The following is a 57671-nucleotide window of genomic DNA, read 5'->3' on the forward strand; positions in this document are numbered from 1 at the left end:
CAACAGGCAGATACAGTTCACGGGTAGGCACTTTTGGAACCGAAAGTGCCGTAAGAAAACGTAGTGGAAGCAGGAATTTGCCGTATTTAAATGCGAAGCCACGGCAAATTCCGTTACTGGGCACGCGTGCGTGAACAGTAACAACGGGCAAAAAAGGGTTGACAGATATTGCATAAAGTGATAATATACCCACTAAGCTGATAGGAAAAAAGAAAAGGAGTGAAGATCATGAAAGCAGTCAATGGTTTTTGGATGAATACGATGTGTTGCAGCAATGTTTGTACCTGTATGGATCGATGTTGTTGTCGCATTTGTGTACGCGAAAACCAGAAAGCTGGACTTCGGTAAGCGGGGTTTCCGGGGAAAACGGGTTTCGTGAATCTTTTTATTCATAAGGGTTAAGGATATAGAAAGAGCGCATCCGCGTACACAGAAAAACAAGCAGGACAGGCGGCAGAAAAGCTGGATTGGACGGGCGGGAAATGTGTATAGAGGATGGGCTCTTTTCGCATTTTAAACTTCTTTTGGAGCGAGTTTTTCAAATTGGAAATGAGTTCTGGAAAAAAGAAGAATCTATAGAAATCTATAAAAATTAAAAAATATAAAAATCATCACAGATATAGGAGGAAATCATCATGGCAAACATTTATAAGGGAACACTGGGACTGGTAGGAAACACACCGTTAGTTGAGGTTGTGAATGTTGAGAAAGCGCTGGGACTGGAAGCAACGGTTCTGGTAAAACTGGAGTATTTAAACCCGGCTGGAAGCGTGAAGGATCGTATTGCAAAAGGCATGATTGAGGATGCAGAGAAGAGAGGTGTCCTGAAAGAGGGTTCTGTCATCATCGAGCCGACTTCCGGCAATACCGGTATCGGTCTGGCGTCCATCGCAGCAGCGAAGGGATATCGCATCATCCTGACGATGCCGGAGACGATGAGCGTGGAGCGCCGCAACATTCTGAAAGCGTACGGTGCAGAGATTGTCCTGACTGAGGGCGCAAAGGGCATGAAGGGCGCGATCGAGAAGGCAGAAGAGCTGGCAAAAGAGACACCGGGCAGCTTCTTAGCCGGTCAGTTTGTCAATCCGGTCAATCCGGCGGTTCACAGAGCAACCACTGGTCCGGAGATCTGGAATGATACCGACGGAAAGGTTGATATCCTGATCGCAGGTGTTGGTACCGGCGGAACTCTGACGGGTACCGGCGAATACTTAAAATCCCAGAACCCGAATGTGAAAGTCGTAGCGCTGGAGCCAGCTTCATCCCCGGTATTAAAGACGGGCAAGGGCGGCGCACACAAGATTCAGGGTATCGGCGCCGGATTTGTACCGGATGTACTGAACACTAAGATTTATGATGAGATTTTCGAGGCGGAGAATGAGGATGCATTTGCGGCAGCAAAACTTCTGGCACACAAAGAGGGCATTTTAGTCGGTATTTCCTCCGGCGCAGCCTTGCATGGTGCGATTGAGCTGGCAAAACGCCCGGAAAATAAGGGGAAAACCATCGTAGCGATTCTTCCGGACAGTGGTGACCGCTATTATTCCACACCACTCTTTACAGAGGACTAAGAGACTAATTATAAGAGACTAATTATAGAAATAGGACTTCCCAGAATGCAGGGAGAGTGTTATAATTAACAGAAAATGAGTTACTGGTTACGTGCGCGTGAACGGTAACAAAACAGCAGAAAAACACAGGACCCGTTTGTTTGGCAGAACACTGTCAGCACGGATCCTGTGCTTTTGTTTCATTTCATGAGAATTGTGGTTACTGCACACGGGTAGGCACATTTTTTACATTCTTTTTCTTAAAGAGGATTTTGCAGATAACGGATACAGGAGAATATACAATGAAAACGATTACGATTGAGGAGCTGGAAGCGTTAAAGGATGCGGAGAAGACGATCGTGGACATCCGCCCGCAGGACCAGTATATGCGCGGAACTTTTCCGGGGGCGGTAAGCCTCCCGGCGTCCCGGCTGGAAGAGCAATATGAGGAAGAAACAGCCAGGTTAGACAAAATGCATCCAGTGTACGTGATGTGCCATACCGGTGAGAAGAGCCAGGAGTGGGTGCGTCGTCTGACCGGAGACGGATTTGACGCGGTCAATGTGGAGGGTGGTTACCGTGCGTGGCTGCGCCTCTCCCTGTCCCGCTTCGTAGGCGGAGAATCCGAGGCGGATCGAGAGGAAAAACGGGCGAGAATTGAGCAGAGTATTATAAAAAAATTCCGCAAGCCGATCTGGCGGGCGTTTACGCGGGCGCTCAACACCTACGACCTGATTCAGGAGGGCGACAAGATCGCAGTCTGTATCTCCGGCGGCAAGGATTCCATGCTGATGGCGAAACTTTTCCAGGAATTGAAAAAACATGGAAAATTCCAGTTTGAAACCGTTTTTCTAGTGATGAATCCGGGCTACAATGCGGATAACTGGAAGATCATCCAGGACAATGCGAAACTTCTCGGCATTCCGCTGACGGTATTTGAGAGCGATATTTTCGACACGGTGGCGACGATCGAACAGAATCCGTGCTACCTTTGTGCCAGAATGCGACGCGGTCACCTCTATGCACAGGCGAAAGCGCTGGGCTGCAATAAAATTGCGCTTGGGCATCATTTTGATGATGTGATCGAGACGATCCTCATGGGAATGCTGTACAGCGGCAAGATTGAGACGATGATGCCGAAGCTGCACAGCCAGAATTTCGAGGGCATGGAGCTGATCCGCCCGATGTACCTTATCAAGGAAGATGCGGTCAAGGCGTGGCGTGATTACAACGGACTGCAGTTTATACAGTGCGCGTGCCGTTTTACTGAAAATTGCGTTAGCTGCGGAGGCGGACGTGGTTCCAAGCGCGATGAGATGAAGGAATTGATCGCCCATTTCCGCAAGGAGAGCGATGTGATCGAGAAAAATATCTTTAAGAGTGTCCACAATATCAACTTAAAGACTGTGATCGGTTACCACAAGGACGATTGGACGTACAATTTCCTGGATGATTATAATGATAAAAAATAACTTGCCGAATGGGGTAAAGTAGAGTAAAATAAAAAAAAGTAGTTTACCTGCACGCATGGATCCGCAGAGTGACAGAGCGCGGCGGGTATTTAAAAGGACGTGAAGACAAAATGGGTGATATCAGCAATACACAGTTTTTTAGAGCAGTACAGGAAGAGAAGAAGCTGGAGGCAAGCCAGGTTCTGGAACAGGTATATACAGCGCTGACGGAGAAGGGTTACAACCCGATCAATCAGATTGTAGGATATATTATGTCTGGAGATCCGACCTATATTACCAGCCACAAGAGTGCCAGAAGCCTGATTATGAAGGTAGAGCGTGACGAAATTCTGGAAGAGCTTGTGAAGGTATATATTGAGACGAAGCTTCAGTAAAGAGTGGATGCAGCACGGCAATTAAAAAGCGGAAGAGTAAACAGCTGGCGACAACAGTCCAATATCTGACGGGCTGCCAGCTTGTTTTGTTATGGAGAAAATAGAATATGAGAATTATGGGGCTTGATTTTGGATCGAAGACCACGGGAGTGGCAGTCAGCGATCCGTTAGGCATTACAGCACAGGGGATTGAGACGATCACACGGAAGGATGAGAACAAACTTCGCCAGACCTGCGCCCGGATTGAAGAGCTGATCCGGGAATACGAGGTTGGGACGATTGTTTTGGGGTATCCTAAAAATATGAATAATACGCTGGGAGAGCGCGTTGAAAAGACGCTGGCATTTAAAGAGATGCTGGAACGGCGGACGAACCTTCCGGTCGTTATGTGGGACGAGCGTCTGACGACGAATGCGGCGGAGCAGATCCTGATCGAGAGTGGAGTGCGCCGGGAAAACCGGAAGAGCGTGATTGATAAGATTGCGGCAGTATTGATTTTGCAGGGATATTTGGATTTACAGGCACAAGGAAAAGCGGAAGAATAAATTATCAGTGATAAAAATCAATGATTGAAAATAAAGAATAGAAGGAGAATCATAGAATGGGAAACCTGGATTCAATGTTAGATGAACTGAATAATATGGAAAACAGCATCACGCTGAGGGATGAGAACGGCGAGGAAGTGAAGCTGTATGTCCTGGAAGAGACAAAGTTAAATGGCGAGTCCTATCTGCTGGCAAGTGATACGAAGGACGGCGATGGAGAGTGCTATCTGTTGAGAGATACATCAAAGCCGGAGGATGCAGAAGCAGCTTACGAATTTGTGGACGATGACGGAGAACTGGAGTATATGTCCAAGGTGTTTGCGGAGCTGATGAGCGATCTGGGCGTTGATATCGAATAAAAATCTAAAAATCAAATTTTTGGAGGTGCATTGATTGAAAAAGGAAACAAATCATAATAAGGTAAAGATCATACCGCTCGGTGGTCTGGAACAGATCGGTATGAATATGACTGCCTTCGAATATGAAGACAGCATTATTGTAGTAGACTGCGGTATGGCATTCCCGAGCGACGATATGCTGGGAATCGATCTGGTTATCCCGGATGTATCCTATTTAAAGAACAACATTGACAAAGTCAAGGGCTTTGTGATCACGCACGGACATGAGGACCATATCGGCGCGCTGCCGTATGTACTCCGCGATGTTCCGGCACCGGTATACGGCACCAAACTGACGATCGGACTGATTGAGAATAAATTAAAAGAGCATAATATGATGAAGACCGTCCGCCGCAAGGTCGTAAAGCACGGACAGTCCATCAATCTCGGATGTTTTCGGATTGAGTTTATCAAGACGAACCACAGTATCGCAGATGCATCGGCGCTTGCGATCTTCTCCCCGGCTGGCATTATCGTCCACACCGGCGACTTCAAGATCGATTACACACCGGTATTCGGTGAACCGGCGGATCTGCAGCGTTTTGCCGAGCTTGGAAAGAAAGGCGTGCTGGCGCTGATGTGTGACAGTACCAACGCGATCCGTCCGGGATTTACGATGTCGGAGCGCACCGTCGGCAAGACCTTTGATTCGATTTTTGCAGAGCACAAGAACAACCGGATCATCGTTGCGACGTTTGCTTCCAACGTAGACCGTGTCCAGCAGATCATCAATACGGCATACCACTATGGACGTAAGGTAGTGGTCGAGGGCCGAAGCATGGTCAATGTCATCGGCACGGCGAGCGAACTTGGATACATTAATATTCCGGAAAATACACTGATCGACATTGAACATCTGAAAAATTATAAGAAAGAGGATACCGTCCTTATCACGACCGGCAGCCAGGGCGAGTCTCTGGCGGCCCTGTCCCGTATGGCGGCAGACCTGCACAAGAAGGTTTCGATCATGCCGGGTGACGTGGTTATTTTAAGTTCCACCCCGATTCCGGGCAATGAGAAAGCCGTTGCAAGAGTTATCAACGAGCTGTCGATGAAGGGCGCAGAGGTTATCAACCAGGATACCCACGTATCCGGACATGCCTGCCAGGAGGAGATCAAGCTGATGTACTCCTTAGTTCGTCCGAAATTCTCGATTCCGGTACACGGTGAGTACCGCCACCTGATGGCGCAGCGCAACCTGGCAATTTCAATGGGCATTCCGAAGGAAAACGTCATCCTGATGCGCTCAGGTGATGTGATCGAGATCGGGGACGAAGGCTACCGTGTTGCCGACCATGTACAGGCGGGCGGCATCCTGGTCGATGGTCTGGGCATCGGTGATGTCGGAAATATCGTTCTGCGCGACCGCCAGAACCTGGCACAGAATGGTATCATTATTGTGGTACTGACGTTGGAGAAATACAGCAACCAGCTCTTAGCGGGACCGGATATCGTGTCCCGAGGTTTCGTCTATGTGCGTGAGTCCGAGGATCTGATGGAAGAGGCACAGAGAATCGTGGATGAAGCCGTACAAGGCTGTCTTGAGAAGCACGTGAGCGACTGGGGCAAGATCAAGAACATTATCCGCGACAGCCTGAGTGATTTCCTATGGAAGAAGATGAAGAGAAATCCGATGATTCTTCCGATCATCATGGAAGTGTAGAAGACTGCAAAAGCAGCACGGAGGTGGAATATGAGCCGGACATCTGGGGAACCCCATATCGCAGTATCAATTCTGGACAGTGTGTTCCGGATCGTTTTTCTGGTACTGACACTGTTTCTGCTCTATGAGGGCGCAACGAAGGGTTACTGGCTGGGGCATGAGATATTTAACCCGACCGCAGTTGAGGCAGAGCCGGGAAGAATGAGAACGGTTACCATCGAGGAAAGCGAAAGCACCTCCGAGGCAGGCGAAGCGCTGGAACGCGTCGGTTTGATTCAAAGCCGCGTGGTCTTTGTGCTGCAGGCAAAGATTTATGAATACAAGATATATCCGGGGACCTATCAGTTCAGCACCGCCCAGACTTCTCTGGAGATGCTGAAGGAGATGGATGAGGCGGCAGCTTCTGCCGCCAGCCCGGAGGAGGATAAAAGTGATAGTAAATGACAGAATTACCGCCTATATCCAGTCGTTGGACGCGGGCAACGGACCGCTGCTCGACTCGATAGAGGAAGAAGCGCTGGCTGACTGCGTGCCGATCATCCGCAGGGAGACCTCCGCATTTCTGAAAACACTGATTGCTCTCAAGCGCCCGCAGTCGATTCTGGAGGTAGGAACGGCTGTGGGCTATTCGGCTTTACTGATGAGCCGTGTGATGCCGGAAAACTGCCGGATCACGACGATTGAGAAGTACGAAAAAAGAATACCGATTGCCAAGCGCAATTTTGAAAGGGCAGGAAAAGAGCCGTGCATTACTTTACTGGAAGGCGATGCGGAAGAGATACTGGGGACGCTTTCCGGCCCTTATGATTTTATATTTATGGATGCGGCTAAGGGGCAGTATATGCACTGGCTGCCTCAGATTTTGCGTCTGCTGCCGTCCGGCGGCGTTCTTCTGTCGGACAATGTCTTACAGGACGGCGATATCGTGGAATCCCGCTATGCGGTCGAGCGCCGCAACCGGACGATCCACACGCGGATGCGCGATTATTTATATGAACTGACACACATGAAAGAATTTGAGACGTCTGTCATTCCGATCGGGGATGGCGTGGCGTTAAGTGTAAAGCGATAAAAGAAAGGAAAAACATGAGAAAACTGGAACTTTTAATCCCGGCGGGCAGCCTGGACGTCCTCAAGACGGCGGTCCTTTACGGAGCCGATGCGGTCTATCTGGGCGGCGAGGCGTTTGGTCTGCGGGCAAAGGCGAAGAATTTTACGAACGAAGAGATCAAAGAGGGCATTGCGTTCGCCCATGAGCGCGGCGTCAAAGTATATATTACAGCAAATATTTTTGCACATAATGATGATTTAGCCGGTGTGGAAGAATATTTCACAGAACTGAAAGAAATCAAGCCGGATGCGCTGATTATTTCCGATCCGGGTGTCTTTGAGATTGCCAGACGCATTCTCCCGGAGATGGAGATCCATATCAGCACACAGGCAAATAATACAAACTACGGGACGTTCCTTTTCTGGTATAAACAGGGCGCGAAGCGCGTGGTAACGGCGCGGGAGCTGTCCTTGAAGGAGATTCGCGAGATCCGCGAACATATTCCGGAGGATATGGAGATCGAGAGCTTCATCCACGGAGCGATGTGCATTTCCTATTCAGGACGATGTCTTCTCAGCAATTTTCTGACGGGGCGCGACGCGAACCAGGGCGCCTGTACTCATCCGTGCCGCTGGAAATATGCGGTGGCGGAGGAGACAAGACCGGGCGAGTGGATGCCGGTCTATGAAAATGAGCGCGGCAGCTATATTTTCAACTCCCGCGACCTGTGCATGATTGAGCACATTCCGGAGATGGTCGAAGCAGGAATCGACAGCTTCAAGATCGAGGGACGCATGAAGACAGCACTCTATGTGGCAACCGTGGCGAGAACCTACCGAATCGCAATCGACGATTATCTGGAAAGCCCGGAAAAATACCAGTCCAAGATGGAGTGGTATAAGAGTGAGATCCGCAAATGTACCCACCGGGAATACATCACCGGATTTTATTTCCATAAACCGGGTACCGAGTCGCAGGTATACGGAAGCAATACTTATGTAAAACCGTACACCTATCTGGGAACGGTCGGCGCTGTGCGCGGGGATGGCCTGGTTCATCTGGAGCAGAAGAATAAATTCAGCGTGGGAGAGACGATCGAGATCATGAAGCCGGACGGACGTAACCTGCGTGTGGAAGTGAAAGGCATCTTTACTGAGGATGGAACCGCGCAGGAGAGCGCACCGCACCCGAAGCAGCAGCTCTGGGTAGACTTAGGCGGCATGGCAAAGCCGCAGGATATCCTGCGGCGTGAGGACGAAGCGCTGGATTTGTAAAGGTGCGGCTGGATGGACATCAGGAGGATGACAGATGGTTTGGTTTTTAGGAGGAACGGCGGTCCTGTGCCTGTTATATTATATCATAATTGTTATTTATTCAGGTGTTTCGACTTCGTTTGCCTTGATCTGGCCCTGCTTGGCGATCTTTTTGGGACTTCTGGCGGCTGGATGGTGGTTTGGCAGCCAGCATGAGGGCAGAATCCCCGTGTGGATCGGCGTTTCCGTCGGGACAGTATGTGCGGCGGGATTTCTGATTCTGGTGATCACGGAGGTTTTGATCGGCTGGAGCGCCATTACGGCGACGGGACAGCCGGCGGACTATGTGATCGTGCTGGGAGCACGTGTGCGCGGCACCAAGATCAGCAATTCCCTAAAGCAGCGTCTGGATCGGGCGATCGAGTATTCGGAGGAATATCCGAACACGGTTCTGGTGCTTTCCGGCGGAAAAGGTCCGGGCGAGGAGATCAGCGAGGCGCGGGCGATGTACGAATATTTACAGTACAACGGGATTCCGGAGGATAAGCTGCTGATTGAAGACCAGTCCTCCGACACGGTGCAGAACATCGAGTTCAGCCGGACGGTGATCGACCGGCAGGAATACAACAAGGCGCAGGCGGCGCGGGCACACCTGATGGAGTTTTACCGTGAGCGCCCGGACGGCGATACCATCCGGATCGGGATTCTGACGAGCAATTACCATGTGTTCCGGGCGGAGGCGATCGCGCGCAGACAGGAGATCGAGCCGGTCGGCGTGGCAGCTGCGTGCGACCCGGTGCTGGCGGTGCACCTGTGGCTGCGGGAGGCATTTGCCGTACTAAAAGACAAATTTATGGGAAGACTGTAAAAAAAAAGAAAAAAAGGTGCGATTCAACGTTACTGTTCACGTATGCGTGAACAGTAACGATTCAACAGATGTCTGTATGCACTGTGGAATCGTTTCAGAGAAAGGAAAGACAGCATGACAGTAAAAGATTTGAAGAGCTATCAGATCCTGAATGAAAAACACGTAAAAGAGCTGAATTCTGATGGGATTCTTCTGGAACATAAGAAGACGGGAGCGAGAGTGTTCCTGCTCTCGAATGACGATGAGAATAAGGTATTCTGCATCGGATTCCGTACCCCGCCATCTGACAGCACGGGTGTGCCGCATATCATGGAGCACAGCGTTTTGTGCGGTTCGGCGAAATTTCCAGTCAAGGATCCGTTTGTAGAGCTGGTAAAGGGCTCATTAAATACCTTCTTAAACGCGATGACCTACCCGGATAAGACGGTATACCCGGTTGCAAGCTGCAACGACAAGGATTTCCAGAACCTGATGGACGTCTATATGGACGCGGTTCTGCATCCGAATATCTATAAAGAAGAGAAGATTTTCCGCCAGGAGGGCTGGCATTACGAGATGGAGTCGGCGGACAGCCCGATCACGGTAAACGGTGTCGTTTACAATGAGATGAAGGGTGCATTTTCCTCCCCGGAGGGCGTGCTTGATCGCTACACGCAGAACACGCTTTACCCGGATACCTGCTATACGCATGAGTCTGGCGGCGCCCCGGAGGTTATCCCGGAGCTGACCTATGAGGATTTCCTGAATTTCCACCGCAAATTCTACCATCCGTCCAACAGCTTTATCTATCTGTACGGAAATATGGATATGGCAGAGAAGCTGGACTGGCTGGATCGTGAGTATTTAAGCCACTATGACCGTCAGCCGGTGGATTCTGAAATTCACTACCAGAAGCCGTTTGACGCGCCGAAAGAACGTGAGATCTTCTATCCGATCACTGAGGATGAGCCGGAGGATCACGCAACCTACCTGTCGGTTAATACGGTGGTGGGCGACGATCTCGACCCGATTCTCTACATGGCATTTCAGATCCTGGAGTATGTGCTTTTGGATGCGCCGGGCGCCGTTTTAAAGAAAGAACTCATCAGCGCCGGGATTGGCCAGGATATCCTGGGAAGCTATGAAAATGGTATTTTACAGCCATATTTTTCTGTCATTGCGAAAAATGCGGATAGCAGCCAGAAAGAGGCATTTTTAAAGACTGTCAAGGCAACGCTTAAGAAGCTGGCAGATGATGGCATCAACCAGAAGAGCCTGCTGGCGGGCATCAACTACTATGAATTCCGCAGCCGCGAGGCAGATTTCGGCAACGCGCCAAAAGGATTGATGTACGGCTTGCAGTGTTTAGATAGCTGGCTGTACGGCGGCGATCCGCTGATGCACCTGGAATATGAGGAGACATTTGCATTCCTCAAAAAAGCAGCAAAGGAAGGATATTTTGAAGAACTGATCCGCAAATATCTCTTAGATAACCCGTTTGAGGCGGTGATCACGGTCAGCCCGAAGCGGGGACTGACGGCGATCGAGGATGAGAAGCTGCGTGAAAAGCTGGAAGCATATAAGAAGAGCCTGGGCGCGGAGGAGATTCAGGCGATCGTGGATGGCACGAAAGAGCTGAAAGAGTATCAGGACACCCCGTCCCCGAAGGAAGATTTAGAGAAGATTCCGCTGTTGAAACGCTCAGATATCCGCAAAGAGGCGGAGAAATTTATCCTGACCGAGCGCGAGATTGGCGGAACCAAGGTGCTGGCACATGAGCTCTTTACCTCAGGCATCGGTTATCTGCGCGTGATGTTTTGTACCGACCATGTACCATCCAGGGATCTGCCGTATGTGGGACTTTTGAAAGCAGTGCTTGGATTTGTCGATACGACGAAACACACATACAGCGATTTGTCGGATGAGATCAACTTAAATACCGGCGGTATCACGCTCAGCGTCAGCTCCTATGCGGACAGCCGGAAACAGGGCGCGTTTACCGGTATTTTTACCGCGAGTGCCCGGGTGCTGTGCGAGAAGCTGGACTTTGGATTTTCAGCGATCGCGGAGATTCTGCTTGATTCAATCCTTGATGATGAGAAACGTCTCGGCGAGATTGTGGCGGAGACGAAGTCGAAGAGCCAGATGCGTTTAAATCAGGCGGCACATTTAGCGGCAGTGATGAGAGCCAGCTCCTATTTTTCAGCAGAATCGGCATTTGACGACTGCACGGGCGGAATCGGCTTCTACCAGTTCCTTGAAGAGACGGCAAAGCACTTTGAGGAGAAAAAGGGCGAGGTGATCGCGAAATTAAAAGAGACGGCGGCACGCCTGTTTACAAAAGAAAATATGCTGATAAGCTACACGGCAGCAGCCGACGATCAGGCAGGGCTTGAAGCAGCGCTTCCGCTTTTAAAAGAACGTCTTCCACAGGGCGACGGAACCGTTTATCCGTTTGAGTGGAAAAAAGAGAACTTAAACGAGGGCTTCATGACCTCCTCCCAGGTCAATTATCTGGCGCGCTGCGGCAATTTCGTGGAGAAAGGGCTGGCATACAAGGGCACGCTGCGGACGCTGAAAGTCATTCTCGGATATGATTATCTGTGGATCAATGTCCGTGTCAAGGGCGGTGCTTACGGCGTCATGAATGGAGCCGGACGGTTTGGCGACAGCTATTTCGTTTCCTACCGCGATCCGAACCTGCGCGAGACGAATGAGGTTTACGAGGGCATCGTGCCGTATCTGGAGCAGTTTGAGGCAGATGAGCGTGATATGACGAAATTCGTGATTGGAACCATCAGCGACCTTGATGCACCGCTTCTGCCGCCGTACAAAGGCATTCGCGCCGACGCGGCCTGGTTTACCGGCGTGACGGATGCGATGATCCAGAAAGAGAGAGACGAGATCCTGGCAGTTACCCCGGAGGATATCCGGGAGCTGGCGCCGATTATCAGGGCAGTGCTCAGTGAGCAGAGCATCTGTGCGATTGGAAATGCAGAAAAAGTCAAGGCAAATCAGGATCTGTTTAAGACGGTGAAAAATCTGTTTAACTAAATAAAATGTAAGTGAAAGGAAACAAGATGGCAAATACAGATACAAAAGAGTTTAAATCTGGCTTTGTGACCCTGATCGGGCGTCCGAATGTCGGCAAATCCACGCTGATGAACCACCTGATCGGACAGAAGATCGCGATCACATCTGAGAAGCCGCAGACGACCCGGAACCGTATCCAGACGGTTTACACAGACGAGCGCGGACAGATCATTTTTCTGGACACACCGGGTATCCACAAGGCGAAAAACAAGCTGGGCGAGTACATGGTCAATGTCGCAGAGAATACGTTAAAAGAGGTTGACGTGATTCTCTGGCTGGTAGAGCCGACCACCTTCATCGGGGCAGGCGAGCGTCACATTGCAGAGCAGCTTTCGAAGATCAAGACGCCGGTCATTCTGGTTATTAATAAAATTGATACGGTCAAATCGAAGGAAGAGATCCTGACCTTTATCGCGGCATATAAGGATATTTTGAATTTTGCGGAGATTATCCCGGTTTCGGCTCTCAAAGAGATGAATATCGAGGATGTCAAGAGCAGTATTTTTAAATATCTCCCGGCAGGTCCGCAGTTTTACGATGAGGATACCGTCACCGACCAGCCGATGCGCCAGATCGCAGCGGAGCTGATCCGCGAGAAAGCGCTTCGGATGCTGGACGACGAGATCCCGCACGGCATTGCAGTTGTTATCGACCAGATGAAAGAGCGCCCAAACGGCATCATCGACGTGGACGCAACGATCGTGTGCGAGCGCGATTCCCACAAGGGCATCATCATCGGAAAAGGCGGATCGATGTTAAAACGTATCGGAACCGCTGCCCGGATGGAAATTGAAAATCTGATGGACACGAAGGTCAACCTGAAACTCTGGGTTAAAGTGCGCCGGGAGTGGAGAGACAGCGATATGTATATGAAGAATTACGGATATAACCCGAAAGAAATTTAAGTGAGGGAAGGAAGGGCTGCATGCGAGATTTGATACAGACAACCGGAATGGTGCTTTATGCAGCCCCGGTCGGTGAATTTGATAAACGTCTGATTCTCCTGACGGGAGACCGCGGAAAAATCACGGCATTTGCCCGCGGGGCGAAGCGCACTGGAAGTTTGCTGCGTGCGGCAAGCCGGCCTTTCGCATTTGGAATCTTCACACTTTCTGAGACGCGGGATGCCTACAATCTCTATGGCGCGGAGATCGAAAACTATTTCGAAGGACTTGAACAGGACGTTGAGTGCGCCTGCTACGCCTCCTATTTTGCTGAATTCGCCGAATACTTTGGAAGAGAAGGTCTGGAGGCAAGAGAAATGCTGCGATTACTCTACCAGTCCTTCCGCGCCCTCCTAAAACCCGCACTCCCCAACAAACTTGTACAGCGTATCTTCGAGTTAAAAATCATGGTCATCAACGGCGAATACACCGAAGATCCACCCCTGCGCGCCGGAGACTCCGCACGCTACGCCTGGCAGTACGTCATCTACGCGCCGATCGAGAAGTTGTATACATTTCTTCTGAAAGAAGATACATTTGCACAATTTGCGGCGAATGTGGAGCGGAATAAGAGGGCGTATGTAGATAAAAGTTTTCACTCATTGGAGATATTGCAGACGATTACATAACAAACAACTATCCAGGGAGGAACCATTTATATGCCAGAACCCAAATTCCACCAGAAAATCGCCTGGTTCAATTTCATCTGCTGTCTCATGGTCATCTGGACGCATTCCGGCAACGCGGATCTGTTTTTCCCGGAACTGGGGCAGGACGCACCGTGGTGGCATTTCCAGTACCCGGTCATGCAGGAAATTCTGCGGGTGGACATCCCATGCTTTATCATGTTGTCTGCCTACCTGTTCTACCGGAACTTCACGATGAAGCGGCTGGGAGAAAAATTAAATAAACGTCTGCATTCGCTTCTGGTTCCGTACCTGCTCTGGAATACTATCTATTACGTGGCGTATGTGGCGGCGAGCCGGATTCCGGGACTGCAGACGATCGCCAACCGGACGGATCTGGTGATCACGACGTCCGGGGCATGGCAGGCGATCACCAAGTATACCTTCAATCCGGTGTTCTGGTTCATGTATCAGATCATTCTGCTGGTGCTGCTGGCACCGGTGCTGTATCTGTTTCTGAAAAATATCTGGACCGGAGCGGCATTTCTGCTGGTGCTGCTTGTGGCACTTTTCAAGGGGGTGGCGCTGCCGGAGCTGAATCTGGACGCCCTGATTTATTATTCCTTTGCCGCCTATGCGGCGCTGCACGGGAGAAAATGGGCGGAGGCGGTATGGTCGTGGAAGCGGGCGGCACTGGGGGTGTGCCTGCTGGCAGTGGGAATCGTGCTCAGCAGGAGCTATTATACCCACTATTTTGTGCCGGGAATCGTTCTCTACCAGCTTCTGGCAGTCATCGGTATCTGGATGATGGTAAACGAGCGCTGGCTGGGAGAAGTCAGACCGTTTATGACCTGCACCTTTTTTATCTATGCGACGCACTTTGTGGTGGTCCGTTTCCTCAATAAGGCGGCGGCGCTGCTATTTCCGGGCAGCCAGCTGGTTTCGATGTTTATGTATGTGTGCATGCCGCTGCTTGCAGTGACACTCTGTTATCAGGCGGCGCGCGTGTTGCGGAGGTACCGTCCGGACATCTGGAAGACCCTGAATGGGGGACGCTGACAAAAAGCAGGATTTACGGTTGAAAGGCAGGTATCTCTGGAAACGGAAGTGCGAGTATGCGTTTTTTCAGGTCCAAGTCTTGAAAATACATAGAAAAGCAGGTATACTATAAAAACTTGGTTGTAGGAGCATTTTTGCGCTTGGGAGGAAGAGCAATGAAAAAAAGAGGATTTCTTCTGGCAGCGTGTACCGTGGGTGTGATGCTGTCCGGCTGTGGCTCACGGGAAACAGCCTTTTCCCCTTCGGAGAGCTGCGTATATGTGGCAAAAGACGGAGCGCTGTCGAGTGCTCTGGTGGAGCAGACCGGCGGTATTTCGGTCGATGAGAATGAATTAAAGCAGTATTTAGAGACGGCAGTGATTCATTTTAATGAAGAAAAAGGCGCCGGGGCGCTGGCACAGAACCAGAAAAATGCCGAGAGACTGCCGGCAGCATTGAAAAGTGTGAAGGCGGGAAAAGACACGGTGACTGCGATCTTTGATTATGCTTCCTTTGAAGATCTGAAAGCATTCGGAGAGACGAATGACAACGAGGACACCAGCAACTCCCTGACGGCGCTGGAGGCAAAGCCGCTTTCGGAGGCGATTGCCGATGGATGGTTTTCCGAGGGTGAGCTGGTAAAGGCAGATGGAAGTGAAGCCGGAACGGATGCGGTTCAGAATGAAAAAAGCGGCATGGCAGTCCGGAGCGAGGGCGGTGCGACGCTGATGGTCGGCGGAAAAGTGCTTTACCGCAGTTCGAATACCGAGTTAAAAGACGATTCAACCGTCAGTCTGCCGGAAACAGGCACGGCTTATGTGATTTTTAAAAGATAAAAAACAGAATGATTGTTAAATTCGTCCATCTGCCAGATATCGAAAGAAAAGGTGGGGACGGGTACAATGATAAATGAATCAGGAGGACAAGACAAATGGAAAAGACGATGGACAAAATCGTGGCGCTCGCAAAATCAAGAGGATTTGTATATCCGGGTTCTGAGATTTACGGCGGCCTTGCCAATACATGGGACTACGGCAATCTGGGCGTAGAATTGAAAAACAATGTAAAACGTGCATGGTGGCAGAAATTTATTCAGGAAAGCCCGTACAACGTAGGTGTAGACTGTGCGATTCTCATGAACTCCCAGACATGGGTGGCATCTGGACATCTGGGCGGCTTCTCTGACCCGCTGATGGACTGCAAGAGCTGTAAAGAGCGTTTCCGTGCAGATAAGCTCATCGAGGACTATATGGCAGAGCACAACATCGAGATCGAGGGTTCCGTAGACGGCTGGTCCCAGGAGCAGATGAAACAGTACATTGATGACAATAACATTTGCTGTCCGAGCTGCGGCAAGCATGATTTCACCGACATTCGTCAGTTTAACCTGATGTTCAAGACTTTCCAGGGAGTTACCGAGGATGCAAAAAACACCGTATATCTGCGTCCGGAGACTGCACAGGGTATCTTTGTAAACTTCAAGAACGTACAGAGAACCTCCCGCAAGAAGATCCCGTTTGGTATCGGTCAGATCGGTAAATCTTTCCGTAACGAGATCACACCGGGTAACTTTACTTTCCGTACCAGAGAGTTCGAGCAGATGGAGCTGGAGTTCTTCTGTGAACCGGGAACCGACCTTGAGTGGTTTGCATACTGGAAACAGCACTGCATCGACTGGCTGCAGACACTTGGCATCAAGCCGGATGAGATGCGCGCGCGCGACCATTCTCCGGAAGAGCTTTGCTTCTACAGCAAGGCGACGACCGATCTGGAATTTCTGTTCCCGTTCGGATGGGGCGAGCTGTGGGGTATCGCAGACCGTACCGATTACGATCTGACCCAGCATCAGAACACCTCCGGTCAGGATATGACCTACTTTGACGATGAGAAGAAGGAGAAATACATCCCGTACGTGATTGAACCGTCCCTGGGTGCTGATCGTGTGACGCTGGCATTCCTGTGTGCAGCTTACGATGAGGAGGAGATCGGCGAGGGCGATGTGAGAACCGTTCTTCACTTCCATCCGGCGATTGCACCGGTTAAGATCGGTGTGCTTCCGCTGTCCAAGAAGCTTAACGAGGGAGCAGAGAAGATCTACGCAGAGCTTTCCAAGTACTACAACTGCGAGTTCGATGACAGAGGCAATATCGGTAAACGTTATCGTCGTCAGGATGAGATCGGTACTCCGTTCTGCATCACCTATGACTTCGAATCCGAGACTGATCAGGCTGTAACTGTACGTGACCGTGATACTATGGAGCAGGTACGTGTGCCGATCGCAGAGCTTAAGAACTACTTCGAGGATAAGTTCCGTTTCTAATTAAGGTCGGATCTTGAAATTAGTTAGAATTTATCAGCGATTCAGATGATAAAATAATCAAGCAGAAATCATACCAGATGCTTTTTTTGAGAAGTTAAAGCTTCTTAAAAGAAAGGCTTAACAGTCGTAAGGAACTATAAGTCTTGCGGCGGGGCAGAGAACGGTGTGACCATGAAGGTCACGCCGTTTTTCTGCGTCCAAGGGTAGATTCTGCAATCATGGATGCCGGTCATTGTGAAACGGGCAGAGGGCCATGCCGTAATGATTGACCTCTACGCCGTACCGCTCTGTTGCCTCCCGGCAGCTTACGCCATATTTGACGTTCTGAAAACAATTCATGCGTTATCCTCCGTAAAATAGATTGGAGAGGCACCTTTCATACCCCTCTGTCTGTTTTATGTTCAGATTAGAAAAACACAGGCGAATGGCATGACAAGTTCATTTCAAAAAACATGACATGGCTTTCCATATTCCCGTCTGCATGGTATAATGAAAATAGAAAAACGTGACAGGAGGATGCAGCATGGCACAGGAGCTTATCAGTCACAAGGTTTTATCTCTGGATTTCTGGCAGGATACCGTAACCTACGCGGGCAGCGTCATGCCGACCGGCACGATTGGCTGCGTGGTATTGAACATCCCCGACGAAACGATCACACGATTGGACGCGCCGTGCATGATCCTGAATCAACTGCTGACCGGCATTGGTGCAAAGAACGTGGATATGCAGCTTCTTCCGAAAGCGGTGTGATCCATACCGTGACGCTGAAACAGACCGAGACACAAAAGAAGAACAAAAAAATAGCCGCCGCTGTCTACCTGTATCAGGCGAACAACGACGGCGAATGGGGCGAGCTTCGGTTTGATTTTGAAAACGGTACGGCGGAGATCGTAAAGCTGGCGGATTGGAATACGGAAAAATCCAACATCTTTGCAAAAACGGCGATACGGTTTGTTCAGAGATTGCCGGAGGCGAGATTGTTGAAATCCGTGGTCGTGTCGTTTGAGTCGGAGACTTTGGGAAAATAAATCGTCGGAGGTGTACATCATGCCAAAACCGAAATGGAATTTGAACACCATCTACATATCCGAGCGGCTGCAGGAGAGCCTGCGGCCCATCTCCCGCTGCGCCATGACCACCGTGGTGGCGCCCATGGGCTACGGGAAGACCACGGCAGTGAACTGGTATCTGGGCGAACGCGCCAAGGCGGAGGCGCTGCATATCATCCGCATCAGCGCGTATTCCAATAACCTCGCGATCTTCTGGAAAAGCGTGCAGGAGGCGTTTGCCCGTGCTGGCTTTGGTTTCCTGCGGGAATATCCCTGCCCCACGGACGCAGCGGGCGGTGGGCTGCTGGTGGATGATCTCTGCCATGCGCTGACGGGAGAGACCCCCTGCTATCTCTTTATCGACGATTTCCACCTGCTGACGGACAAGTGCGCCTCGCTGTTTCTTTGTATGCTGGCAAACCGTCTGCCCATCAATGTGCATTTGATCGTCGCCAGCCGCGACCGTTTTCTGCCCGCTGCGGAGACGGTGCGGCTGGGAGCAAAGGTCTATCAGATCGGCACGGAGCAGCTGCGCCTGAACCATACGGAGCTTGCCATCTATGCCCACCGCTGCGGCACGGAGCTTTCCGAAGCGCAGGTTGAAAGTCTCCTCTATTCCAGCGAAGGTTGGTTCTCCGCCGTGTACCTGAATCTGCGAACGCTCTCCGAGCGCGGCGTGCTGCCCAGCCGCCATTCCGACATCTACGCCACTTTTACCGCCGCCATGATCGACCCGCTGCCGGAACAGCAGCGGGAGTTTCTGGCGGTCATGGGGCTTGCCGACGAATTTACCGTCGAAATGGCGCAGTATATCACAGGCGATGCGGACGCGGGGCAAATTCTCTCCCTGCTGACCGAGCAGAACGCCTTTGTCACGCACCTGCCGGACGGCGTGACCTATCGCTTCCACCACATGATGAAGGAGTGCGCCGAGCGCAGATTTCTTACAATGGAGAAGAAGACGCAGTGGCTCTATTGGGAGCGCTTCGGACTGTGGTATGAGCAGCATCGGCAGTATCTCCATGCCATTGCAGCCTACCACAAGAGCGAAAATTACGATGCGCTGCTGCGTGTCATCCGCAGCGATGCGGGCATTTTGCTCGCCTCGCTCAAGCCCGAGGACGTGCTCGACGCGCTGGACAAATGCCCCGCCGAAACGCTCAAGTCCTATCCCTTCGCCATTTTGGTGCTGATGCGCCGGATGTTCACATGGCGGCAGATCCCGAAAATGCTGGAGCTGAAGGCGCTGCTGCTGACGGCCATTGAGGAGCACCCGGAGCTTTCCGAAGAAGAACGCGGCAACTTGCTGGGTGAATGCGACCTCATTTTGAGTTTTCTCTGCTACAATGACATCAGTGCCATGAGCCGTCTGCACCGCAGCGCCAGCGTGCAGATGTCCCGCCCTGCCATCAGCATCCAGAATAGCGGCGGCTGGACCTTTGGTTCGCCGTCCGTTCTGATGATGTTCTACCGCGCACCGGGAGAACTCGAAAGCGAGCTTACCGAGATGGACGAGTGTATGCCCCATTACTATAAGGTCACCAACCACCACGGGCAGGGTGCAGAGACCATCATGCGCGCGGAGGCCCTATTCTGTCAAGGACGTTTCACTGATGCGCACATCGAACTGGAGCGCGCCTATGCGCAGGTCAAAGACAACGGGCAGATCAACATGGCACTCTGCTGCGACTTTCTGTCACGGCGACTCTCGCGGTATACTGATGTGGAGCAGCAGTACACTTTTAACGAGCGATATGAGGCGCTGCTGCGCTATCATGATGCCGTGTGGATCAACATTTGGTGTGCCACCAGCGCTTACTACCATGCACTATGCGGCGAAACGGATAAAATCCCGGAGATTTTCTCGCAGCACCGGCTCTCTGATATCAATATGCTTGCGCCGGGTAAGCCTATGATGGAAATGATCGAAAATCAGGTGTATCTTGCCCAAGGCGCTTATGCCCGGGTGGTGGGGTACAGCGCAGAACTGCTGCCGGTCTGCGAAGCCATGCACTATGCGCTGGTGGCGCTGCACCTACGCATCCAGACGGCGGCAGCCTATGAGCAGTTGGGCAAGCCCAAGGAAGCCCACGCATGGCTGAGAAAGGCACTTTCCGATGCCGAGCCGGACGGTCTTGTGATGCCGTTTGTAGAAAACTATGATATTCTGAAGCCTCTGTTGGAACGGGAGGTAAAAAATGACCTGATCTCAAAAATCATTGAGCTTGGCGAGGCGGCAACGGCGCAAAACGCAGCCGGCACTCGCCCGGCAGCCTTCGACGTGCTGACACCGCGGGAATTTGAGATCGTGGAGCTGATGGCGCAGCGCCTCAGTAACCGCGAGATTGCGGAACAGCTCTATCTCTCCGAGGGGAGCGTCAAGCAGTATGTCAATCAGATTTATTCCAAGCTCCATATCGAAGGCGACACCCGAATCAAACGAAAGCAGCTTGCCGAGCTGCTCAGATAAAAGACCTAACCTTTGGTTAATGGTTATCCCATAGAATCCACCGTACAATGTTTGTACGGTGGATTTTTATTTTTGCAGAAAGGAGGTCGCACACTTGAACCGAAGGTATCTTACAGCAGTCACGCCGCTGCCCAACCATGTTTTGCAGGTGGATTTTGTATCGGGAAGTAGACTTTTGCTGGACATGAAGCCATATCTGGACAAGATCCGGTTTCGCCCGCTGTCAGATGCGCGGGTGTGGAACAGCGCTGTGACCAACGGTATCTTTGTCCGCTTCGGCGATGTGGAGTTGAGCCACGATGAGATATTGGCCATGGCGGAACAGGAACATTGACACTGTTTATCTAAAAAAGGAGAAGATGATGATGAAACATTTAAAAAAATATCTGTCTCTTGCATTGGCGCTGGTGCTGTGCCTGAGCCTTGCCGCCTGCGGCAAGAGTAGCGAAGACTACGATGAGAGTAACGAAGACTACGGCGATGACGGCAGCGACTACAATTTATACGGTGTTCCGGATTCCTTCGAGGGACTGGTCAAGGACTCCGAGCAGATGGCGAACCTCTACCTCTACGGCGGCGCGTGGACGGGTGAGGACGGCGGCACGCTGGTCGCTGCCAACAACGATGAGGGCGACGAGGTGCGCTTTGCGCTGTACGATGCTGACGAAGACATGACCGCCAGCGGCTTCATCCAGTTCGTACCGGACTATGACTACGACTATTTCTATAACGAGCACGACGGCATGGCCTACCGCAGCTGGTTTGATGAGGATGGCGCCCTGCATGTAGCCGAGCTTGGCACCTTTACGCAGGTGACTGGCGATGCGCCGGGCGAGAACATCGGCGATGGCGATTACGGTTTCCTCGCCGGCGTATGGTATCAGGACGGTGACCCAGGCGCGGCCAGCATAATTGAATTCGACGCATCCGGAAGCTGGGAGCTGCTGGAGCGGCCCGGCGATGACGGGGACCCCACCATGGTAGACTGCGGCACCATAGAGGTGGATCAAGACGGTGCAGGACAGTATTTTGCCATTTCCACCATACATACGGATGTGGTCTACGACTTCATACTTGTCGGCGGCGACGTGATCTACTGGGGCGGCGAATATGACTACTATCAGAAGATAGAGTAAGCTCTGCAAAAAAGGAGAGCAATATAAATGAAGAAGCTTTTTTCTCTTGTATGGACGCTTTTTATGTGTCTGAGCCTTGCCGCTTGCGGCAACACCGAATCTGACGATACGCAAAGCGGCTATGAAACCGTCATGGATATGGAATTTCTCGACGGGATGTGGAGCATCGACGGCACTGCAAAGTTGTACTTTAATAGTAAGGAGGGCTTTTATGCCTACCGCACCCGCTGGGGACTCGGCGGGCGCGGAGAATTCGAATTGTCCGAAGCAAGCAGACGACCGATGATCTACTTCAACGGCTTTCTCTACAATTTTCTACTGCGCGACGATGGCGTGCTGCTGCCGAACCAGAACGGCGAAGGCAGCGGATTCGCCATCCACCGCCACACCTTTCTCCGCGACGATGAGGCGGAGATCGTCGAATGGGATAAAAGCAACTGGGACGGCATGTGGCAGAACGCGCTGGGCGAGACCATCGTCATTGACTCGTCGCTCATGCAGTACATCGCCTGTTCACCGGACTATTCCATGAGCGGCACCATAAACGACGAGGGTGAGGGTATGGGCCTCTACCTCTATGATAACGGGACACGCGCCTATCTCTGCCCCAGCGACGACGGCAACAGCTTCACTCTCTCCGCTGCCCGCTTTGGGCGCTATGGGGACGATCAGCATTTTGACGGTGTCTTTTACCGAAATGCCGACTTTTACGCCTACACCGACATGGAAAATGCGGAGTTCTACGAAGACGAATACTCCGCCTTCTACGTCTGGTACTACGATGGCGTGAACCGCTATCTTTTGGGCAACGATTACATCATCGGCGACGATGGCCTTGCCTACCACGATAATGACGGCCTCATCTATCCCGCAGGCTGGATTCCTGAAGAACCCTATGATCCCGCTGTTGACTGGGGTGCAAACTGGATGGACAGTTGGGACATCTGAGGCCCCGCAGAAGAAAGAGGAAAATGAAATGAGACAACGAAGACACCTTTTGATGTTCGCCCTGGCGCTGCTCTGTCTGAGCTTTTCCGCCTGCAGTGCGAAGCAGTATCCCATGCAGATCACCGTGGTGAACCGCAGCACATACCCCATCGCGGATCTCCGCATCAGCCTTACCTCGGAGGAGAACTGGGGCGAAAACTGCCTGGAGACCACGCTGGAGGAAGGCGAAAGCGTTGGGATCGACCTGGGCGAGTACACGGAAGAACAGCTGAACGCAGGCTTCCACCTTCAGTTCTACGGGGAGGACGGCCAGCCCGTCAACCCGGACTACGATCCCAGTTCCCCTACCTTTTTTGAAAACGGCGATTTCCTCATTTTCTCGCCGCCGGATCTAAGCATCGCCCTCTTCCTGGACACCGCTTACGACCCGGAGACCTACGACCAGAAGATCGTGGAGCTCTACGCTGCGGATGGCGACGGCCGGGGGGATGTGATCTCACAGAACGGCATTCCGGTTTTGATGGGCGGCGCACTACCCTTTACCAATATGCAAAACCTGCTCTCTGAGAATCATGACAACGGCACCTACCGCTATGAGGACATCACCGAAGACGGGCAGCTCCTTGTGGTCAACGCAGCGGAGCAAAGCTGTTTTGTTCCGGATGTGCAGGAACTGGACGATTATCTGACGGCCTGCGCTCTGTCTTTAAGTGATACGGATACCTATGAGCTGTTGTCCGCCGAAGAAAATGAGGAATACAGCAAAAATTTAAGCTATCCGGTTTACATCGTAACCTATACTGCCGGCGAGAACGAGGACACCCGGGAATGGACCGTATTTGCCATGGACACCGACGTTTGCACCTATCTTTACGGCTTCTGCGCGCTCCCCGATACTGCGGCGGATATGGGTGAGATCTATCAAAATCTTTTTTCGCAGCTGTATTTGAGCGATGAAGAATAAGAGGAGGAATATCACATGAAGAGAAAAAAGCCATATCTTCTGGCGGGACTGGTATTGCTGCTTTTCCTGCTGTGTACAGCCTGCGGCAATACGGAAGAACAGATTGCCCCACAGGACGACCCCAACGAGGGGCTGGGCGGCGGAGTCAGCGAGGACACCGTCAACGACTTCAGCGGCTTTGAGGGTATCTGGCTGGGCGAAGCAAACAACGACTACGACTCTATTGAGTTCGATGCCGAGGGCAACTGGACCCTCTACCTCAGCGGCGAAGTGATGGATGAGGGCTACCTCCGCTATGAGCCGGAGTGGGAGGCTATCTATGCCTACAGCAACCTGGATGATTCCGGCAGCCGCATCAACATGGAGGACGGCCAGCTCTACAGCGCCGCTTACGGCTACTTCAACTACGGCGAAGGGATGGAGTACCTCTGGCATGAGGACAGCGGCCAGCTCACCGAGGATGACGAGCCTGATCCCTCGGGGGACGAGGTGCCCGACTGGAACGGCCGTTTAGACGGAAACCCGGACTCCTATTGGAGCTGGGATTCCGACCTCTGCCAGCGGAATGTCTCGGAATTCAAGGGCATTTGGTACTATGACGGTGATCTCTCGGCTGAGACCTATATCGTCATCGACGGTAATGGGAACTGGAGCTATTACCAGCGCGCTCCCGGCGCTGAGGCCGCGGAAATGGACTACGGCACATTCTCCTACTCCACGGATGAGGTGAGCACCTATTACGCCGATTCCACCCTGTATGACGGTGTGTCGTATCGGGTTTTTGAGTTTGACGAGGACGCTCTGGTCTGGGGCGATGAGGGTGTTTACTACCTGATGGAGTGATAAAAAGGAAGGAGACGCATGAAGAATCGATGGAAACATATTTTTATCCCTGTGCTGGCCATGGCGATCTGCCTGAATCTTGCCGCCTGTGGCGATTCCGGCGATGTCGTGGGAGATGACTGGCGCACCACCGGCGTGGTAGTCGGCAGCGGCACCATCACCCATAACGGCGAGAGCGTGGACGTGCTGGTCACGGTGAGCGAGAGCAGCGCGGCCTTCTACCGGGATCAGGAGGAGCAGGTGCTGTTTGACAGCGTGGCTTTTCCCGAGACTATCGAGGACATCAGCAGCAGCGCCTTCCAAATCTCCTTCGACGATCAGAACGGGGACGAGGAGAGCGACGTACTGGTGGAGATCGGCCATGAGGACATGAGCAATACCACCATGCTCTGGCTGTGGGACCCCCAGGAGCGCTATGTCTATCAGCCGGATTACTCCAGCTTCCATGTGCCCGGGGTGGCCGGGCCGGAGGAGCTGATTGCCCCCTATGTGGGACTTTGGGAGTATCAGGGGGAAAACCTATGGCTGCGCATCCGCGAGGATGCCACATGGGAATTTGTGAACGACCAGGACGATGTCATCGAATACGGTACGCTGTGGGTGGACGAAAACGGCGTGACACTCCACTTTGACGGCAGCGGCGACACCCTGCAGCTGGACCGCACCATCAGCGGCGACCTCATCGACAGCGCGAACGACGGCACGCTCCTTCCGGTGGAGGGCATAGAGTCCGGCGAGCCCTACTTTACAAAAAACGGCCTTGAGATCAATGCCGCCGTGGAGATGGGGACATTCCCGCTGGAAGACGGGGTTTGCAGCTATTCGGGCCTCGGAGATGGCTACAACACCGACGACTGCTATTGGGAGATCACGAAGACCGGTGACTACACCCACGACGGCATCCGCGAGCTGCACTTTGACGCCATCTGCTACATCCCGGAGGACGCCATCCCCTACTTTGACCAGCAGTATACGACTGTCATCAGCAGTGAGCTCTATGACTTCTACACCGGTGTGTGGCTCACCACCTCAACGGCCTACGGCAACAGCCAGCGCGGGGACAACTATTATCTCCACACCGTCAGCTGGCAGGGGAACAGCTACCTTATTGAATTCGCTTACTCCACCGACTGGCAGTACAACGTGGGCGACTGGGCGCAGGTTTTGACCAAGAGCTATGCCGTCTATCTCCCGGAGGACTATGACGGTCTGGTCTTTGCCGCCGAGGCGCAGCCGGACAACTATAAAGACAGTGCTAAGCGCATGCAGCTGGACAGCATTTCTCCCGAAGCGTCCATCCTGGACATCGACACCCTTGACCCCTACAGCAGCCTGTATTTCAGCCTTTGCTACTAAGGAGGAGGGATAGCAATGGGAAAGAAACGTAACGACTTTGACATAGTGGGCGCGGAGCGCATGACCGACGCCGAGCTGTCGAAAAAGCTGGGAAGCTATCAGAGAACGGAGGACATCAGCATATCGCTGGGCGTTATTCTGGTGATCGCCGGGTGTATTTCAATGTTTATACGGCGTGACCCCCTTCTGGTCTGCGCGTTGGTGTTCCCCGGTGTGGCGCTGTTCCTGCTGGTGGCAAAGCCCGCCCAAACGAAGAAAAAAGCCCTGATGCAGCAGCAGCTGGGCGGCTTCTTCCGCACGGAGCTGACAAAAGCCTTCGGACCGGAGCCGGAGCCGGCCACGCTGCCCATCGACTGGGGGTACTTGGCGGTGGCAAAGCTGTCGACGGTCTCCTTTACGGAGTGTACCGTGACGGACTTCCACGAGGGTGAGCACAAGGGGCTGCGATTCTCTGCGGCCAATGTAGAGCTGTGCCGCACCGTGGAGGAAAAGTCCGGCCCCGACAACGACAACTGGATGACCCGGACCGAGACGCTGTTCCGCGGCATCGTGGTTCGGTGCAAGGACATCTGTGACCCGGCGCTGGACATCACACTGAACGATATGTTCCAGGAGCGGAAGAAGGACGACATCACCGACCCCGCCGCCTTCCAGAAGCACTTTGCCGCTCACACGGCGAGCGGTCAGGAGGTGGACGATCAGGTCACGCCGCAGCTCCGTGAGCTGGTAAAGAAACTGGAAACTACTTCCCGCACCTCCAAGCTGTGCGGTCTTATCCTCCGTGACGGCGATCTGGCGCTGGCACTGAACACCCAGTATGTGTTTGCGGGCGTTCCGGAGTGGCTGGATCTGCGGGACATCGACGGCATCCGCAAGTGGTTCACCGCCTCGCTGACCGGTATGGACAATCTGCTGGATCTGATAACGGAAAGCCCCGCCCTAACCGGCGCGGCAGAATAAGGAGAAGAATATGGAAGAAAGGGACATGAACATGACGGATGAACATCTGGCGCAGGAACTGCGTAAGAGCAAGGGCGGCAAGCTGGGCGGCAAAATTCTCTCGCTGCTGGGCGGTGTGGTCGCCATCGCAGGTATCATACTGGGCGGTAACATTGTGCTGATCATCATCGGCGGCGTGATCCTCGGCTTGGGGCAGATGGTGCAGGGCAAGTCCAAGGACAAAGCAAGCCAGCAGACCTTCGAGGCCATCGCGCCGGACATCGTAAGCGCTGCCTTTGAAAACGTGCAGATGAACCCCACGCCGCATCTTCTGGACGCAGAGGACACGAACATTCCCCTGCCCAGCCACACCCATTGCAGCAGCAGTGGGTATGTCCGGGGAATGTATCGTAACCTGACTACGGAGCTGTGTATCGTCAAGCTGACGGACGTGGACGAGTTCCAGCGTGAGGAGACCGGCATGTGGGAGAAAAACGAGCGGGAGGTCTATACTGGTCAGTGGCTGCTTTGTGAGCTGAACCGGGAATTTCCCACATGGCTGACCATCTGGCCGAGAGAAGGGCTGGATAAGCTGTTCAGCGCCAAAACCATCAAAACAGGAAATGAGGTCTTTGACAAGCGCTTCAATCTGAGCAGTGACGATGAAGCAGCAGCCCTCCGTATCCTAACCCCCGGCCGCATAGAGCGGATTCTGACGCTGGCGGATTCCTCCTTTGGTAAGTTTTCTGTGAATCTCAATCCAGACGGCAGGCTGTATCTTGCCGTCCACAGCGGACGCGGCTTTTTCGATATCGGAAAGGGGCGGGAGACGCTGGAGCAGCTGCGCCAGCGCTTTGCCCGTGAACTGAGCTGGTTCACGGATATGATCGACGCATTCCGCGGCGTGTAAGGGAGGTGGGCAATATGCCTCTTTGGCTTGCTATGGTGCTGCTGGTGCTGTCGTTGCTGGGGATAGTTCTCTCCCACCGTTACTTGCAGAAACCGGTTCAAATAGTCTGCGTCATCCTCTGCGTCCTGCTGGCATTGGCAAGCGCCGCATATATCGGGCTGACCATTTTGTTTGTAGATGCCGTGCAGAACCAACCGCCGGTATCGTAAGAGGAGATCTCCGCCCATGGCGGCAGGAAGGAGGACGTATGAAGAGTATCAGAGTTATCGTGATCGGTTTCATCCTTGCGGTAGCGCTTGTGGCATGGCCCGTAGAATATACGCGGAATATCACAGCGGGAATCGGCTTTATTCTCGGGGCTGTGCTGGTGGCATGGCTCGGGGTCCGTCAGCGGAAAGGTGCACGGAAGGAATACGAGGATGATGTGCGGCGGTACACAGGCACCACAATGATGAAGGTGGTATGGATTGAGGAATCGGTCGATGAAAGGTGGGAGCATCAGGAGGACGGTAGCGATCAGCTGCGCCGGGAGACGGTTTATCTTCCAACCTATGAGTACGCGGTAAGTGGCAGGACCTATCAGTACGCAAGCCGTCAGGCCCTTTCCAGCAAGCGGGATCTGGGACGGCAGGTGATGGGATACTATGACCCGTCTAAGCCGGAACGCATTACGGAAAACAGACCGCGAAGGCCTGTTTTGGCTGGAATCGGTTTCTTCGTTTTTGCCGCGTTCCTGCTCTGGTTCGGTATCATGACATTTACCGGTCAAGTCGCCATTTCCTGATACCGAATATCCATAATCGCTGCGATTATGGATGCTACCCAGAATCAACCGTCTGCGTTGCACACCTGAAACCGTCAGCTGACAGTGGCAAGTTTGAATTAGTTCCTTATCACTGTTAAGCCAAGGTTTTGGTTGGTTTCTGCTTTTTTTAACCAAATTTTGTCGATTTTAAATACAACTTTGATTTGGCAATCAGGTTTTAAAACGTAAATATTCATGAAAATTACAAAAAAATATATATTGATCGAAAAAAAGTTGGAAAGAATTCAAAAAAACTCTTTACTAGACCGCAGTTTATGTTATAATATTCACGATGGCTTTTATCTTTCACATAAATACAAATATGTGAATGTAAAACATAAACGAGTATAGGAGGAAAATACTTATGGCAAAATGGGTTTATATGTTTAGCGAGGGCGACATGACCATGCGTAACCTGCTGGGAGGAAAGGGAGCGAACCTGGCGGAGATGACAAGCATCGGTCTGCCGGTTCCACAGGGATTTACAATCACAACTGAGGCTTGTACCCAGTATTACGAAGATGGTCGCAAGATTAACGACGAGATCATGGCACAGACCATGGAAGGCGTTAAGAAGATGGAAGAGCTCAATGGAAAGAAATTTGGCGATCTGAAGAACCCACTGTTAGTATCGGTTCGTTCCGGTGCGAGAGCATCCATGCCAGGTATGATGGATACCATCTTAAACCTTGGTTTAAATGACGAGGTAGTTGCAGCGATGATCGCAGGCAACCCGGACCCGAAATTTGAGCGATTTGTATATGACTCCTACAGACGTTTCATCCAGATGTTCTCGGATGTCGTTATGGAAGTTGGTAAGAAATACTTCGAGCAGCTCATCGACAAGATGAAAGAAGAGAAGGGTGTTCAGTACGATATCGAACTGACTGCTGCTGACTTAAAGACTCTGGCTGAGCAGTTCAAGGCTGAGTACAAAAAACAGTTAGGTGAGGACTTCCCGTCTGACCCGGTTGTTCAGTTAAAATTAGCAATCGAAGCTGTATTCCGTTCCTGGGACAACCCACGTGCGAACGTATACAGAAGAGATAATGATATTCCGTATTCCTGGGGTACTGCAGTAAACGTAATGCCGATGGTATTCGGTAACTTAAACGATGAGTCCGGTACAGGTGTTGCATTTACCCGTGACCCGGCAACCGGCGAGAAGAAGCTGATGGGCGAGTTCTTAAAGAACGCACAGGGCGAGGACGTAGTTGCAGGTGTTCGTACTCCGATGCCGATCGCTCAGATGGAGCAGGAGTTCCCGGAAGCATATGCAGATTTCATCAAGGTTTGCGATGTGCTTGAGAACCACTACCATGATATGCAGGATATGGAGTTTACTGTAGAGAACCGTAAACTTTATATGTTACAGTGCCGTAACGGTAAGAGAACTGCTCAGGCAGCTCTGCAGATCGCTTGCGACCTGGTAGATGAAGGACATAAGACAGAGGAAGAAGCAGTCGCTATGATCGACCCGCGTAACCTCGATACACTGCTGCATCCGCAGTTTGACGCTGCTGCATTAAAGGCAGCTACTCCGCTTGGAAAAGGCTTAGGTGCTTCTCCGGGTGCTGCTTGCGGTAAAGTTGTATTCACTGCAGAGGATGCTGAGAAATGGGCTGAAAAGGGCGAGAAGGTTGTCTTAGTTCGTCTTGAGACCTCTCCGGAAGACATTACCGGTATGAAGGTTGCTCAGGGTATCTTAACCGTTCGTGGTGGTATGACCTCTCACGCAGCCGTAGTTGCCCGTGGTATGGGTACCTGCTGTGTATCCGGATGCGGCGACATCGCTATGGATGAAGAAAATAAGAAATTCACATTAGCTGGTAAAGAGTTCAATGAGGGAGACTTCATCTCCATTGATGGTACAACCGGTAATATTTACGAGGGCGAGATCAAGACCGTAGACGCTACCATCGCTGGTACATTCGGCCGCGTTATGGCATGGGCTGACAAGTTCAGAAGACTGAAAGTTCGTACCAACGCTGATACACCGGCAGATGCGAAGAAAGCTAGAGAGCTTGGCGCAGAAGGTATCGGTCTTTGCCGTACTGAGCATATGTTCTTCGAGGAAGACAGAATCGCTGCTTTCCGTGAGATGATCTGTGCTGACACTGTAGAAGAGAGAGAAGCAGCTCTGGATAAGATCCTTCCGTATCAGCAGGGCGACTTCGAAGGTCTGTTTGAGGCTCTGGAGGGCAACCCGGTTACGATCCGTTTCCTGGATCCGCCGCTGCATGAGTTTGTTCCGACTGAGGAAGATGACATCAAGAAACTGGCTGACGCTCAGGGCAAACCGGTTGAGACTATCAAGAACATCATTGCTTCCCTGCATGAGTTCAACCCGATGATGGGTCACCGTGGACTTCGTCTGGCAGTTACCTATCCGGAGATCGCAGTTATGCAGACCAAGGCAGTTATCCGTGCAGCTATCAACGTACAGAAAGCTCACGCTGACTGGTCCGTAAAACCGGAGATCATGATTCCGCTCGCTTGCGATGCGAAAGAGTTAAAATATGTAAAAGATATCGTTGTGAAGACCGCTGACGAGGAGATCGCAGCAGCAGGCGTTGATCTGAAGTACGAAGTAGGTACCATGATCGAGATCCCGCGTGCAGCTCTGACCGCTGACGACATCGCAAAAGAGGCTGAATTCTTCTGCTTCGGTACAAACGACTTAACTCAGATGACCTACGGCTTCTCCCGTGATGATGCAGGCAAGTTCCTGAATGCTTACTATGACAAGAAGATCTTCGAGAGCGATCCATTTGCAAAACTGGATCAGACTGGCGTAGGTAAGCTCATGGAGATGGCGATCAAGTTAGGTAAAGCAGAGCGCCCGACCCTTCATGTAGGTATCTGCGGCGAGCACGGCGGCGACCCGTCTTCCGTAGAGTTCTGCCACAAGATTGGTCTTGACTATGTATCCTGCTCACCGTTCCGTGTGCCGATCGCTCGTCTGGCTGCTGCACAGGCTGCAATCGCTGAGAAATAATTTTAAGGAAATATCCTTGAATAGATGAGTAAATGAGGACTCCCTTACGAAAGTAAGGGGGTTCTTTTATATAAATAACCGGCGGCTGTTTATGAAAAAAAACATGGATGATGGCAATTTTTATGGACATGGTATATTTTGAATGCTATAATCAAAAGTGTAAGAATATAAGGTAAGAGTTAAGTGGGTATTATAGATAAAGTTCCTGTAAATTTTTTACATGGAGCTTTTTTTGATCATATTAGAAAATTAAGTCTTATGTGCGGGGGCACCGAAGCGCAGGCCACTGAATCGTAATAAATAGCCGGAAATCAGATGTGAAAAAAGTAGAAAAGAATAACAGGGATGGAAGGAAAATGAAAGGAAAAAGAGTGATCGCAGGTATTCTGCTTGTTGGAATCTTAGCAGTCACCCTGGCAGGGTGCAAAAATACAGATGAGAATAAAAAAGAAACGGGAAAACCCGTCATCACACTCGGAAGCGACAACTATCCACCATACAATTATCTGAATGAAGATGGTGTGCCGACGGGAATCGATGTAGAACTGGCTACAGAAGCTTTCAGAAGAATGGGCTATCAGGTGAATGTTGTCCAGATTAACTGGGAGAAGAAGAAAGAGCTGGTGGAGAGTGGAGAGATAGATTGCATCATGGGCTGTTTTTCCATGGAAGGGCGCCTGGATGATTACCGCTGGGCCGGACCGTACATAGCAAGCCGTCAGGTGGTTGCTGTAAATGAGAGCAGTGACATCTATAAACTGAGTGACCTGGAGGGAAAGAATCTGGCTGTCCAGTCCACAACCAAACCGGAGGGCATCTTTCTGAACCGGACGGATGAGAGAATCCCAAAACTGGGAAATCTGATCAGCCTGGGACACCGGGAACTGATCTATACATTTCTGGGGAAAGGATATGTAGATGCAGTTGCCGCACATGAGGAATCGATTGTCCAGTATATGAAGGATGATGGCATAAGCTTTCGTATCCTGGAAGAACCGCTGATGATCACCGGAATAGGGGTTGCTTTTGCAAAAGAGGATGAGCGGGGAATCTGTGAACGGATGGATCAGATTCTGGAGGAAATGCGTCAGGATGGCACATCCCTGAAAATCATTGAAAAATATCTGGATGATCCGGAGAAGTATCTGGAGGTGGATAATCTTGGATATTAAGGGAAGAACGAAGGAAAACCAGATTAAAATAATTGGTATTTTGCTTGGAATCTGTGTGGCTGTAGTCTCTCTGTTTTATTTCTTCCACGCGGAAAAAGCGGAAGCAGAAGAAAGAATGGTAGAGATCGTAAACTATGTGAAAGTGCAGTGCTCCACCTACACCCATTATAATGAATCTTCGGAATCCAAAAGTCTCCTCCGTGCCATTGAAAGTGCCAGACAGATGAGTACCAATATTAACATGGAAACAGAAAACGGCGGTCAGTTAAGCCGGGAGTTTCTGAAGGATAATCTGCAGACACTCTGGGTGGATGGTATCCTTGTACTTGATGCAGAAGGAAAGACGGTCTGTGAGTACAGCATGAACGAGTCACTGACGGATGAGATTACGAAGTATCTGCAAAAAGAAATTATCATGGATTTTGCAGGATATGAAGAAAGATCTTATTCAGAACGGTTTGCCAAAGAAGACGGGTCCCGGATCGACATTGCAGCCTGCGCCAGAAAAGACGCGCCGGGTGTTGTGGCAATTTATTATTACACATCTCCTGAATTTACCAGAAACTATACTTTGACGATACAGAGACTTTTAAATGGATATGGCGTCCAAAAAGATGGAACAATTATTGTTGCAGACGAGGGGGTCGTTGTTGCCAGTAACGATGAGAGCCTGCTGGGGCAGAATACGGCCGACAATGAGGTTGTTCAGGCAATGAAAAAGCACACAGACAGTCAGCATATTTTTCATTTAAAGAATGAAGGAACCGGATGCTACGGAATCATGCTGAAGCAGAGGGATTATTATATTTATGCATATCTTCCGGATGCGGAAGTGTTTCATAACCTTCCATTAAGTGTGACTGGTGTCATTTTTCTATATGCTTTGATAGTTGGTATATTTTGGTTCTGTATCTCCAGAACCAATCTGGAACATGAGAAACAAGAACGGGAAAAGGATGAAAAATATAAAGCAGAACTTCTGATAGCTGCAAAAAAGGCGGAAGCCGCTAATCGGGCAAAAACAGAGTTTCTTCAGCGGATGAGCCATGATATCCGGACTCCGATTAATGGAATCTGCGGTTTGGTCAATATGGCAGATCATTGTGCAGATGATATGGAGAAACAGACAGAATACAGAACAAAGGTGAAAGAGGCATCCAATTTGTTGCTGGAACTGGTAAACGATGTCCTGGATATGAGTAAGCTGGAGTCGGGCGAAGTGATTTTGGAAGAAATTCCGTTTGATCTGAGCCGTATTTCCAGGGAAGTACTTGTTGTGATCGAGCAGATGGCGGCAGAACAGAATATCCGGATCGTGTGGGAGAAGAAAGAAATCACACATCGGAAGCTTATTGGAAGTCCAGGATATGTGAAACGTGTGATGATGAATATACTGTCGAATGCGGTGAAATATAACAGAAAAAACGGACATATCTATATTAGCTGCCGGGAGATTCCATCCGGACAGCCAGAGATGACGACAATAGAATTTGTCTGCCGGGATACAGGAATCGGAATGACAGATGAGTTTCAGAAACATATTTTTGAACCGTTTGCCCAGGAACATGCAGGAAGCCGTACAAAATTTGCCGGAACAGGCCTGGGAATGCCGATTGCAAAGAAGTTGATTGAGACAATGGGTGGAACCATTACCTTTGAAAGTGAAAACGGTGCAGGGACTACCTTTGTGATTCGGATTCCATTTAAAATCGATCTGAATTCGGATAAACGGGAAGAAAAGAAAGATGTATCAGATGGAAAATCTATAAAGGGACTGCATATTCTTCTGGCAGAAGATAATGAGCTGAACATGGAAATTGCTGAATTTGTGCTTCAGAATGAAGGTGCTGTCGTGACTAAGGCATGGAATGGGCAGGAAGCCGTTGAACGATTCAAAAAAAGTGAACCCGGTGAATTTGATGCGATTCTTATGGATATCATGATGCCGGTTATGAATGGTTATGAAGCAGCAAAGACGATTCGTTCCATGGATAGAAAGGATGCTAAAGCGATACCGATCATTGCAATGACAGCAAATGCGTTCACAGAGGACAGAATAAGAGCAAAAGAAGCAGGAATGGATCAACATATTGCAAAACCGATTGATATAAAAACCATACTTGCTGTTTTTGACCAGGTGTTTAGAACTTCATAAAAACTGCATATATATAGAAAATTAAAATACGGATAAAAGAAAAAAATACTGATTGTAGATGACGCGGAATTTAACAGAGATAGGTTGAAAGAAATTCTGGGAGAAACATATGATTATCTGGAAGCAGAAAATGGAAGTCAGGTCATTCAGATGCTGGGAGAAAATGTTGGAATTGATCGGATGCTTTTAGACATCAATATGTCACAGATGAATGGCTTTGATGTTTTGAAATGGATGAACCAAAGTCAGTGTATTACGGAAACTCCTGTAATCATGATTTCTTCGGAAGAACCGGTTGATACGATGCGTAAAGCATATGACATGGGAATCACGGATTATATCATCCGACCGTTTGATCCTGTGATTGTAAAGAAAAGAGTTCAGAATACCTTGCATTAAGTAATGTGGCATGTTGCTAATTGACAAATCCACCTTTTCCAAGTATCGTATATACGTGTAATAGTATGTATGATTTGAATGTGGAGTAAATATGACCGAAAAACATAGTTATGAGATTATCGTCCTGGATCTGGACGGAACCTTAACAAACAGAGATAAGGTGATTACGCCAAAGACGAAGCAGCGTCTGATGGAGCTTCAGGAGCGCGGAAAGAAGATTGTACTGGCGTCCGGGCGTCCGACGCCGGGAGTGCTGCCGCTTGCGAGAGAGCTGGAGCTGGCAAAATACGGCAGTTATATTCTGTCGTTTAATGGAGGCAGGATCACGAACTGCAAAACCGGCGAGATCATATTCAGCCGTTCCCTGCCGCAGGAGGCAAATCAGAAGATTATACGCTTGGCCGAGGAGGAACAGGTGGGGCTTTTGAGTTACGATGAGGCGGGGGCAAAGCTTCTGACGAACCAGAGTGACAGTCCCTATGCGAAGTTGGAAGCGCGGATCAACGGCATGGAGTTAGTACAGGTGGACGACATGGAAGCTGCGATCACGTATCCGGTACCGAAATACCTGATGATGGAGGATGGAGACTACCTGGCGATGGTCGAGCCGCGCGTCAAGGCGGCGATGGGGAAGAATTTCAGCGTTTACCGTTCGGAGCCGTTTTTCCTGGAGGTGCTTCCGAGGGGCATCGATAAAGCACAGTCGTTAGAGCGCCTTCTTTCTCACATCGGGCTTTCGCGTGAGCAGATGATTGCCTGTGGGGACGGCTACAACGACCTCACGATGATTCAGTATGCCGGATTAGGTGTAGCGATGGAGAATGCGGTGCTTCCGGTGCGGAAAGCTGCAGACTTTATTACCTATTCCAACAACGACGACGGTGTGGCTCATGTGGTGGAGAAGTTTATGCTGTAGAAGATTTGGCAGATTCGCATAAATGTATATTGCGTGAACAGATGAAAAATAAAATATTCATAAAAATAGGCAAGATACTAGACTTTAAAACTTTAATATGTTAATATAAGAAAAACGGAAAAATGAATATATTTTCGGAGTACATATTAAAAAGGGGTGCCTTGCATTATGAATAAAAAACTGAAAACCGAAGCTGTGGATCATCTGTTCCAGGCGATTCTGACACTGAAAAATACCGACGAATGCTATAGCTTTTTCGAGGATGTATGCACAGTTAATGAACTTTTATCATTTTCCCAGAGATATGAAGTAGCGAAGATGCTGCGCGAGAAGAAGACATATCTGGAGATCGCGGACAAGACCGGCGCATCGACAGCGACGATCAGCCGTGTCAACCGTTCTTTAAATTACGGAAGCGACGGATATGATATGGTATTTGCGCGTGTGAAAGAGCAGGAAGAGGCGGAGAAAACGGAAGCGTAAGACGAAGTAGGAATATACGCACGATAGATAAAGCGCGTACTTTCATAGGTGTAGCAAACCAACCTGCCAAAGATGGACAAATTTGGCTTGGGGTGGAATTGTCCCAGGAGCTGGCAGCTGGTTGAATGAAAGATAAAAAGAAATGAAAGAAAAAAGACATTGAAAGAATTTCCACAAGGGGAAGTGATTCCAGTGTCTTTTTTATCGTGTATGGTGCAATGGGTTGAAATTTTTGTTGTTTAGCCTATTTTTGAGTGTGGCGGTACAGCGGAAGTGCTGCCTATTTCTTCTTCTTCGGATTCACTGGCGTCTCCTGCCGGAGCTGTTCCGCCAGGATTTCAATCATCTGTTTTTTCAGATAGACATCAAACGCCAGCTCACTGATAAAGGCGAACAGCTGTAAATACTCGCGGTCTTCACAGTCATAGTCCTTGAATGTCTGGCTGGCGGCGTCAAATTTTGCCATGACGTCTTCCTGCAAGCGCTTGCGCTGCCCTTTTTCCAGCGAAAAGATTTCGTTGTAAAGCTCTTCTAATTCCGGGCTGGAACCATGGGAAAAGTGGTGCTCGCTGATGGGCGAGAAGAGCTGCTCAATATCCCGAAAGGATATCACATTTTTAAAATAATAAATCAGAATCAGCATCAGCAGATGATTCTTGGAGTAGCGTTTTTTGACGGGCGGCGGCAGCAGGTTATTTTTGGCATAGTTATTGATCATGGTTTTGGTCAGGATCTTATCCTCGCCCAGCCATTTGGAAGTGTTCAGGTGGCTGTCCATGAAGGTCGTGACCTGATCCATATATAAATCAATACCGGGAATCTCCGACGGATGCACCCGGGTCAGACTATCAACATAAGCCAGCAGATCCTGCAGGCGTTCTTCGTTCGATTTCATGTATGTACCTCGCTGCGTTGAAATTCGAAAGCTGCGAAACAGGGAGGCGATTTTGGCGCTTCCGCTGTCATGAACTCTCTATGTGATATTATATAGTTTTGAAAACCAGATAGCAAGGAGAAATTTAAAATCAATGAAAATTCCGTGACATCCAAGAGAAAATAGATTATACTAGAGCGTATTCGAACATACTTTTTGTCATTAAAAATAGATTATATAAGAGTATAGAAGGGAACGAAACATATATGAGCAAATACGACACACTTAACCCGATGCAGCGGGAGGCGGTTTTTCACACGGAGGGACCACTCCTGGTTCTGGCAGGCGCCGGTTCAGGAAAGACGCGCGTCCTGACACACCGGATTGCGTATTTAATCGAGGAAAAACGGGTGGCGCCGTGGAATATCATGGCGATCACATTTACCAATAAAGCGGCGGCGGAGATGCGCGAGCGTGTGGATAAGATTGTGGGGGAAGGCGCGGAGGCGATCTGGGTCAGCACGTTCCATTCAAGCTGCGTTCGGATTCTGCGCCGGTTTATCGACCGTCTGGGATATGACACGAATTTTACTATCTATGACGGCGACGACCAGAAAACGCTGATGAAGCAGGTGCTCAAGAAAATGCAGGCGGATCCGAAGCAGTTTAAGGAGCGGGCGGTGCTGTCACGGATTTCTGCGGCGAAAAATGACCGGATCACGGCGGATGAGTTTGAGCAGCAGGCGGGAGCGGACTTCCGGGAGAAAAAGATTGCTCAGATTTACCGGGAATACCAGAAAGAACTCAAGAAGAATAATGCCCTGGATTTCGACGATCTGCTGGTGAAAACGGTAGAACTTTTCGAGGCAAACGCGGATGTGCTGGAATATTATCAGGATAAATTCCGGTATATCATGGTGGACGAGTACCAGGACACGAACCTTGTACAGTTTAAGCTGGTCGATCTGCTGGCAAAGAAGTACAGAAATATCTGTGTGGTCGGTGATGATGACCAGTCGATCTACAAATTCCGCGGGGCAAATATCGAAAATATTTTAAGTTTTGAGAAAGCATTTCCGGGCGCACGCGTTATCAAGCTGGAGCAGAACTACCGTTCCACCCAGAGCATCCTGAACGCGGCAAATGAGGTGATCCGCCACAACCGCGGCAGAAAGGACAAGACGCTGTGGACGGCGAATGACGAGGGACCGAAGGTGCGCTTCCGTCAGTATGACACGGCATACGAGGAGGCAGACGCCATTATCTGTGATATTGAGCGTGAGAAAGAAGAGAAAAATGCGGAATATTCGGATTTTGCCGTGCTGTACCGTACCAATGCACAGTCGCGTCTTCTGGAGGAAAAATGTATTTATTACAGCATTCCGTACCGGCTGGTCGGTGGCGTCAATTTCTATCAGCGCAAGGAAATCAAGGATATTCTCTGCTATTTAAAGACGATAGCGAATGGGCGCGATGATCTGGCGGTTCAGCGTGTTATCAATGTGCCGAAGCGCGGCATCGGTGCGACCTCGATCGGAAAAGTGACGATCTATGCGTCTGCCAATGGCATGAGCTTTTATGATGCGCTGCTGCGCGTGCGCGGCGTGCCGACGATCGGCAAGGCGGCGGATAAGATCGAGAAGTTTACGGAGCAGATCGAAAACTTCCGGTCGCGGCTTTCGGCCCTTTCGATTCCGGAACTTATCGAGGCGATTCTGGAAGAAACGGGATATAAGAAGGATCTGGAGGCGGAAGGCGAGATCGAGGGAGAAACACGTCTGCAGAACGTGGAGGAGCTGGTTAATAAGGCGACCGGCTATATGAGCACGGCGGAGGAACCGACGCTGGACGGATTTTTGGAGGAGGTTGCGCTGGTAGCGGATGTAGATAGTCTGGACGAATCCGAAAACAGGATTGTCCTGATGACTTTGCACGGCGCAAAAGGTCTGGAATTTCCGTATGTCTATTTAAGCGGCATGGAGGACGGGCTGTTTCCGAGCAGCATGTCCATCTTTTCGGATGATAAGGACGCCATCGAAGAAGAACGGCGTCTCTGCTATGTCGGAATCACCCGTGCGGAGAAAGAACTGACGCTGACGGCGGCGAGACAGCGCATGGTCAATGGAGAAACGCGGTTTGCGAAGGTCAGCCGCTTCATCGAGGAGATTCCGCCGCAGCTTCTGGACGAGGAAGAGCAGCCGACCGTCTTTGAACGGGCTGCTGGTATGAGCCGGGGCGGACGCGGATTTGAAGATTCGGGGACTTCTGGCTGGACAACGGGCAGCTTTGGTGTATCTGGCGCGGGAGACGGCGACCGGGTGCGGATTGGCGGAATGTCTGGAAAACACCCTCTTTCAGAGAACGATGCCGCCTGGGAGCGCGGCGCAGCCCGGATGAGCGGCTGGGGCGGTGTGAATGGTTCCGGAAGTGCTGGTTCTGGCCGCACGCTGGATCCATATAAGAGCGCTTATAGTTCCAGCAGTCGTCCAGCCAGCCCGGCACCGTCATTTGGCAAGGCATTTACGGTCCAGAAGGCCGACCATCTTTCCTACGGCGAGGGCGACCGAGTCCGCCACCTCAAATTTGGCGAGGGAACGGTGCAGAAGATCGCGGACGGCGGCAAGGATTTTGAGGTGACGGTTAATTTTGACCGCGTGGGCGTGAAAAAAATGTTTGCTTCATTTGCAAAACTGGTGAAATGTTAGACCGTGTTTGCCGTATTGTTACGGTACACGTATGCGAAAACAGTAATGCCGTATTAAAACATTTTCGCCAGATCCAATAAAAAATATAGTAAAATCGGCTGAGAGATGGTATAATAAAATCAAGAATTGCGGATCAAAACGCGGGAAAGGATGTGGAGTGTATGAATAAATTTGATATGATGAGCAAAGATGCGCTCTCCAGAGTAGAAGAGATCATGAATGCAACCAAACTGAATGAATTCCTTCACAGAAAAGAAGAAGAGGAGAAACAGAAAAACTGTATTCTCTGGATTTTAGCCATTATCGGTATTGTAGCAGCAGTTGCAGCGATTGCATACGGCGTATATCGTTTCTTTACTCCAGATTATCTGGAAGATTTCGAGGATGACTTCGATGATGATTTCGACGACGATTTCTTCGAGGATGAGAGCGACGAGAAAGAAAAGAAAGACTGATTGTGATAATTTAGTCAATGAATCAGAATAAATACTGCGCGGAACCGGAAAATCGGTTTCACGCAGTATTTTTTATGCCATAGGAAAGTTTGTAGATAAGTTTGTATTTTTTATATCTTGGAAAAAGAAAAAAATTCCTGTATACTATAAAGATATGAATTAGAACCGCAGATGGAAATTAGCTGTGATTTGAAGAATCATTTGCAGTTGGTGATTATAGTGCGGTAAAAGCCACTGAGAGAAGGAGCTATATAGTTATCAATGAAAAAAGGTGAGATTTACGAAGGAACTGTAGAACGGATTGAGTTTCCAAATAAGGGCATAGTTGTGATAGATGGAGAGAAAGCGATCGTCAAAAATGCGCTTCCGGGACAGAAGATCCGGTTCCGTATCAATAAAAAGCGCGGCGGTCGATGCGAGGGTATGCTTTTGGAGGTTGTCGAGCACTCAAAGTTAGAGACGGCAGAGGATGTATGCCCGCATTTCGGTATCTGCGGCGGATGTCTTTATCAGCCGATTCCGTATGAGGAACAGCTTGCGATCAAGGAAAAACAGGTTCGTTCCCTTCTGGATGCGGTATGTCCGGAATATGAGTTTGAGGGCATCTTAGGCAGCCCGCTGGTGCAGGGCTACCGGAATAAGATGGAGTTTTCCTTCGGTGATGAGGTCAAGGATGGTCCTATGTCGCTGGGAATGCACAAGCGCGGCAGTTTTTATGATGTGGTTACAACCGGCGAATGCCATATCGTGCATCCGGATTTTTGCAAGATTCTTGTCTGTACAAAAGAATATTTTGAGGAAAAGAAAGTTGGATTTTATAAAAAAATGCAGCATACCGGCTATTTGCGCCATCTTCTGGTGCGCCGTGCGATCAAGACAGGGGAGATTCTGGTCGATCTGATCACGACGACACAGACGGATACCTTTGAGGGAACCGAGGAAGCACTTTTACGGGGATGGACGGAGCGCCTGCAGGCACTTCCTATGGAGGGAAGCTTTGCGGGCATTCTGCATACCAGAAATGATACATTGGCGGATGCCGTAAAAGATGAGGGGACGGACATTCTGTTCGGACGCGAGCATTTTTACGAAGAGCTTTTAGGGCTGCGGTTCCAGATCTCGCCGTTTTCTTTTTTCCAGACGAACTCATTGGGCGCGGAGGTACTGTACGAGAAAACGCGTGAGTATGTGGGTGAGACGAAGGGAAAAGTCGTATTTGACCTTTACAGCGGCACCGGCACGATCGCGCAGATCCTCGCACCGGTGGCGGAGAAAGTAGTCGGCGTGGAGATTGTCGGGGAAGCAGTCGAGGCAGCCCGTGAGAATGCGGCGCGCAACGGACTTGGCAACTGCGAATTTCTGGCGGGGGATGTCCTCAAGGTGGTGGACGAGCTGGAAGAAAAGCCGGATCTGATCGTTCTGGATCCGCCGCGCGACGGAATCCATCCGAAGGCGATCGGAAAGATTTTGAATTTTGGCGTCAGCCACATGGTTTATGTGTCCTGCAAACCAACCAGCCTTGCGAGGGATCTGGAACCGATCCAGGCGGCAGGATATCAGGTGGATAAGGTGTGCTGCGTGGATATGTTCCCGCATACTGCCAATTGTGAGACGGTGGTTTCATTGACGCGGAAGAAATAAGAGCCCAAAATGGATGTGGGAAAAATGGGTGAAACAAAAGAGAATGAAATAAAACCAGATACAGCAGATTGCCAGGTACAGGAGACAGCTGTGCAGCGCCGGAAGAGGGAGACTTTACTGCGCGAACAGACGCCGGATGCCCTGTGGGAAGCGATTCTTGCATTTGAGGGGGCAATATTTTACACGGCGAAAGGGCTGGAATATTCGTACACGATCCGGGGCAACGAGATGTTTGTCAGCCGGAAAGAAAAGTCGGTCACGCGTGCAAGCATCCTGGTGGCGTATAAAAAAGCGCAGGAGCTTGGCTGCGTGACCGGACCAAAGCAGCTGGGAGTGTTTGGGGCAAGCTATCTGTATCCGGTGTTCCTGAGGCTGGGGATTATCTGCGCCAGTGCTGGTTGATTTCCGCCCCGAAAAACAGGATGCAGATGCAGGCGTACAGCCACAGCATCAGGATCACGACGGCGGTCAAGCTGCCGTACATATAAGAATAATTACCGAAATAGTTGAAGTAGATGGAAAATCCGTAGGAACATCCGATCCATCCGACGGTGGAAATCAGCGCACCGGGAAGCTGGAGACGGATATCCTGCCGTTCATAGGGCAGCCAGGTGTACAGCGCGACGAAAAAGAGCGTCAGCAGCGCCAGCGCAAGAAACGTCCGGAGACTAATCAGGCAGGAAACGAATCTGTCCAGCATCGGAAAGTAACGGAATAGCAGGCGCTGCAGGGAGGAACCGAACACCATCAGAACCAGGGAGAAAATGCACATCAGGAGAAAAACGATGGTATAGCCAGAGTTGATGATACGTCCTAAAAGGTAATTTCTGCGCTTGCGGCAGCCGATGATCCGGTTTAAGCCGCGCTCGATCCCAAGCATGCCGCGGGCAGCCGACCAGATGGTTGCCACGGTGGTAACCGAGAGCAGGGCGGCCGGGGATACGGTCTGGATGTCCTGGATTACCGATTCAATCAGCGGATGGATGCTGGAGGGAAGAAGCTGTGTCATCACGTGCATCAGATCCTCCGGGCTGACGGCGGGGATGAGCTGGATCAGCGTCAGCAGAATCATGATAAAAGGTGCGGCGGAGAGAACGATAAAAAAAGAAGCCTGGGCGGCGTACACCGTGACTTCGTCTTTGATGAAATCGTTGTAAATCCGTTTACAGTTCAGGAGAAAAGAAAGCATGGAAAACCTCGCTTGATTTATGTTATTAAGAAAATATCCGTAACCGGCTCATTTCCCTTTGAAAAATGGCTGACGATAGGTGAATGCCATTTCAGTGTTGTTAAAAGTATATTATCATGAGGTCGAAAAAATAGCAACGGATTTGCCTGTCTTGACGAAAACACCGGTTTCCCGTATGATAACAGGATAGAAATGATTCGGGTCTGCAGGGCATAAGGATGGCAGTGATGCGGACAGCAGCAAAAATCAGCCGGCAGCCAATTGGAAGATGGGACATGGGAGGAAACAAAATGATCGCAATCACAGCATGTGCGGTGGCACTGGCAGCCGTGACAGTGGGGCTTTTGCTCCGCTCGGAATATGAAAAAAAACATTTTGTGACCGACCAGTATGAGATAGAGAGTCCGAAGCTGCCGGATGGCGCTGCGTTCCGCTGCGTATTTTTGTCGGATCTGCATGATAATGTGTATGGAACGGACAATGAGCCGCTGGTGGCAGCGATCCGCGCATTCAAGCCGGATGCGGTGCTGATCGGCGGCGATATGATGGTCTGTAAAGGAAAAGGAGATTTAACCGTCACGGTATCGCTTCTGGAAAAATTGACCTCCTTTGTGCCGGTTTACTATGCGAACGGAAATCATGAGGAGCGGATGAACCGGGAGCGGGATGTGTACGGAGATTTGTATGATCGGTTCCAGATGGAATTAAAACGTCTGGGGGTTCATTATTTGTCGGATCGGAGCGAGGAGATCAATCCGTGGATCCGGGTGACTGGGTGCAATTTGCGGGAGATATATTATAAGCATCATTTCACGGTGCCGGAACTGCCGATGGAAGAGCTTTCGGAGCGGGTTGGAACTGCGGCAGAGAAGACGTGTTTTCAACAGATGAAAGAATCGTTTTTTCCTGACTTGGCGGAAAAGGAGCGAGAAGCCGGACATGAAATGTATGAGATATTATTATTTCATTCTCCCCTCTTTTTTGAGACCTGCCGGAAATGGGGCGCGGATCTGACGCTTTGCGGACATTTCCACGGCGGAACCATCCGGATCCCGGGGCTGGGAGGCGTGATGACGCCGCAGTACCAGTTTTTCCTGCCATGGTGCGCCGGACGGTTTGATGCGGACGGAAAGACGATGATCGTCAGCCGGGGGCTTGGGACGCATTCGATCAATGTGCGGCTGAATGACCGGCCAGAGCTGGTTTGTGTGACGTTGCGGGGAAAACAATAGAGAGATTCTGGTTATTGTACACGGGTAGGCACTTTTGGAACCGAAAGTGCCGTAAGAAAACGTGGTGGCAGCAGGAATAACTCTTCGGCACAGGTGGATGTATACGGAATTTGGTATATGATTGTAGAAAAAGCTGGCTAAAAGAAGGAGTTCGGAAAGAATGGAAATTTCCTATAAATTAGATAATTTTGAAGGACCGTTGGACCTGCTGCTTCATCTGATTGAAAAAAATAAAGTAAGTATCTACGATATTCCGATCGTCCTGATTACGGAGCAGTATCTGGAATATGTTAATCAGATGGATCATGAGGATCTGGATGTGGTCAGCGATTTTCTGGTGATGGCGGCGACGCTTCTGGACATCAAATCGCGGATGCTCCTTCCGAAGGTGGAAAAAGAAGAGGAAGAAGACGAGGAAGATCCGCGCGCCGAGCTGGTGCGCCGGCTGTTGGAATATAAGATGTATAAATATATGGCGCAGGAGCTGGAAGAGCGGGAGCAGGAGGCAGAGCTTCTCTTTTTTAAGGAACCGACGATTCCCCGGGAGGTGGCGAAATATGAAGAACCGCTGGATCTGGACAAGCTTCTGGATGGTCTGACGCTGGCAAAGCTGCAGAAAGTGTTTGATGCGGTCATGAAGCGGAATGCCAATAAGCTTGACCCGGTGCGAAGCCGGTTCAGTACGATCCGCAGGGAACCGATCAGCCTGGAGCAGAAGGTAAGGTCGGTGCTTTCTTATGCGCGGGAACACCGTCATTTTAAATTCAGCGATGTGCTGGAGAGGGAATCCGATCGCCTGGAGATAGTCGTGGCGTTCCTGGCAGTGCTGGAGCTGATGAAGATGGGACGGATTCATCTGGTGCAGGAAAAATTGTTTGATGAGATGCAGCTCGATACGGTGGATGTGGATGAAACGGAAGACGAGGCAGAGCTGGAACTTTCGACGGAGGAAGGAGAAGAGTATGCCAGAATTAGATGAAAAACGCGAGGAAGCCATCGTGGAATCGGTTCTCTTTACAATGGGAAAATCGGTTGAGCTGCGCCAGCTTGCGGCGGCGCTTGGGACGGATACAGAGCGCGCGGAAGCGGCGGTCAGACGATTACAGAGCCGTTATGAGGCAGAAAAGCGGGGCATGCAGATCACGCAGCTGGAGGACAGCTGGCAGATGGCGACCCGCGCGGAATATTATGAGAATCTGATCCGGGTGGCAGCAACGCCGAAGAAGCAGATTTTAACGGATGTTGTGCTTGAGACACTCTCGATCATTGCTTATAAACAGCCGATCACGAAGCTTGAGATTGAAAAGATCCGCGGGGTTAAATCGGATCACGCGGTCAATAAACTGATTGAGTACAATCTCGTTTACGAGGTAGGGCGTTTGGATGTGCCGGGACGTCCGGCATTGTTTGCGACGACGGAGGAATTTTTGCGCCGGTTTGGAGTCGGATCGACGAAAGAACTGCCGGAACCGGCACCGGGACGAATCGACGAGTTCCGCATGGAGGCGGAGGAAGAGCTGAAGTTTGAGGGGAAACTGCCGGAAGAGGCAGAGAAGGAAATGAAATATTAACGTTTTCTTAACAATATTCATTCAATTCTGACATTAACAGATTCTTAACATCATATTTCTGTATTTTCTTGTAACTTTTTGTAGCCAACGTGGAAAATGAGGTCAACACAAACAAACAAGCAGCTCTTTCAAATCGCTACATAAATGAAAGAAGCCAGCAAAACAAAAGGGGGAATTGTTTATGTTGACACTTGAGCTTGATATGTATCAGGCGTGTGCTCTTGGCGCACTGGTCTACTGTCTGGGAAGATTGCTTGTACAGAAGCTGCCCTTCCTGAGCAAGTATTGTATACCGGCTCCGGTTGCGGGCGGTGTCGTATTTGCATTCGCTCATCTGGCGTTGTATGCAACAGGAGTTCTGGAGCTTTCCTTTGATACAACCTTACAGAGCGTATTTATGACGATCTTCTTCTGCAGCGTCGGTTTTACCGCCTGCTTCCGTCTGTTAAAGAAGGGCGGCGTTCAGGTATTTATGTTTCTGGCGCTGGCAGTTGGTATCTGTATCGTGCAGGATGCAGTCGGCAGCGGTCTGGCAGCAGCGTTTGGTCTGAATCCGCTTCTCGGCTTATGTATGGGTTCTATGCCGTTAGTTGGAGGTCACGGAACGAGTGGTTCCTTCGGACCGCTTCTGGAGCAGGAATGCGCAGTTGTAGGCGCAACTACAGTTGCCTTGGCATCCGCTACATATGGTCTGGTATCCGGCAGTATGATGGGTGGTCCTATCGCCCGTGCCCGTGTTGAGAAACACCATCTGAAATCAACCGCAGCCGAGGAAGGCAATGCAGTTGACGAAGTAGCATCGCCGATCGACGGTCAGAAATTCACCACCGCGGCTGTATTCCTTGCAGTTGCAATCGGTGTTGGTACCTTCATTTTCGCGTTCTTTAAGAGCATTGGTCTTACATTCCCGACTTACATCGGTGCGATGCTGGCAGCAGCCGCTATCCGTAATATCTGGGATGTACAGCACAAAGATCTTCCGATGGAAGAAGTTGACGCACTGGGCGGTCTGTCCCTGAACCTGTTCTTAGCGATGGCAATGATGAGCCTGAAGCTGTGGCAGTTAGCAGCTCTGGCGCTTCCGATGATTGTTATCCTGTTAGTTCAGACGGTTGTTATGTTCCTGTATGCAAACTTCCTTGTATTCAACATCATGGGCCGTGATTACGAGGCAGCTGCAATGACCACCGCATTCTGTGGTTTCGGTATGGGCGCAACCCCGAACGCAATGGCAAACATGAGAGCACTGGTAGAGCGCTATGGTCCGGCTCCGCGTGCATTCTTCATCGTACCGTTAGTAGGAAGCTTATTCGTAGACTTCTTTAACTCCATGGTACTGACTACTTTCATGAACCTCTTATAATTTGACGGCTGGTTCAGCAAAGTATCCATTTAAAATATTCTGATATTGAAGTAGCTCCAACCTATTTCCTTCCCGGCGGTTCTGGATTTCCAGGCCGCCGGGATTTTTCGCGTGCAACGAGCGAAAGTCCGTGCCTGCACGAATTAATACTTTCGGAAAACGCGCGCGTGTGGTATTATAGAGAAACTGGAAAGTTGAAAAATATTTTTCGGGGAGGTGCTTTGTGAAAAACAAACCTGCAAGGCAGCCATTACCGGATAAAATGTGACATAAGAAAGGATTTCATACAGATATGAACAGCATGAACATAAAGATCAAATATTTCACAGACGCCATTGACCGCCTCGCCTACATTGACGGCAAATCTGACTGGATCGACCTGCGTGCGGCGCGTGAGGTGGTGCTGAAAAAGGGTGATTTTGCCCTGATTCCGCTTGGCGTGGCGATGGAGCTGCCGAAGGGCTATGAGGCGCATGTAGTTCCGCGCAGCAGTACCTTTAAAAATTTCGGCATCATCCAGACCAATCATATGGGTGTGATCGATGAGAGCTACTGCGGAGACAATGATCAGTGGCATTTTCCGGCATATGCGCTGCGTGATACAGTGATCCATGTCAATGACCGCATCTGCCAGTTCCGCATCATGGAGCATCAGCCGAAGATCGTATTTGAGGAGACGGAGAAGCTTGACAATAAAGATCGCGGCGGGATCGGAAGTACGGGAAAGAATTAATAAAAAGGTTTGGTAAAAAATGAAGCAGATAAAGAGGTTAAAACGAGAAAAAGTAAGTCTTTTTCTGGCAGCAGCGGTGCTTTCACTGGGCATCCTTTCCGGCTGCGGCGGTGAATCGAAGGAAGCGAAAGAAGCGCGTATGACCGGAATCGAGCAGTTAAATGCAGGTAATTATCAGGATGCGATTGATTCGTTTGGAAAAGCGCTGGATGAGAGCGATGGGATCGTCAATTCTTTTGAGCTGGATGTTTTAAAATACCGCGGCGAGGCAGAATACAAACTGGCGGATTATAAGGCGGCAGCGCAGACCTATGGAATTCTGGCGGAGGTAGACGGCGGAAAAGCGGAATACCTCTATTATAAAGCGGCATCGGAGGCAGCAGACGGACAGGCGGAGGATGCCGAAAAGGATTTTGCGGCAGCGGAGGAAAAGGCGAAGAACAGCAAAAAGAGCAGCGCCACGGCTCCGGGTGTGAGTCTGGCGTTTACGGCGCTTGCGTCGGCGGCGCGGGATGCCGGGGATAGTGAGCTCGCAGCCCAGTACTGCAATCAGGCGATCGAGCGCGGCGTGTCGGGGCCGGAGATTTATAATCAGCTTGCGATCAGTGAAATGGAGGCTGGCGATTATGAGAGCGCGATGTCCCATTATGAGGAGGCGCTTTCGCTGGCGGACAGTGAGACGGCGCTGGTAATCCGGCAGAATATTGCGGTTCTCTATGAGAAAGAGGGCGATTTTGCGAAGGCGCTGGAACAGTTTAAGGAGTGCCAGGCAGCCGGTGCGGACACATCGGAGGTGCAGAAGGAAATCCGTTTTCTGGAAAGCCGGTAAATATTGGAGGTAATATGGCAGAATTGTTCGATATGAAAGAACTGGAGGAGCGCGTCATTCTGGTGGCGGTCAGCACCTCTGATGAAGATGATACGGAGGCGTCCCTGGATGAGCTGGAGGAACTGGCGGATACCGCCGGAGCGACGGCGATCGGGCGTCTGGTGCAGAACCGGGAGAAGATTCATCCAGGCACCTATCTGGGCAGTGGAAAGATCGGGGAACTGCGGGAGATGGTCTGGGAAATGGGCGCAACCGGCGTGATCTGCGACGATGAACTGTCCCCGGCACAGCTTCGCAATCTGGAATCGGCGCTGGATACGAAGGTAATGGACCGGACGATGGTCATTCTCGATATTTTCGCGGCGCATGCGACGACGAGCGAGGGAAAAATTCAGGTTGAGCTGGCACAGCTGCGTTACCGCGCAGCGCGCCTGGTCGGTCTGCGCAGTTCCCTGTCCCGTCTGGGCGGCGGTATCGGTACGAGAGGACCGGGTGAAAAGAAGTTGGAGATGGACCGCCGTCTGATTCATGAGCGGATCGGGCAGCTAAAGTCGGAACTGGAAGATGTCAAACGCCACCGCGAGGTGACGAGAAAACAGCGCGACCGGAAATATACGCTGTCGGCGGCGATCGTCGGCTACACGAATGCCGGTAAGTCAACGCTTTTAAACACCCTGACGGGTGCAGGAATCCTGGCACAGGATAAACTGTTTGCGACGCTGGATCCGACGACGCGTGGATTAAAGCTGGCGAGCGGACAGGAGATCCTGCTGACAGATACGGTCGGATTCATCCGCAAACTGCCGCACCATCTGATCGAGGCGTTCAAGAGTACGCTGGAGGAGGCACGTTATAGCGATATTGTCCTCCATGTGGTCGATGCGTCGAATCCGCAGATGGACACGCAGATGTATGTCGTATATGATACGTTACGTCAGCTGGAGATCGGCGATAAGACGGTGGTAACAGTCTTTAACAAGATGGATCAGGTGGAACAGCCGGAGACGCTGAAAGATCTGCATTCTGATTATCAGGTGCAGATTTCTGCGAAGACGGGCGCGGGGCTGGATGAGCTGAAGGATATTCTGGAAATGATTCTGCGAAACCGCAAGATTTATCTGGAAAAGGTATTTTCCTACCAGGAAGCCGGACGCATCCAGACGATCCGCAAATACGGTCAGCTTTTAAAAGAAGAGTACCGGGAGGATGGCATTTACGTGGAGGCGTATGTGCCGACGGAGCTCTACGCAGGGCTGATGCGCTAACAGGCAGATGATAGGTTACCGTGTTACGGTTCACGTATACGTGCCCAGTAACGGAATTTGCCGTGGCTTCGCATTTAAATACGGCAAATTCCTGCTGCCACCACGTTTTCTTACGGCACCTTTGAAATTCCCGGGAATTGACTTTTTATTTTAAATTTGTTAGAATGTAGCATATTTATGGCTGTACAGAATGCTGGAAGGCAGATGCGTACAGATCCATACGGTAAAGAGGTGTGCGGGGAAAAACCGTATGCCTCTTCTTCATGTTTTGGCGGATGCTAAGAAGTTGTTAAGATGAAGAGAAAAGAGATGACAGGGCGCAGGCTGCTTGTGTCGGATGGAATGACCGCACAAGTTTGCAGACATCTGGGATAAAGGAGTTAGAAGATACAGAATGGAACAGAAGGGACAAAACGGACAGGAACAGATTCTCGTCGGAATTGACGTTGGCTCAACGACGACGAAGGTGGCAGTGATGGAGGTGGCAACGGGGAAAGTCCTGTTTTCGGACTATACACGCCATCACTCGGATCAGCTTCAGAGTGTGTCGAGAGCTGTAAAATTGGTGAAAGAGACGCTTGCGGGGCGGTCATTTCTGACGGCGATGACCGGTTCGGGCGCAAAGCACCTCTCGGAAGAGCTGGAGATCCCTTATGTACAGGAGGTAGTGGCGAACTCGATCGCCTTGAAAGCCATGTACGGGGAAATCGGAACGGCGATCGAGCTGGGTGGACAGGATGCGAAGATTATCTTTTTCCAGAGGGATAAACGGACGGGCGAGCTGCAGGTCGCAGATATGCGGATGAACGGAAGTTGTGCTGGCGGTACAGGTGCGTTTGTGGATGAGATTGCTTCTCTTCTTAAGACGCCGGTTGAGGAATTTGACGCGCTGGCGGCACAGGGAACAACCGTATATGATATATCCGGACGGTGCGGCGTGTACGCCAAGACCGACATCCAGCCTCTTTTAAATCAGGGGGTTAAAAAATCAGATTTGGCGCTTTCCTCCTTCCATGCGATTGCCAAACAGACGATCGGCGGTCTGGCACAGGGACTTTCGATCGAGAAGCCGGTCGTCTTTGAGGGCGGTCCGCTGACCTTTAACCGGACGCTGGTGCGCGTGTTTGCTGAACGTCTGGACCTTCGTCCGGAGGAAATTTTAAGTCCGGACCGGCCGGAACTTCTGATTGCCTGCGGTGCGGCGCGTGCGGCAGTGAAGCTTTTTTCGAAGGAAGAGGCGCTCGCCACGGCAGACGGACTGTTAGATCGGATCGAGAAGGTGCGTGCGGCGCGCGAGGAAGCAAAGAAACAAAGTGAAGCCGGAAATGGCGATGAGATGGCGGAGGGCACGTTCCGTTCCCGTCCATTTTTTGCCGACCAGGCGGCGCAGACGGAATTTCAAGAGAGACACAGACGCCCGGAACGAAAAACAGTATATCCGCAGCCAGGCAGTACGCTGCGGGCTTATCTGGGTATTGATTCGGGCAGTACGACGACAAAATTTGTCCTGTTAGATGAGAATGAGGACCTTCTGGATTCCTTTTATGCGCCGAATCAAGGCGATCCGCTGACGGTGGCAAAGAAAGCATTGATTGCGATGCGGGAAAAGTATGCGTCCCACGGCGTGCGGCTGGAGATTTTGGCAGCCGGGACGACTGGTTATGGAGAAATGCTGTTTTCACGTGCATTTTCGGCCGAGACACACGCGGTTGAGACGGTGGCACATGCGCGTGCGGCGGCAAAATACACGCCGGATGCGACGTTTCTTCTGGACATCGGCGGTCAGGATATGAAGGCAATCTGGCTGGATAATGGCGTTATCACGAATATTGTCGTGAATGAAGCCTGCTCCTCCGGCTGTGGGTCGTTTTTGGAAAATTTTGCATCTTCCCTGCATATTCCGGCGCGGGAGATTGCTGAAAAGGCATTTTCTTCGCAGCATCCGGCTGCGCTCGGAAGCCGCTGTACCGTCTTTATGACGAGCAGTATCGTGACGGAGCAGAGAAATGGAAAGCTGCCGGAGGACATCATGGCGGGGCTGTGCCGTTCGATCATTGAAAATGTATTTACAAAGGTTATCCGTGTGTCGAACCTGGATTCTCTGGGAAAGAGGATTGTCGTACAGGGCGGAACGTTTGAAAATGATGCGGTTCTCTGTGCGCTGGAACAGTATGTCGGCCGCCCGGTGATCCGGGCGCCGTATCCGGGCATTATGGGGGCGATCGGTGCGGCGCTTTTAGCGAAGGAAGAAGCACAGAGCCGGAAACAGCCGCATTTTACCAGTTTGGATCAAATGGAGTCCCTGACCTGGCAGCAGGAGGCGAACGTGCCGTGTCCGTTCTGTATGAACCATTGTCAGCGTGCGGTGGTGCGGTTTTCGAATGGAACCTCATGGATCACGAACAACCGTTGTGAGCGGGGCGAGATTCTTGGCGATCCAAAGGATGTGAAGGTGCGCGAGCGACTGAAAATAGCGTCCGAAAACCGGAATAAAGTGCCAAATCTCTATAAATTGCGGGAAGAACTCCTGTTTGCAGATTATCTGGATCAAGCGGAAGAGGGGGACGCATCGTCTGCAAAAAGTCATTCAGAGCGGGCAGCCGCTAAGACTGGTCTTGTGCCGAAGGCTGTGTCTGATACTGTGCGGCGAAATATAACCATCGGTCTGCCGCGCGTCCTTGCTTTCTGGGATACGATGCCGTTCTGGACGACGTTCTGGCGTTTTCTGGGCTTTGAAATTCAGATTTCATCCCCGAGCACGCACAAGATGTTTGAGGAAGGCTTAAGCGCGGTAACTTCAGATACCGTCTGCTTTCCGGCAAAACTGGTGCACGGGCATATCCGCGATCTGGTAAAGAAGAAAGTGGATCGTATTTTTATGCCGTCGATTGCGGCGATCGGATCGGAAAATACGGAATCAACGAGCGAGTCCATGTGTGCAGTCGTGAAGGGATATCCGCTTGTGATCCGCAACTCGGATTCTCCGGAGAAACAGTGGGGCATTCCGTTTGATGCACCGTTATTTTACTGGTACAGGGAGGAAGATAAAGAACGTCAGCTTATTACATATATGGAACAGACATTTTCTATCCAGCCGTCGGAAACGAAAAAGGCGGTTCTTGCAGGAAATGATGCGATGCGGCAGTTTGGGAGCCGCCTGAAAGAGGCGGGAGCGAAGGTTCTGGAAGAGGTGGAAAAAGAGGGGCGCTATGCGGTGGTGCTGGCGTCAAGACCGTATCAGAATGATACGCTTGTCAACCACAGCCTGCCGGAGCTTTTGACCGAGTTCGGCGTTCCGGTTCTGACGGCAGATTCTGTTCCGGGCATTGAAAATGTGGATTTAAGCCACAGCCGTCTGGATGTCGTAAACAATTACCACGCGCGGATGCTGGCGTCCGCGGTTCTGGCGGCACAGAGCCAGAATCTGGAATATGTCCAGTTTGTAAGCTTTGGATGCGGGCATGACGCATATTTGTCGGATGAGATCCAGCGTATGATGCGGGAAATCTCCGGAAAATCACCGCTGATCCTGAAACTTGACGAGAGCGAGGTACAGGGACCGCTGCGGATCAGGGTGCGTTCCTTCCTGGAGACGATCAATATGCGGCGGAAGAAGCGGGAGATGGCGGAGAGGCTGCAAAACCAGCCTGGAACAAGCCGACAGGAGAATGCGGGCGGCGGAAATGAATGCGGGACGGCTGCGTTGGGACCAGACATTCAAAAATCCTGGCAGGTTCACGAACTTTCGGATCCATATCCGGTTAAATTTGAGGCAGAAGACCGCAAGAAGCGCACGGTTCTGGTTCCGAACACCTCCCACGCGTTCTGCCGGATTATGTCGGCGGCATTGAAAACACAGGGAATCCGGGCAGTTCCGCTGGCGGTCGGCAGGGAAGAGGCGATCCGCCTCGGAAAGCAGTATGTCCACAACGATATCTGTTTCCCGGCGCAGATTGTCATCGGCGAGGCGCTGGCAGCACTTCGGAGTGGTCAGTATGTGCCATCTGAGACGGCGATCGGTATGGGAAAATACATCGGTGACTGCCGCCTGACCCATTACAGTGCGCTGCTTCGCAAGGCGCTTGACGACGCCGGCTACCCGGAGGTGGCGATTCTGACGAACGATGACGTCGATTATCATGATCTGCATCCGGGCTTCCGGATGAACCTTGTGTCGGCGATCCGTCTGGCGGGAGCGCTTCCGATGATCGATATTCTGGAAGAGCTGCTTCGCAAGATCCGCCCGTATGAGAAGGTTTCCGGAAGCAGCGATCAGGCATTTGACGAGGCGATGGATTTCGTCGTGGATGGTCTGGAGCAGCATGGGCTTTCAGGCGCTCTGCGAGGCTTTAAAAAGGCGATCCAGCGGATGAATGCGATCGAATATGACCGGAGCCAGCCGCGCCCGCGCGTCCTGATCATCGGCGAGTATCTCCTCAATTTCCATCCGGGCGCGAATCATGAGATTGAGCGCTACCTGGAGAAAAATGGATTTGAGATTATCGAGGCGCGGATGACGGATGTTATCCGGAAAACGTATTTCTGCCAGGATGAGCAGATTCGGACGTATCATCTGAAAAAGCCGTTTGTCAAGAAAAACTGGTACCATGTGGCGAACCGGGTATTTGACGCTGCGCACGCGGCAGCGGATCGGATAGCGAAACAGCATCCGCTCTATACGCCTGTCTGCCGCCTGCCGGAACTGGTAAAGGAAAGTGACCCGATCATCCCGCACACCTTTGATGCGGGCGAGGGCGTGCTGATTCCGGGCGAGATCCTGCACCATGCGGCGCATGGCTGCCGGGCATTTGTGATTTTACAGCCATTTGGCTGTCTGCCAAACCATGTGGTAGGACGCGGCATCGTAAAAAAAATGCGGGAAATGTACCCGGACGCCCAGATCCTGCCGCTTGACTACGATCCGGATGTGAGCTTTGCCAATCTGGAAAACCGCCTGCAGATGCTGATTATGAATGTGAAAGAAAGAAGCGTGGACACGGTTGCCTTGCCGGACGTGGGGCAGAGAAGCCCCGTGGAGACTATGAATAGAAAACAGAAAAACGCCGATAATAAAAAGCAGAAAGTTTCCTGATTTCGGGTTAGACAAAAATAGAAATCACATAAGCCCACGCGGCGGAAAGGGACAGGCTATGAAACATCTGGAAATTGAAAAGGTGATTGGACGGGAGATTGTTGATTCGAGAGGAAATCCAACAGTGGAGGCGGAAGTTTATCTATCAGACGGAAGCATAGGACGCGGCGCGGCACCGAGCGGTGCATCGACAGGTGAATTTGAGGCTCTGGAGCTGCGCGACGGCGACAAGTCGCGTTTTGGCGGAAAGGGCGTACAAAAAGCAGTCCAGAATGTGAATACCGTGATTGCAGAAGTATTAAAGGGCATGGATCCGGCGGACATTTATGCGGTTGATAAAGCGATGATCGAGGCGGACGGAACCAAGGATAAATCCAAGCTGGGCGCGAATGCGATCCTGGCGGCTTCGATCGCGAGCGCACGGGCGGCAGCCAATGCGTATGGTCTTCCGCTGTACCGTTTTCTCGGCGGCGTATCTGGAAACCGTCTTCCGGTCCCGATGATGAACATTTTAAACGGCGGCGCGCATGCGGCAAATACCGTCGATGTACAGGAATTTATGATTATGCCGGTTGGCGCGGAGAGCTTTTGCGAGGGACTCCGCTGGTGTACCGAGGTGTTCCATGCGCTGGCAGCATTGCTTAAAGAGCGCGGACTGGCAACCTCCGTCGGCGATGAGGGCGGTTTTGCACCGGATCTGGGAAGTGACGAAGAAGCAATCCAGTGCATCTTAGAGGCAGTGGAGAGAGCCGGATATAAGCCGGGCGAGGACTTTGTCCTGGCGATGGATGCGGCATCTAGTGAGTGGAAGAGCGGCAGGAAGGGCGAATATCTGCTTCCGAAGAGTGGCAAACACTTCACCTCCGAGGAGCTGATCGCACACTGGAAACAGCTCTGCGGGAAATACCCGATCGCCTCGATCGAGGATGGTCTGGATGAGGAGGATTGGGAAGGCTGGCAGAAGATGACTGCAGAACTCGGCGGGCAGGTGCAGCTGGTCGGCGACGATCTGTTTGTAACAAACACCGAGCGCCTGGAAAAAGGTATCCGTCTCGGCTGCGGCAATTCGATCCTGATTAAGCTGAACCAGATTGGCTCCGTCTCCGAGACACTGGAGGCAATCAAGATGGCACATAAGGCAGGTTACACGGCGATTGTATCCCACCGTTCCGGCGAGACCGAGGATACGACGATCGCAGATCTGGCGGTTGCGTTAAATACCTGCCAGATAAAGACGGGCGCACCGAGCCGGAGTGAGCGCGTGGCAAAATACAACCAGCTTCTGCGGATTGAGGAAGAGCTGGGAACCGGCGCACAGTATCCGGGGAAGGCGGCATTTAATAAAAAATAAGTTGTCTTTTTTACGGGATATCGTACAGACAAGCAATCTGTTACATTGCATAAAATGTGTGAGTTGTTCCGAAAACTAATGCATTTCTTCGGAAACAGACAAAAATCATCTGGGGAAATGCTGGATGGCGTCGAGGCAAAGGAAAACAGAATACAACTTTGAAAGGGAATGCGTTTTACCGTACAACTGGAACGGAGAGAAACGTATTCCTTTTTGTTTTGCATTAGACCGAAAAAGGAATATTGCTAAAAGTTTGACAATATTTTAAAAAATATTCGTTTTTTTACGAAATTTATTGACAAAACAGCGGGAGTAATTGTAAAATAACTGTAAAGCAAATATGAAAAAAGAATTTATTTTTTTTAAACGAATGGAAAAACGTTTTACCAAAGGAATGGTCCGGCGGATAACGTATTTCACATAAAAAAGGAGGATGAAAGAATGAGAAAAAGAACATTAAGCATTGTACTTGCAGCAGCAATGTGCGCCAGCTTAACAGCCTGCGGCGGTGGCGGAAGCACTGCTGAGACAACGGCAGCTGACAGCAGCAATACCGAGACGAAGGCAGCCGACGCTTCAGAGAAATCTGACAAACCGCTCCGTGTATGTGTTGTTTACACTGGAAACTTAGGTGATAAGAGCTACAATGACTC

The 57671-nt window shown here is 50.9% G+C and carries 52 protein-coding genes (1 of these 52 only partly in view); 49 read left to right on the forward strand and 3 right to left on the reverse strand.

Features of this window, described 5'->3' with window-relative positions:
- Positions 1-635: 635 nt before the first annotated feature.
- The 16 genes from cysK (at position 636) to DXC57_RS13835 (ending at position 17174) form a co-directional block, all read left to right on the forward strand.
- Positions 636-1571, forward strand: coding sequence for a cysteine synthase A (gene cysK / locus DXC57_RS13760; protein ID WP_107001595.1), 936 nt, complete (start codon positions 636-638; stop codon positions 1569-1571).
- 281 nt (positions 1572-1852) lie between these two features.
- Positions 1853-3022 (forward strand): ATP-binding protein, encoded by a 1170-nt coding sequence (locus DXC57_RS13765; protein WP_107001594.1) that lies wholly within the window; start codon positions 1853-1855, stop codon positions 3020-3022.
- A gap of 110 nt (positions 3023-3132) precedes the next feature.
- Positions 3133-3396 carry an IreB family regulatory phosphoprotein gene (locus DXC57_RS13770; RefSeq protein ID WP_022359731.1) on the forward strand — a complete coding sequence of 88 codons (264 nt, stop codon included), beginning with the start codon at positions 3133-3135 and terminating at the stop codon, positions 3394-3396.
- 107 nt (positions 3397-3503) lie between these two features.
- Positions 3504-3941: a Holliday junction resolvase RuvX gene (gene ruvX / locus DXC57_RS13775; RefSeq protein ID WP_118293431.1), complete on the forward strand. Its 438-nt coding sequence runs from the start codon at positions 3504-3506 to the stop codon at positions 3939-3941.
- Positions 3942-3997: 56 nt separating this feature from the next.
- On the forward strand, positions 3998-4300 hold the full coding sequence (locus tag DXC57_RS13780; protein WP_107001592.1) for a DUF1292 domain-containing protein: 303 nt from the start codon (positions 3998-4000) through the stop codon (positions 4298-4300).
- A 34-nt stretch (positions 4301-4334) separates the two neighbouring features.
- Complete coding sequence (locus DXC57_RS13785) at positions 4335-6002, forward strand: ribonuclease J (RefSeq protein WP_022359733.1); 1668 nt, start codon at positions 4335-4337, stop codon at positions 6000-6002.
- A 30-nt stretch (positions 6003-6032) separates the two neighbouring features.
- Positions 6033-6446 (forward strand): aminodeoxychorismate lyase, encoded by a 414-nt coding sequence (locus tag DXC57_RS13790; protein ID WP_118472453.1) that lies wholly within the window; start codon positions 6033-6035, stop codon positions 6444-6446.
- Positions 6433-7074: an O-methyltransferase gene (locus DXC57_RS13795; protein ID WP_022359735.1), complete on the forward strand. Its 642-nt coding sequence runs from the start codon at positions 6433-6435 to the stop codon at positions 7072-7074. Before DXC57_RS13790 ends, DXC57_RS13795 begins: the two co-directional genes overlap by 14 nt.
- Before the next feature lie 14 nt (positions 7075-7088).
- Positions 7089-8327 (forward strand): U32 family peptidase, encoded by a 1239-nt coding sequence (locus DXC57_RS13800; protein ID WP_118467416.1) that lies wholly within the window; start codon positions 7089-7091, stop codon positions 8325-8327.
- Between the two features lie 34 nt (positions 8328-8361).
- Positions 8362-9174 carry a YdcF family protein gene (locus DXC57_RS13805; protein WP_107001589.1) on the forward strand — a complete coding sequence of 271 codons (813 nt, stop codon included), beginning with the start codon at positions 8362-8364 and terminating at the stop codon, positions 9172-9174.
- Positions 9175-9288: 114 nt separating this feature from the next.
- Positions 9289-12207 (forward strand): insulinase family protein, encoded by a 2919-nt coding sequence (locus DXC57_RS13810; RefSeq protein ID WP_118653152.1) that lies wholly within the window; start codon positions 9289-9291, stop codon positions 12205-12207.
- Positions 12208-12233: 26 nt separating this feature from the next.
- Entirely contained in the window at positions 12234-13151 is a 918-nt protein-coding gene (gene era, locus DXC57_RS13815) for a GTPase Era (protein ID WP_022359739.1), read from the forward strand.
- Between the two features lie 20 nt (positions 13152-13171).
- A complete protein-coding gene (gene recO / locus DXC57_RS13820) occupies positions 13172-13819 on the forward strand; it encodes a DNA repair protein RecO (RefSeq protein ID WP_118653154.1) in 648 nt (215 codons plus the stop codon).
- Between the two features lie 30 nt (positions 13820-13849).
- Positions 13850-14875 carry an acyltransferase gene (locus DXC57_RS13825; protein ID WP_118472457.1) on the forward strand — a complete coding sequence of 342 codons (1026 nt, stop codon included), beginning with the start codon at positions 13850-13852 and terminating at the stop codon, positions 14873-14875.
- Between the two features lie 155 nt (positions 14876-15030).
- Positions 15031-15690 carry a hypothetical protein gene (locus tag DXC57_RS13830; RefSeq protein WP_118653156.1) on the forward strand — a complete coding sequence of 220 codons (660 nt, stop codon included), beginning with the start codon at positions 15031-15033 and terminating at the stop codon, positions 15688-15690.
- 95 nt (positions 15691-15785) lie between these two features.
- Complete coding sequence (locus DXC57_RS13835) at positions 15786-17174, forward strand: glycine--tRNA ligase (protein ID WP_107001585.1); 1389 nt, start codon at positions 15786-15788, stop codon at positions 17172-17174.
- 216 nt (positions 17175-17390) lie between these two features.
- On the opposite strand, the gene DXC57_RS13840 is transcribed toward DXC57_RS13835, so the two are convergent.
- A complete protein-coding gene (locus tag DXC57_RS13840) occupies positions 17391-17513 on the reverse strand; it encodes a hypothetical protein (RefSeq protein WP_347502141.1) in 123 nt (40 codons plus the stop codon).
- A 184-nt stretch (positions 17514-17697) separates the two neighbouring features.
- Here DXC57_RS13840 and DXC57_RS13845 point away from each other — a divergent pair, with 184 nt between their 5' ends.
- From DXC57_RS13845 to DXC57_RS13935, 19 genes are all read left to right on the forward strand, one after another.
- Entirely contained in the window at positions 17698-17925 is a 228-nt protein-coding gene (locus DXC57_RS13845; RefSeq protein WP_182457322.1) for a hypothetical protein, read from the forward strand.
- Between the two features lie 8 nt (positions 17926-17933).
- Positions 17934-18203, forward strand: a complete 270-nt coding sequence (locus tag DXC57_RS13850; protein ID WP_243101488.1) for a hypothetical protein — start codon at positions 17934-17936, stop codon at positions 18201-18203.
- A 19-nt stretch (positions 18204-18222) separates the two neighbouring features.
- The gene (locus DXC57_RS13855; protein ID WP_118653158.1) at positions 18223-20694 is read left to right on the forward strand and encodes a LuxR C-terminal-related transcriptional regulator; all 2472 of its coding nucleotides are present in this window, start codon (positions 18223-18225) and stop codon (positions 20692-20694) included.
- A gap of 94 nt (positions 20695-20788) precedes the next feature.
- Complete coding sequence (locus DXC57_RS13860; protein WP_182457324.1) at positions 20789-21028, forward strand: DUF2442 domain-containing protein; 240 nt, start codon at positions 20789-20791, stop codon at positions 21026-21028.
- Positions 21029-21059: 31 nt separating this feature from the next.
- On the forward strand, positions 21060-21830 hold the full coding sequence (locus DXC57_RS13865) for a hypothetical protein (RefSeq protein ID WP_118653162.1): 771 nt from the start codon (positions 21060-21062) through the stop codon (positions 21828-21830).
- A gap of 27 nt (positions 21831-21857) precedes the next feature.
- Positions 21858-22778: a hypothetical protein gene (locus DXC57_RS13870; RefSeq protein WP_118653164.1), complete on the forward strand. Its 921-nt coding sequence runs from the start codon at positions 21858-21860 to the stop codon at positions 22776-22778.
- A 28-nt stretch (positions 22779-22806) separates the two neighbouring features.
- The gene (locus DXC57_RS13875; protein WP_147354107.1) at positions 22807-23742 is read left to right on the forward strand and encodes a hypothetical protein; all 936 of its coding nucleotides are present in this window, start codon (positions 22807-22809) and stop codon (positions 23740-23742) included.
- A 15-nt stretch (positions 23743-23757) separates the two neighbouring features.
- Positions 23758-24585 carry a hypothetical protein gene (locus tag DXC57_RS13880; protein ID WP_118653168.1) on the forward strand — a complete coding sequence of 276 codons (828 nt, stop codon included), beginning with the start codon at positions 23758-23760 and terminating at the stop codon, positions 24583-24585.
- A gap of 18 nt (positions 24586-24603) precedes the next feature.
- Complete coding sequence (locus DXC57_RS13885) at positions 24604-25941, forward strand: hypothetical protein (RefSeq protein WP_118653170.1); 1338 nt, start codon at positions 24604-24606, stop codon at positions 25939-25941.
- Between the two features lie 15 nt (positions 25942-25956).
- Complete coding sequence (locus tag DXC57_RS13890; RefSeq protein WP_118653172.1) at positions 25957-26901, forward strand: hypothetical protein; 945 nt, start codon at positions 25957-25959, stop codon at positions 26899-26901.
- 10 nt (positions 26902-26911) lie between these two features.
- Positions 26912-27790, forward strand: coding sequence for a DUF3137 domain-containing protein (locus tag DXC57_RS13895; RefSeq protein WP_118653174.1), 879 nt, complete (start codon positions 26912-26914; stop codon positions 27788-27790).
- Positions 27791-27804: 14 nt separating this feature from the next.
- The gene (locus DXC57_RS13900; protein ID WP_118653176.1) at positions 27805-27999 is read left to right on the forward strand and encodes a hypothetical protein; all 195 of its coding nucleotides are present in this window, start codon (positions 27805-27807) and stop codon (positions 27997-27999) included.
- 38 nt (positions 28000-28037) lie between these two features.
- The gene (locus DXC57_RS13905) at positions 28038-28574 is read left to right on the forward strand and encodes a DUF3592 domain-containing protein (RefSeq protein ID WP_118653178.1); all 537 of its coding nucleotides are present in this window, start codon (positions 28038-28040) and stop codon (positions 28572-28574) included.
- 385 nt (positions 28575-28959) lie between these two features.
- A complete protein-coding gene (gene ppdK, locus DXC57_RS13910) occupies positions 28960-31593 on the forward strand; it encodes a pyruvate, phosphate dikinase (protein WP_022359744.1) in 2634 nt (877 codons plus the stop codon).
- A 356-nt stretch (positions 31594-31949) separates the two neighbouring features.
- On the forward strand, positions 31950-32765 hold the full coding sequence (locus DXC57_RS13915; protein ID WP_118653180.1) for an ABC transporter substrate-binding protein: 816 nt from the start codon (positions 31950-31952) through the stop codon (positions 32763-32765).
- A complete protein-coding gene (locus tag DXC57_RS13920; RefSeq protein ID WP_347502144.1) occupies positions 32755-34920 on the forward strand; it encodes an ATP-binding protein in 2166 nt (721 codons plus the stop codon). Before DXC57_RS13915 ends, DXC57_RS13920 begins: the two co-directional genes overlap by 11 nt.
- Positions 34921-34971: 51 nt before the next feature.
- Complete coding sequence (locus DXC57_RS13925) at positions 34972-35319, forward strand: response regulator (RefSeq protein ID WP_333490920.1); 348 nt, start codon at positions 34972-34974, stop codon at positions 35317-35319.
- 91 nt (positions 35320-35410) lie between these two features.
- Positions 35411-36235 carry a Cof-type HAD-IIB family hydrolase gene (locus DXC57_RS13930; protein WP_107001580.1) on the forward strand — a complete coding sequence of 275 codons (825 nt, stop codon included), beginning with the start codon at positions 35411-35413 and terminating at the stop codon, positions 36233-36235.
- A gap of 168 nt (positions 36236-36403) precedes the next feature.
- Entirely contained in the window at positions 36404-36718 is a 315-nt protein-coding gene (locus DXC57_RS13935) for a YerC/YecD family TrpR-related protein (RefSeq protein ID WP_022359748.1), read from the forward strand.
- 280 nt (positions 36719-36998) lie between these two features.
- Here DXC57_RS13935 and DXC57_RS13940 read toward each other — a convergent pair whose 3' ends face one another.
- Entirely contained in the window at positions 36999-37613 is a 615-nt protein-coding gene (locus tag DXC57_RS13940; RefSeq protein WP_022359749.1) for a DUF1836 domain-containing protein, read from the reverse strand.
- Positions 37614-37858: 245 nt separating this feature from the next.
- On the opposite strand from DXC57_RS13940, the gene DXC57_RS13945 reads away from it, so the two are divergent.
- The 4 genes from DXC57_RS13945 (at position 37859) to DXC57_RS13960 (ending at position 42795) form a co-directional block, all read left to right on the forward strand.
- Positions 37859-40297, forward strand: a complete 2439-nt coding sequence (locus tag DXC57_RS13945) for a UvrD-helicase domain-containing protein (RefSeq protein ID WP_118653182.1) — start codon at positions 37859-37861, stop codon at positions 40295-40297.
- A gap of 161 nt (positions 40298-40458) precedes the next feature.
- Positions 40459-40752, forward strand: a complete 294-nt coding sequence (locus DXC57_RS13950; RefSeq protein ID WP_022359751.1) for a hypothetical protein — start codon at positions 40459-40461, stop codon at positions 40750-40752.
- Between the two features lie 261 nt (positions 40753-41013).
- Entirely contained in the window at positions 41014-42393 is a 1380-nt protein-coding gene (gene rlmD, locus DXC57_RS13955; protein ID WP_118653184.1) for a 23S rRNA (uracil(1939)-C(5))-methyltransferase RlmD, read from the forward strand.
- A gap of 24 nt (positions 42394-42417) precedes the next feature.
- Positions 42418-42795 (forward strand): hypothetical protein, encoded by a 378-nt coding sequence (locus DXC57_RS13960; protein ID WP_118653244.1) that lies wholly within the window; start codon positions 42418-42420, stop codon positions 42793-42795.
- On the opposite strand, the gene DXC57_RS13965 is transcribed toward DXC57_RS13960, so the two are convergent.
- The gene (locus DXC57_RS13965) at positions 42773-43582 is read right to left on the reverse strand and encodes a YihY/virulence factor BrkB family protein (RefSeq protein ID WP_118628753.1); all 810 of its coding nucleotides are present in this window, start codon (positions 43580-43582) and stop codon (positions 42773-42775) included. The genes DXC57_RS13960 and DXC57_RS13965 overlap by 23 nt on opposite strands.
- Before the next feature lie 290 nt (positions 43583-43872).
- Here DXC57_RS13965 and DXC57_RS13970 point away from each other — a divergent pair, with 290 nt between their 5' ends.
- The 10 genes from DXC57_RS13970 to DXC57_RS14015 form a co-directional block, all read left to right on the forward strand.
- A complete protein-coding gene (locus DXC57_RS13970) occupies positions 43873-44814 on the forward strand; it encodes a metallophosphoesterase (RefSeq protein ID WP_118653246.1) in 942 nt (313 codons plus the stop codon).
- Between the two features lie 160 nt (positions 44815-44974).
- Positions 44975-45793, forward strand: a complete 819-nt coding sequence (locus DXC57_RS13975; RefSeq protein ID WP_117795115.1) for a segregation/condensation protein A — start codon at positions 44975-44977, stop codon at positions 45791-45793.
- The gene (gene scpB, locus DXC57_RS13980) at positions 45777-46385 is read left to right on the forward strand and encodes an SMC-Scp complex subunit ScpB (RefSeq protein WP_118467432.1); all 609 of its coding nucleotides are present in this window, start codon (positions 45777-45779) and stop codon (positions 46383-46385) included. Before DXC57_RS13975 ends, scpB begins: the two co-directional genes overlap by 17 nt.
- 181 nt (positions 46386-46566) lie before the next feature.
- Positions 46567-47748, forward strand: coding sequence for a sodium/glutamate symporter (gltS, locus tag DXC57_RS13985; RefSeq protein ID WP_118653186.1), 1182 nt, complete (start codon positions 46567-46569; stop codon positions 47746-47748).
- 301 nt (positions 47749-48049) lie between these two features.
- The gene (locus DXC57_RS13990; RefSeq protein ID WP_117795742.1) at positions 48050-48481 is read left to right on the forward strand and encodes a dUTP diphosphatase; all 432 of its coding nucleotides are present in this window, start codon (positions 48050-48052) and stop codon (positions 48479-48481) included.
- 19 nt (positions 48482-48500) lie between these two features.
- Positions 48501-49310, forward strand: a complete 810-nt coding sequence (locus tag DXC57_RS13995) for a tetratricopeptide repeat protein (RefSeq protein ID WP_118653188.1) — start codon at positions 48501-48503, stop codon at positions 49308-49310.
- A 14-nt stretch (positions 49311-49324) separates the two neighbouring features.
- A complete protein-coding gene (gene hflX, locus DXC57_RS14000) occupies positions 49325-50575 on the forward strand; it encodes a GTPase HflX (protein WP_118472464.1) in 1251 nt (416 codons plus the stop codon).
- A gap of 394 nt (positions 50576-50969) precedes the next feature.
- Positions 50970-55667: an acyl-CoA dehydratase activase gene (locus DXC57_RS14005; RefSeq protein WP_118653190.1), complete on the forward strand. Its 4698-nt coding sequence runs from the start codon at positions 50970-50972 to the stop codon at positions 55665-55667.
- A gap of 58 nt (positions 55668-55725) precedes the next feature.
- A complete protein-coding gene (gene eno, locus DXC57_RS14010) occupies positions 55726-57018 on the forward strand; it encodes a phosphopyruvate hydratase (RefSeq protein WP_118472466.1) in 1293 nt (430 codons plus the stop codon).
- A 441-nt stretch (positions 57019-57459) separates the two neighbouring features.
- Positions 57460-57671: the 5' portion of a BMP family ABC transporter substrate-binding protein gene (locus tag DXC57_RS14015; RefSeq protein WP_022359763.1), read on the forward strand. It continues 895 nt past the right edge of the window; 212 of the gene's 1107 nt are visible here — the first part of the coding sequence; it begins with the start codon at positions 57460-57462; its stop codon lies off the right edge, out of view.

This window comes from Clostridium sp. TF06-15AC (assembly GCF_003481165.1).
Taxonomy (GTDB): Bacteria; Bacillota; Clostridia; order Lachnospirales; family Lachnospiraceae; genus Otoolea; species Otoolea fessa.

Excerpts from the sequence above, each read along its gene's own strand:
- DXC57_RS13895 (WP_118653174.1), top strand. The coding sequence starts at position 26,912 with ATGGAAGAAAGGGACATGAACATGACGGATGAACATCTGGCGCAGGAA.
- DXC57_RS13995 (WP_118653188.1), top strand. The coding sequence starts at position 48,501 with ATGAAGCAGATAAAGAGGTTAAAACGAGAAAAAGTAAGTCTTTTTCTG.
- DXC57_RS13900 (WP_118653176.1), top strand. The coding sequence starts at position 27,805 with ATGCCTCTTTGGCTTGCTATGGTGCTGCTGGTGCTGTCGTTGCTGGGG.
- era (WP_022359739.1), top strand. The coding sequence starts at position 12,234 with ATGGCAAATACAGATACAAAAGAGTTTAAATCTGGCTTTGTGACCCTG.
- DXC57_RS13965 (WP_118628753.1), bottom strand. The coding sequence starts at position 43,582 with ATGCTTTCTTTTCTCCTGAACTGTAAACGGATTTACAACGATTTCATC.
- DXC57_RS13915 (WP_118653180.1), top strand. The coding sequence starts at position 31,950 with ATGAAAGGAAAAAGAGTGATCGCAGGTATTCTGCTTGTTGGAATCTTA.
- DXC57_RS13845 (WP_182457322.1), top strand. The coding sequence starts at position 17,698 with ATGGCACAGGAGCTTATCAGTCACAAGGTTTTATCTCTGGATTTCTGG.
- cysK (WP_107001595.1), top strand. The coding sequence starts at position 636 with ATGGCAAACATTTATAAGGGAACACTGGGACTGGTAGGAAACACACCG.
- DXC57_RS13960 (WP_118653244.1), top strand. The coding sequence starts at position 42,418 with ATGGGTGAAACAAAAGAGAATGAAATAAAACCAGATACAGCAGATTGC.
- DXC57_RS13825 (WP_118472457.1), top strand. The coding sequence starts at position 13,850 with ATGCCAGAACCCAAATTCCACCAGAAAATCGCCTGGTTCAATTTCATC.
- DXC57_RS13930 (WP_107001580.1), top strand. The coding sequence starts at position 35,411 with ATGACCGAAAAACATAGTTATGAGATTATCGTCCTGGATCTGGACGGA.
- DXC57_RS13765 (WP_107001594.1), top strand. The coding sequence starts at position 1,853 with ATGAAAACGATTACGATTGAGGAGCTGGAAGCGTTAAAGGATGCGGAG.
- DXC57_RS13990 (WP_117795742.1), top strand. The coding sequence starts at position 48,050 with ATGAACATAAAGATCAAATATTTCACAGACGCCATTGACCGCCTCGCC.
- DXC57_RS13950 (WP_022359751.1), top strand. The coding sequence starts at position 40,459 with ATGAATAAATTTGATATGATGAGCAAAGATGCGCTCTCCAGAGTAGAA.
- DXC57_RS13840 (WP_347502141.1), bottom strand. The coding sequence starts at position 17,513 with ATGAATTGTTTTCAGAACGTCAAATATGGCGTAAGCTGCCGGGAGGCA.
- DXC57_RS13975 (WP_117795115.1), top strand. The coding sequence starts at position 44,975 with ATGGAAATTTCCTATAAATTAGATAATTTTGAAGGACCGTTGGACCTG.
- DXC57_RS13875 (WP_147354107.1), top strand. The coding sequence starts at position 22,807 with ATGAGACAACGAAGACACCTTTTGATGTTCGCCCTGGCGCTGCTCTGT.
- DXC57_RS13830 (WP_118653156.1), top strand. The coding sequence starts at position 15,031 with ATGAAAAAAAGAGGATTTCTTCTGGCAGCGTGTACCGTGGGTGTGATG.
- DXC57_RS13780 (WP_107001592.1), top strand. The coding sequence starts at position 3,998 with ATGGGAAACCTGGATTCAATGTTAGATGAACTGAATAATATGGAAAAC.
- DXC57_RS13855 (WP_118653158.1), top strand. The coding sequence starts at position 18,223 with ATGCCAAAACCGAAATGGAATTTGAACACCATCTACATATCCGAGCGG.
- scpB (WP_118467432.1), top strand. The coding sequence starts at position 45,777 with ATGCCAGAATTAGATGAAAAACGCGAGGAAGCCATCGTGGAATCGGTT.
- DXC57_RS13870 (WP_118653164.1), top strand. The coding sequence starts at position 21,858 with ATGAAGAAGCTTTTTTCTCTTGTATGGACGCTTTTTATGTGTCTGAGC.
- DXC57_RS13940 (WP_022359749.1), bottom strand. The coding sequence starts at position 37,613 with ATGAAATCGAACGAAGAACGCCTGCAGGATCTGCTGGCTTATGTTGAT.
- ppdK (WP_022359744.1), top strand. The coding sequence starts at position 28,960 with ATGGCAAAATGGGTTTATATGTTTAGCGAGGGCGACATGACCATGCGT.
- DXC57_RS13905 (WP_118653178.1), top strand. The coding sequence starts at position 28,038 with ATGAAGAGTATCAGAGTTATCGTGATCGGTTTCATCCTTGCGGTAGCG.
- DXC57_RS13970 (WP_118653246.1), top strand. The coding sequence starts at position 43,873 with ATGATCGCAATCACAGCATGTGCGGTGGCACTGGCAGCCGTGACAGTG.
- hflX (WP_118472464.1), top strand. The coding sequence starts at position 49,325 with ATGGCAGAATTGTTCGATATGAAAGAACTGGAGGAGCGCGTCATTCTG.
- DXC57_RS13945 (WP_118653182.1), top strand. The coding sequence starts at position 37,859 with ATGAGCAAATACGACACACTTAACCCGATGCAGCGGGAGGCGGTTTTT.
- rlmD (WP_118653184.1), top strand. The coding sequence starts at position 41,014 with ATGAAAAAAGGTGAGATTTACGAAGGAACTGTAGAACGGATTGAGTTT.
- DXC57_RS13890 (WP_118653172.1), top strand. The coding sequence starts at position 25,957 with ATGGGAAAGAAACGTAACGACTTTGACATAGTGGGCGCGGAGCGCATG.
- recO (WP_118653154.1), top strand. The coding sequence starts at position 13,172 with ATGCGAGATTTGATACAGACAACCGGAATGGTGCTTTATGCAGCCCCG.
- eno (WP_118472466.1), top strand. The coding sequence starts at position 55,726 with ATGAAACATCTGGAAATTGAAAAGGTGATTGGACGGGAGATTGTTGAT.
- ruvX (WP_118293431.1), top strand. The coding sequence starts at position 3,504 with ATGAGAATTATGGGGCTTGATTTTGGATCGAAGACCACGGGAGTGGCA.
- DXC57_RS13880 (WP_118653168.1), top strand. The coding sequence starts at position 23,758 with ATGAAGAGAAAAAAGCCATATCTTCTGGCGGGACTGGTATTGCTGCTT.
- DXC57_RS13885 (WP_118653170.1), top strand. The coding sequence starts at position 24,604 with ATGAAGAATCGATGGAAACATATTTTTATCCCTGTGCTGGCCATGGCG.
- gltS (WP_118653186.1), top strand. The coding sequence starts at position 46,567 with ATGTTGACACTTGAGCTTGATATGTATCAGGCGTGTGCTCTTGGCGCA.
- DXC57_RS13935 (WP_022359748.1), top strand. The coding sequence starts at position 36,404 with ATGAATAAAAAACTGAAAACCGAAGCTGTGGATCATCTGTTCCAGGCG.
- DXC57_RS13800 (WP_118467416.1), top strand. The coding sequence starts at position 7,089 with ATGAGAAAACTGGAACTTTTAATCCCGGCGGGCAGCCTGGACGTCCTC.
- DXC57_RS13865 (WP_118653162.1), top strand. The coding sequence starts at position 21,060 with ATGAAACATTTAAAAAAATATCTGTCTCTTGCATTGGCGCTGGTGCTG.
- DXC57_RS13805 (WP_107001589.1), top strand. The coding sequence starts at position 8,362 with ATGGTTTGGTTTTTAGGAGGAACGGCGGTCCTGTGCCTGTTATATTAT.
- DXC57_RS13790 (WP_118472453.1), top strand. The coding sequence starts at position 6,033 with ATGAGCCGGACATCTGGGGAACCCCATATCGCAGTATCAATTCTGGAC.
- DXC57_RS13810 (WP_118653152.1), top strand. The coding sequence starts at position 9,289 with ATGACAGTAAAAGATTTGAAGAGCTATCAGATCCTGAATGAAAAACAC.
- DXC57_RS13770 (WP_022359731.1), top strand. The coding sequence starts at position 3,133 with ATGGGTGATATCAGCAATACACAGTTTTTTAGAGCAGTACAGGAAGAG.
- DXC57_RS14005 (WP_118653190.1), top strand. The coding sequence starts at position 50,970 with ATGGAACAGAAGGGACAAAACGGACAGGAACAGATTCTCGTCGGAATT.
- DXC57_RS13835 (WP_107001585.1), top strand. The coding sequence starts at position 15,786 with ATGGAAAAGACGATGGACAAAATCGTGGCGCTCGCAAAATCAAGAGGA.